This window comes from Pseudoalteromonas ulvae UL12 (genome assembly GCF_014925405.1).
Taxonomy (GTDB): domain Bacteria; phylum Pseudomonadota; class Gammaproteobacteria; order Enterobacterales; family Alteromonadaceae; genus Pseudoalteromonas; species Pseudoalteromonas ulvae.
Genome location: NZ_AQHJ01000023.1, coordinates 692058 through 749728 on the forward strand (window position 1 = coordinate 692058; position 57671 = coordinate 749728).

General features: G+C 41.5%; 47 protein-coding genes (1 of these 47 only partly in view). 17 read left to right on the forward strand and 30 right to left on the reverse strand.

All coding sequences use genetic code 11. The annotated features are described in order from the left end of the window. Positions 1-43: 43 nt before the first annotated feature. Complete coding sequence (queA, locus tag PULV_RS06670) at positions 44-1084, reverse strand: tRNA preQ1(34) S-adenosylmethionine ribosyltransferase-isomerase QueA (protein ID WP_193331222.1); 1041 nt, start codon at positions 1082-1084, stop codon at positions 44-46. A gap of 170 nt (positions 1085-1254) precedes the next feature. Here queA and PULV_RS06675 point away from each other — a divergent pair, with 170 nt between their 5' ends. Next, positions 1255-3759, forward strand: a complete 2505-nt coding sequence (locus PULV_RS06675) for a two-component system response regulator (RefSeq protein WP_193331223.1) — start codon at positions 1255-1257, stop codon at positions 3757-3759. A gap of 148 nt (positions 3760-3907) precedes the next feature. Beyond that, entirely contained in the window at positions 3908-4108 is a 201-nt protein-coding gene (locus PULV_RS06680) for a hypothetical protein (protein ID WP_086744618.1), read from the forward strand. A 329-nt stretch (positions 4109-4437) separates the two neighbouring features. Here PULV_RS06680 and PULV_RS06685 read toward each other — a convergent pair whose 3' ends face one another. The 3 genes from PULV_RS06685 to PULV_RS06695 are packed head-to-tail and all read right to left on the reverse strand — an operon-like array spanning position 4438 to position 6474. Next, positions 4438-5313, reverse strand: coding sequence for a hypothetical protein (locus PULV_RS06685; RefSeq protein ID WP_193331224.1), 876 nt, complete (start codon positions 5311-5313; stop codon positions 4438-4440). Continuing rightward, positions 5310-5933, reverse strand: a complete 624-nt coding sequence (locus PULV_RS06690) for a hypothetical protein (protein ID WP_193331225.1) — start codon at positions 5931-5933, stop codon at positions 5310-5312. Before PULV_RS06690 ends, PULV_RS06685 begins: the two co-directional genes overlap by 4 nt. Continuing rightward, entirely contained in the window at positions 5923-6474 is a 552-nt protein-coding gene (locus PULV_RS06695) for an RNA polymerase sigma factor (protein ID WP_193331226.1), read from the reverse strand. The genes PULV_RS06690 and PULV_RS06695 overlap by 11 nt, the downstream gene beginning before the upstream one ends. Positions 6475-6601: 127 nt before the next feature. On the opposite strand from PULV_RS06695, the gene PULV_RS06700 reads away from it, so the two are divergent. Beyond that, positions 6602-7474 carry an HDOD domain-containing protein gene (locus PULV_RS06700; RefSeq protein ID WP_086744622.1) on the forward strand — a complete coding sequence of 291 codons (873 nt, stop codon included), beginning with the start codon at positions 6602-6604 and terminating at the stop codon, positions 7472-7474. A gap of 4 nt (positions 7475-7478) precedes the next feature. Here the strand turns inward: PULV_RS06700 and PULV_RS06705 are convergent, their stop codons facing one another. The 7 genes from PULV_RS06705 to PULV_RS06735 all read right to left on the reverse strand — a co-directional run bounded on the left by PULV_RS06705 (position 7479) and on the right by PULV_RS06735 (position 16281). After that, on the reverse strand, positions 7479-8396 hold the full coding sequence (locus PULV_RS06705) for a hydrogen peroxide-inducible genes activator (RefSeq protein WP_086744623.1): 918 nt from the start codon (positions 8394-8396) through the stop codon (positions 7479-7481). A gap of 214 nt (positions 8397-8610) precedes the next feature. Further along, positions 8611-9879 (reverse strand): inorganic phosphate transporter, encoded by a 1269-nt coding sequence (locus PULV_RS06710; protein WP_086744624.1) that lies wholly within the window; start codon positions 9877-9879, stop codon positions 8611-8613. 38 nt (positions 9880-9917) lie between these two features. Further along, positions 9918-10595: a TIGR00153 family protein gene (locus PULV_RS06715; protein ID WP_086744625.1), complete on the reverse strand. Its 678-nt coding sequence runs from the start codon at positions 10593-10595 to the stop codon at positions 9918-9920. A 165-nt stretch (positions 10596-10760) separates the two neighbouring features. Continuing rightward, positions 10761-11468 carry a phosphate signaling complex protein PhoU gene (gene phoU / locus PULV_RS06720; RefSeq protein WP_086744626.1) on the reverse strand — a complete coding sequence of 236 codons (708 nt, stop codon included), beginning with the start codon at positions 11466-11468 and terminating at the stop codon, positions 10761-10763. A gap of 56 nt (positions 11469-11524) precedes the next feature. Next, positions 11525-12352 (reverse strand): phosphate ABC transporter ATP-binding protein PstB, encoded by an 828-nt coding sequence (gene pstB / locus PULV_RS06725; RefSeq protein ID WP_086744627.1) that lies wholly within the window; start codon positions 12350-12352, stop codon positions 11525-11527. A 32-nt stretch (positions 12353-12384) separates the two neighbouring features. Next, complete coding sequence (pstA, locus tag PULV_RS06730) at positions 12385-14031, reverse strand: phosphate ABC transporter permease PstA (RefSeq protein WP_086744628.1); 1647 nt, start codon at positions 14029-14031, stop codon at positions 12385-12387. Positions 14032-14046: 15 nt separating this feature from the next. Beyond that, positions 14047-16281: an ABC transporter permease subunit gene (locus PULV_RS06735; RefSeq protein ID WP_086744629.1), complete on the reverse strand. Its 2235-nt coding sequence runs from the start codon at positions 16279-16281 to the stop codon at positions 14047-14049. Positions 16282-16497: 216 nt separating this feature from the next. Here PULV_RS06735 and PULV_RS06740 point away from each other — a divergent pair, with 216 nt between their 5' ends. Next, positions 16498-17004 (forward strand): glycine cleavage system protein R, encoded by a 507-nt coding sequence (locus PULV_RS06740; RefSeq protein ID WP_086744630.1) that lies wholly within the window; start codon positions 16498-16500, stop codon positions 17002-17004. Between the two features lie 54 nt (positions 17005-17058). On the opposite strand, the gene panP is transcribed toward PULV_RS06740, so the two are convergent. Beyond that, positions 17059-18687 (reverse strand): pyridoxal-dependent aspartate 1-decarboxylase PanP, encoded by a 1629-nt coding sequence (panP, locus tag PULV_RS06745; RefSeq protein WP_193331227.1) that lies wholly within the window; start codon positions 18685-18687, stop codon positions 17059-17061. A gap of 308 nt (positions 18688-18995) precedes the next feature. Here panP and PULV_RS06750 point away from each other — a divergent pair, with 308 nt between their 5' ends. Further along, positions 18996-20891 carry an EAL domain-containing protein gene (locus PULV_RS06750; protein WP_193331228.1) on the forward strand — a complete coding sequence of 632 codons (1896 nt, stop codon included), beginning with the start codon at positions 18996-18998 and terminating at the stop codon, positions 20889-20891. Between the two features lie 41 nt (positions 20892-20932). Here the strand turns inward: PULV_RS06750 and trmB are convergent, their stop codons facing one another. From trmB to PULV_RS06780, 6 genes are all read right to left on the reverse strand, one after another. Further along, entirely contained in the window at positions 20933-21610 is a 678-nt protein-coding gene (trmB, locus tag PULV_RS06755; RefSeq protein ID WP_193331229.1) for a tRNA (guanine(46)-N(7))-methyltransferase TrmB, read from the reverse strand. Then, complete coding sequence (locus PULV_RS06760; RefSeq protein WP_193331230.1) at positions 21607-22374, reverse strand: ABC transporter permease; 768 nt, start codon at positions 22372-22374, stop codon at positions 21607-21609. Before PULV_RS06760 ends, trmB begins: the two co-directional genes overlap by 4 nt. Continuing rightward, positions 22367-23299: an ABC transporter ATP-binding protein gene (locus PULV_RS06765; protein ID WP_193331231.1), complete on the reverse strand. Its 933-nt coding sequence runs from the start codon at positions 23297-23299 to the stop codon at positions 22367-22369. Before PULV_RS06765 ends, PULV_RS06760 begins: the two co-directional genes overlap by 8 nt. Then, on the reverse strand, positions 23296-23919 hold the full coding sequence (locus PULV_RS06770) for a flavin prenyltransferase UbiX (RefSeq protein ID WP_193331232.1): 624 nt from the start codon (positions 23917-23919) through the stop codon (positions 23296-23298). Before PULV_RS06770 ends, PULV_RS06765 begins: the two co-directional genes overlap by 4 nt. A gap of 22 nt (positions 23920-23941) precedes the next feature. Further along, the gene (gene mpl, locus PULV_RS06775) at positions 23942-25297 is read right to left on the reverse strand and encodes a UDP-N-acetylmuramate:L-alanyl-gamma-D-glutamyl-meso-diaminopimelate ligase (RefSeq protein ID WP_193331233.1); all 1356 of its coding nucleotides are present in this window, start codon (positions 25295-25297) and stop codon (positions 23942-23944) included. Between the two features lie 83 nt (positions 25298-25380). Next, positions 25381-27783: a zinc-dependent metalloprotease gene (locus tag PULV_RS06780; RefSeq protein ID WP_193331234.1), complete on the reverse strand. Its 2403-nt coding sequence runs from the start codon at positions 27781-27783 to the stop codon at positions 25381-25383. A gap of 279 nt (positions 27784-28062) precedes the next feature. Between PULV_RS06780 and PULV_RS06785 the strand changes: the two genes are divergently transcribed. Further along, positions 28063-29031, forward strand: coding sequence for a class 1 fructose-bisphosphatase (locus tag PULV_RS06785; RefSeq protein WP_193331235.1), 969 nt, complete (start codon positions 28063-28065; stop codon positions 29029-29031). A 106-nt stretch (positions 29032-29137) separates the two neighbouring features. On the opposite strand, the gene PULV_RS06790 is transcribed toward PULV_RS06785, so the two are convergent. Continuing rightward, positions 29138-30670, reverse strand: a complete 1533-nt coding sequence (locus tag PULV_RS06790; RefSeq protein ID WP_193331236.1) for an FG-GAP repeat domain-containing protein — start codon at positions 30668-30670, stop codon at positions 29138-29140. A 242-nt stretch (positions 30671-30912) separates the two neighbouring features. On the opposite strand from PULV_RS06790, the gene PULV_RS06795 reads away from it, so the two are divergent. Then, on the forward strand, positions 30913-31284 hold the full coding sequence (locus PULV_RS06795; protein ID WP_193331237.1) for a DUF5522 domain-containing protein: 372 nt from the start codon (positions 30913-30915) through the stop codon (positions 31282-31284). A 221-nt stretch (positions 31285-31505) separates the two neighbouring features. Continuing rightward, positions 31506-32594: a methyl-accepting chemotaxis protein gene (locus PULV_RS06800; RefSeq protein WP_086744642.1), complete on the forward strand. Its 1089-nt coding sequence runs from the start codon at positions 31506-31508 to the stop codon at positions 32592-32594. A gap of 79 nt (positions 32595-32673) precedes the next feature. Here the strand turns inward: PULV_RS06800 and PULV_RS06805 are convergent, their stop codons facing one another. The 3 genes from PULV_RS06805 to PULV_RS06815 form a co-directional block, all read right to left on the reverse strand. Beyond that, positions 32674-34107, reverse strand: a complete 1434-nt coding sequence (locus PULV_RS06805; protein WP_193331238.1) for an N-6 DNA methylase — start codon at positions 34105-34107, stop codon at positions 32674-32676. 69 nt (positions 34108-34176) lie between these two features. Further along, on the reverse strand, positions 34177-35010 hold the full coding sequence (locus PULV_RS06810) for a sulfurtransferase (RefSeq protein WP_193331239.1): 834 nt from the start codon (positions 35008-35010) through the stop codon (positions 34177-34179). A 10-nt stretch (positions 35011-35020) separates the two neighbouring features. Then, entirely contained in the window at positions 35021-36208 is a 1188-nt protein-coding gene (locus PULV_RS06815; protein WP_193331240.1) for a capsular polysaccharide export protein, LipB/KpsS family, read from the reverse strand. 152 nt (positions 36209-36360) lie between these two features. On the opposite strand from PULV_RS06815, the gene PULV_RS06820 reads away from it, so the two are divergent. Both PULV_RS06820 and PULV_RS06825 read left to right on the forward strand, forming a co-directional pair. After that, positions 36361-36948, forward strand: coding sequence for a hypothetical protein (locus PULV_RS06820; RefSeq protein ID WP_086744646.1), 588 nt, complete (start codon positions 36361-36363; stop codon positions 36946-36948). A gap of 12 nt (positions 36949-36960) precedes the next feature. Further along, positions 36961-37296 carry a 5-carboxymethyl-2-hydroxymuconate Delta-isomerase gene (locus PULV_RS06825; RefSeq protein ID WP_086744647.1) on the forward strand — a complete coding sequence of 112 codons (336 nt, stop codon included), beginning with the start codon at positions 36961-36963 and terminating at the stop codon, positions 37294-37296. A gap of 36 nt (positions 37297-37332) precedes the next feature. Here PULV_RS06825 and PULV_RS06830 read toward each other — a convergent pair whose 3' ends face one another. Further along, positions 37333-39381, reverse strand: a complete 2049-nt coding sequence (locus tag PULV_RS06830; protein ID WP_193331241.1) for a winged helix-turn-helix domain-containing protein — start codon at positions 39379-39381, stop codon at positions 37333-37335. A gap of 281 nt (positions 39382-39662) precedes the next feature. On the opposite strand from PULV_RS06830, the gene PULV_RS06835 reads away from it, so the two are divergent. Then, positions 39663-42686 carry a TonB-dependent receptor domain-containing protein gene (locus PULV_RS06835; RefSeq protein WP_193331242.1) on the forward strand — a complete coding sequence of 1008 codons (3024 nt, stop codon included), beginning with the start codon at positions 39663-39665 and terminating at the stop codon, positions 42684-42686. Between the two features lie 64 nt (positions 42687-42750). Here PULV_RS06835 and zapE read toward each other — a convergent pair whose 3' ends face one another. Beyond that, positions 42751-43854 (reverse strand): cell division protein ZapE, encoded by a 1104-nt coding sequence (gene zapE, locus PULV_RS06840; protein WP_193331243.1) that lies wholly within the window; start codon positions 43852-43854, stop codon positions 42751-42753. Positions 43855-43917: 63 nt separating this feature from the next. Between zapE and rsuA the strand changes: the two genes are divergently transcribed. Both rsuA and PULV_RS06850 read left to right on the forward strand, forming a co-directional pair. Further along, positions 43918-44619 carry a 16S rRNA pseudouridine(516) synthase RsuA gene (rsuA, locus tag PULV_RS06845; RefSeq protein ID WP_086744651.1) on the forward strand — a complete coding sequence of 234 codons (702 nt, stop codon included), beginning with the start codon at positions 43918-43920 and terminating at the stop codon, positions 44617-44619. 125 nt (positions 44620-44744) lie between these two features. Beyond that, complete coding sequence (locus PULV_RS06850) at positions 44745-46376, forward strand: methyl-accepting chemotaxis protein (protein WP_193331275.1); 1632 nt, start codon at positions 44745-44747, stop codon at positions 46374-46376. Between the two features lie 44 nt (positions 46377-46420). Here the strand turns inward: PULV_RS06850 and PULV_RS06855 are convergent, their stop codons facing one another. The 5 genes from PULV_RS06855 to PULV_RS06875 all read right to left on the reverse strand — a co-directional run bounded on the left by PULV_RS06855 (position 46421) and on the right by PULV_RS06875 (position 50589). Continuing rightward, entirely contained in the window at positions 46421-47206 is a 786-nt protein-coding gene (locus PULV_RS06855; RefSeq protein ID WP_086744653.1) for a YggN family protein, read from the reverse strand. Between the two features lie 68 nt (positions 47207-47274). Beyond that, positions 47275-47784, reverse strand: coding sequence for an Lcl C-terminal domain-containing protein (locus PULV_RS06860; RefSeq protein ID WP_217895806.1), 510 nt, complete (start codon positions 47782-47784; stop codon positions 47275-47277). Positions 47785-47793: 9 nt separating this feature from the next. Then, entirely contained in the window at positions 47794-49458 is a 1665-nt protein-coding gene (locus tag PULV_RS06865) for an Lcl C-terminal domain-containing protein (RefSeq protein WP_193331244.1), read from the reverse strand. Between the two features lie 63 nt (positions 49459-49521). Then, positions 49522-49854: a hypothetical protein gene (locus tag PULV_RS06870; protein WP_086744656.1), complete on the reverse strand. Its 333-nt coding sequence runs from the start codon at positions 49852-49854 to the stop codon at positions 49522-49524. 30 nt (positions 49855-49884) lie between these two features. Next, positions 49885-50589, reverse strand: a complete 705-nt coding sequence (locus tag PULV_RS06875) for a DUF2982 domain-containing protein (protein WP_086744657.1) — start codon at positions 50587-50589, stop codon at positions 49885-49887. A gap of 285 nt (positions 50590-50874) precedes the next feature. Between PULV_RS06875 and PULV_RS06880 the strand changes: the two genes are divergently transcribed. Genes PULV_RS06880 through msrA form a run of 3 tightly spaced genes read left to right on the forward strand, consistent with a single transcriptional unit; the run spans position 50875 to position 55581 of the window. Beyond that, complete coding sequence (locus tag PULV_RS06880; protein ID WP_193331245.1) at positions 50875-51936, forward strand: efflux RND transporter periplasmic adaptor subunit; 1062 nt, start codon at positions 50875-50877, stop codon at positions 51934-51936. Then, positions 51933-55049: an efflux RND transporter permease subunit gene (locus tag PULV_RS06885; protein ID WP_193331246.1), complete on the forward strand. Its 3117-nt coding sequence runs from the start codon at positions 51933-51935 to the stop codon at positions 55047-55049. Before PULV_RS06880 ends, PULV_RS06885 begins: the two co-directional genes overlap by 4 nt. Next, positions 55042-55581, forward strand: coding sequence for a peptide-methionine (S)-S-oxide reductase MsrA (msrA, locus tag PULV_RS06890; protein ID WP_086744660.1), 540 nt, complete (start codon positions 55042-55044; stop codon positions 55579-55581). Before PULV_RS06885 ends, msrA begins: the two co-directional genes overlap by 8 nt. 35 nt (positions 55582-55616) lie before the next feature. Here the strand turns inward: msrA and PULV_RS06895 are convergent, their stop codons facing one another. After that, positions 55617-56420: a Rossmann-fold NAD(P)-binding domain-containing protein gene (locus PULV_RS06895; protein WP_086744661.1), complete on the reverse strand. Its 804-nt coding sequence runs from the start codon at positions 56418-56420 to the stop codon at positions 55617-55619. Positions 56421-56497: 77 nt separating this feature from the next. Here PULV_RS06895 and PULV_RS06900 point away from each other — a divergent pair, with 77 nt between their 5' ends. Next, on the forward strand, positions 56498-57671 hold the 5' portion of the coding sequence (locus tag PULV_RS06900) for a methyl-accepting chemotaxis protein (protein WP_086744662.1). Its footprint extends 854 nt past the window's final position; only the first 1174 of its 2028 coding nucleotides appear in the window; its start codon is at positions 56498-56500; its stop codon lies beyond the right edge, outside the window.

The following is a 57671-nucleotide window of genomic DNA, read 5'->3' on the forward strand; positions in this document are numbered from 1 at the left end:
TTACCAAGTGGCATTGCGCCACTTGGTATCAGAGCTATAGTGCTTATTTTTTGTTTTGCGGGCTTAGCAGCATTGCATCACCGTAAGAGAAAAAGCGGTATTGCTCTTCTATGGCAACTTTATAAGCATTCATAATGTGCTCTTGCCCAGAAAAAGCACTCACTAACATGATTAATGTTGATTCAGGAAGATGGAAATTAGTGATCATCATATCAATCACTTGAAATTCATAACCTGGATAAATAAAGATATCCGTATCACCAAAATAGCTTTTTAGTGGCCCGTTAGATTGTTTTGCTGCCGATTCTAATGAGCGAACGGATGTGGTGCCAACGGCAATCACACGACCACCGCGAGCTTTAGTTTTCGCAATAGCTGCAACCACCTCATCAGGCACTTCGATATATTCAGAGTGCATGATGTGCTCATCAATGTTATCGACGCGAACTGGTTGAAACGTACCCGCACCGACATGCAATGTAATAAAGGCCATTTCGATGCCTTTTTCTGTTAGAGCGGCCATCAGCTTTTCATCAAAATGTAGCCCTGCGGTCGGGGCTGCAACGGCACCTGGTTTTTCACCATATACAGTTTGATAACGCTTGCGATCAGCGTCGTTGTCAGGACGGTCGATATACGGTGGCAAAGGCATGTGCCCGATACTCTCTAGGACATCAAGAACATTCTTACCGCCGTGAAACTTCAACTCAAATAACTCACCGTGACGTTGCACCATGGTTGCTTTGGCACTGTTTTCAAGTGTCAGCACCGCACCTTCTTTGGGTGACTTACTCGCACGCACGTGAGCAAGCACGCTATGCTCATTCAGCACACGTTCGACCAAAACTTCAACCTTTCCTCCCGATTCCTTTTGACCAAACATACGAGCCGGGATAACTTTGGTATTGTTAAAAACCAATAAATCGTTTGGAGTAATAAAATCAATAATGTCACTGAATACATGATGTACTATCTCACCCGTATCGCCATTCATTTTCAGTAAACGACTACTTGTTCGCTCTTCTTTTGGAAAACGAGCAATTAACTCATCTGGCAAATCAAAGCTAAAGTCAGCAACGCGCATTTTATACATCCTCATAGGTTAAAATCGCGCCAAGTCTAGTGATTCAAAGGGGCTAAATCAAGTTAATTGCGTCCTAAGCGCATTAGGCTTGTCTGAGAGCTAAAATAACATTAATCTAGCTAGGCTCATTCCTGCCAAATATGTGGGTAGGCTAAATCGAGGTTTAATGAATGTCAGGTCAGCTTAAGCTGTTATTAATTAATTCAAATTTAAAACAACGCAATTCAATCAAACGTGCATTGTTGCCATTAGATGTATTTGAATTACTCGAAGTACGAGATAGCCGCTCGGCCTTAACGCTATTGAAACAAAATGCCGTTGACCTGATTATTACCGGATTAGATATTGGTAAAATCGATGGCTGGCGCTTTGCGCGCATGGTCCGCTCAGGCCTTTTAAAAACACCCAAAAACACCCCTATTTTGCTCACTCCACCCACTTATTGTGAACGTATTGCCGAAACCACCGCTCGCGCTTATGGTATTGATGCGGTGTTACCTTATGAACAAATAAATAAACTGCCCCGTATTTTGGCCAATGTATTATCCAGCCATTTAACAAAAAGTAGTCGTTTAGAGTTACTGTTGGTCGAGCCCAACGAGCAAGATTCCGAACAAATTGATTTTTATCTACGCGAGTCATTTCAGATTACTCATGTGAAAGATGCACGGACCGCAATTGATTTATTCCATCAACATCATTTTGCCATCGTATTAATTGATACCATTCATGATGGTTTAGATGCACAAGCTCTCGGGCAACGCTTACTCAGTTATAAGCCCAATCAAGCGGTGGTGATGATTATTGAAAACCAAGAAGCTGATTTTGCTGAGCAACTGTTACTATCGGGGATTACTGATTTTGCTCGTACCCCGTACAATGAATCGTTATTAAATCGAATTTGTCACCAAGCCGCACGGCGTGAAGATTTTATGGCCAGTTATGCCGAATTTGCTGAAAAAGTAGAGCAACTCAGTCATAGCCAAAGCCGCTATAAAGAGCTGTATTCAGCCCATCAACGGATTTTACTGCACTTAAATACTGTGGTGCTTGAACTTGACTCTGCTGGTGAGATTATTTTTATTAATCCAGCATGGGAGCACCTCACTGGCTTTTCACTTAAAAAAGTCATGAAAAAGCCTCTGCAAGATTTTTGCAAAGCTGAGTTCAGACCATTAGTCATGCAAAATATCGAGCAAATACTTCAGGGCACTTTTGATCAACAAAAGATCGAACTCGAATTAGCACACCAGCAAGGCCACCATATTTGGGTTGAATGCCGCATGCAATCGATTTATGCCAATAAAACGATTGTTGGCGCCACTGTCAGCATTGATAATATTCATGAGCGTAAACAAGCAGAGTTGCAGCTGCATCATCTTGCCCACCATGACACATTAACCAAACTGCATAATCGCTACTTTTTTGATCTTAAGCTCAATGAGCTATGCCTAGAAACAGCTAATAGCCCAAATCAACATGCGCTGATTTATATCGATTTAGATCACTTTAAAGTGATTAACGACAGCCAAGGTCATCAGCAAGGTGATAGAGTACTTAAACACATCGCTAAAACATTTCAAAAAAACCTCCAAGAAGGTTGCACTATTTGCCGCATTGGCGGGGATGAATTTGCTGTCATAGTGGAACACACTGAGTTACTCGATGCACATTTGTTGGCCGAGCAATTATGCCATGCTGTCGAGGAATATAAATTTCAGGCTCCAGGACAGGAATACTCAATTAGTTGCTCGATTGGTTTAACCCTCATCAATGCCAAAAACTGCGATGCGAGTGAATGTTTAAAACAATCAGACATTGCCTTATATGTCGCTAAAAATCGCGGTCGTAACTTAGTACATTGTTATACAGAACAAGATGTAGACAGCAATAAAATGCTCGCTGATTTAGCCTGGGCCCACCAAGTACGCAGCGCAATTATTAGTGAGCAACTGGAAATCTTTTTTCAACCGATTTGGGGCTTTAAAGATCAGAAAGTGGCCTATTTCGAAGCGCTTTCACGGCTAAGAGTCGAATCTGATCTCATCTTTCCCAATCATTTTATCCCTGCACTTGAGCTGTTATCGGATATTCATCTACTTGATCACTGTGTTGTCAAGCAAGCAATTAAATGCGTGGGTTCAACCCCAACACTGAACAAAGTTGCGATTAATTTATCCGCTCAAGCTTTTAGTGATGATGCCTTGCTAGCTACGATTGAAACAGCCCTCAAGCACTACCGTGTTGACCCAACTCGCATCGTATTTGAAATCACAGAATCAGCCAGTATTAGTAATTTGAGTGCCACTCGAATCATGATCGAAAAACTCAATAAGCTTGGCTGCAGCTTTTCGATTGATGATTTTGGCACCGGATTCAGTACATTTAGTTACCTCAAACAACTGCCCGCTAGCCAAGTGAAAATAGATGGCTCATTTGTTAAGGATATGATCAACGACCCTATTGATTTAGCACTAGTAAATGCCATTAAAGACATCAGTCATTCACTCAACAAAACGTGTGTTGCTGAATTCGTCGAAAACAAAGAAACCTTTGATTCACTTAAAGAAATAGGTGTGGACTACGCCCAAGGTTACTTTATTTCACGGCCTATTCCTTTTGATAATCTGGCTGAAAAAATAAAAATTATAAATACAGGAAAAACATTTAATTAACAAAAAAAGCATTTAAATTCACTTTGCTTTACTGCAGTTCATCCGCGCTTAGCTATACTCAGGTTTATGGAAAAATCAGTTGATAGCACAGAAATGACTCTGTTCTAGTTTGCTAGAAAGCTATTGACATAGTAACGAGGGAAACATAATGAGTATTTTTGTTAGCTTACTAATTATTTGTAATCTTTTAATCGCCTATTATTGCTATATCAATGCAAAAACAAAAGGTTATCACACCAAAGTCTTTACCATTTTAGGCTTTATTCCGTATTTTAACTTAGTTGTTTTAGTCTATTTACTGTTTTTACCTAACCTCAAAATCGATAACAAGTTGAGCGCAACTGTTTAGGGCCTGTTGATCTTTCGTGGTCAAATTTTGTTCGAGATAAAAGCGTTTTTATCGCGACGAGCAGTGTGTAGCCTAGTCATTCTAAGCAAATACTGCTCAACAAAGAGAAATACGCTTTTAGCCGAACCCTTCGGGCAGCGTTTGTAGGGTATTTCTACTGCGTTATCGCTTTTTCGTGTAGCTCGCTACACCACAAAAGCGCTGCATTGTATAAATACCCAACAATTCGCTGCAAAAATCATCACGAAAGATCAGCAGCCCCTAGAATCGAGTCTCAATATTTAAAGCCGCCTGAACCGGCTTTAAATATATCTTCCCTTCAGCTTTTCTTAAAATGCATACTTCTTTGCTTCGGCTAATAATTTATTTTTATCAATTTTTGTCATGACACATTTTTGAATATCTTGCTTATTAAACACATAAATTAAATCTTCATTGTCCTGACCTGCATTTACTAATGTAAAGTTAACAAATTCATTTTCTGGCAAGTGCTTTAGTCCTGCGCCATAGTCACACAACATAGTAGAAAGTGTGTGCTCTAGCTGCTTAATGGATGCTTGTTTCTTTTGTGCTTGCTCCTGTTGCTTTTGCTGCTTATTTTTCGTTGCTTTTGCCTTTAGCGTTTGCTTTTCTTCTTTCAGAGCTGCTTTTTGTTTTTCTAACTGTGCGACTTGTTGTGCTAAGTCTGCTTTGCGTTTTTCCAGTTGCTTAATATCGGCTTTTTCTGATAAACGACGCTCAAACTCAACATCTCTCTTTTCTCGCTCTAAGGAGCGAATATCATGCTCGATTTCTCGTTCATTTTCAGCCAGATCTCTTATCTGCTCACTCACTTGGTGAATTGATTCCATCGCGATTTCTAAAGATTGTTTAGAAATCGCTTCAGCTTGCTCTGCAAATGCATGATGATCAAAATCACTCGCATCAAAATCGAACCATTGCGCCATATTTGTATCCGAACCCGCAAAAGAAAACGCTCGTTGATTGAATGCCCGCGCATGAATAGAAAAATGAATACCTTGTCCAAGTAAATAGCTGCTTTTTAACTCTCTGATAGTTAGCTCTCTATCTGTTGCTACCGATGCCTTCAAGATATTTTCCATAATATGAATCTCACGTTTCAATGGCGAGAAATCCAAAGTATCGCTGGCCAAACCTGATGCGCTAAATAAGCTAAGACTTAATAAACTGATGATTAATTTCATTGTTGTTCTCCGGTTAATAAATTAGCCATTTTATGGCTTTCTTGAAACTCAACTTGCTCTGCTACATCATTGAGCTGGAGTTTGATTAATTGTTGATCTTGCACTCGCTGCTCATTCAAATACTCGACTAAGGCACTGAGGTCTTCTCTACGCTCTTTTCTAGTCGTATCGATAGCTTGTTGCGCCAGTTGCCAACTTTGCTGCTGATTCGATTTTTGTGCTTCTAATAACATCTCTTTCAGTAAGGCTATTTGTTCTGATTGTGATTGATCTCGTTCTGCTGTGTTTATAGGGTTAAAGCTCACCTCAATTCCCTGAGATGAGCTATAAATCTGCGTATTTAAAACCACAAACGTGACCAATATCATTGAACATACAACCACTCCTCGGTTAAACCAATTCACGCTTTCTTTGTTGTTTTTATCAAACCAAGTCGCTTGTTTATCCCATCTCGGTACGGGGTCATTTTGATAGCGTGAACTTAAAGATTGCATGCTTTGGGCGACTTTAAACCGCTCAGCAAACACAGGATCGGCTTGTAACGCTTTACTCTCCTGCTCGCTTAATTCTCCAGTGATTAGCCAAGCTTCAAAGATTGATTCAAGTTGTTCATTCGTCATTATACTTCTCCAAAACAGGCTTTAGATTTGATAACCCTGCGTAAAATCTTGACTTTATCGTGTTCGTTGACACCAATAGCTGCTCGGCTATTTGTTCAAAGGTGTAATACTGAAAAAATTTAAGTTCGATCACTAAACGCTGATCATTCGACAGCGTCTGCAAAGCAGAAATAACAATCTGATTATGCTGCTTATTTTGTAAACTCAATTCAGGGCACGAATTGGTGCATGTTTCAAGCTGCAATTCACTTTCATTACTTTGATCAAACACCTTACGTTTTCGATAAAATTCCACACAACGTCGATGTGCAATCCTAATCAACCACGTTTTAAAGCTACTATCAAAACGAAAGCCTTCTAAACTGCGATACACACTAATGAAGACTTCTTGCAACAAATCAACGGCATCATCTGGATTACCGAGCATTCTCAAGCAATAGTGATAAACCGTCTGCTCATGCATAGCCACAAGCTTGAACCATGCTGATTTATTGCCTGCTTTTGCTTTATTAATTAGCCGTTGTTCTGATTGAAAAAACACTGTATTTCCATTTGTTTTTTATATTTAGTCGAAAGAACTTTTTAAAAAGTTTATTTTGTTGAAATATTTATTTTTAAACTAGACTTAATACAACCAACAAGTTAATAACTTATCAGGATCTTTGTTTATGCCAACTACACTGGATATGGCTAAAGTCGAAGCAGCCCTTGAAGGCTTTACAATCCCTCCGCGTCCGGAAATGCTTAAGCAAATACAAGCTGAAATCGCAGAAGAAACACCAAATATTAAAAATATTGCGGCTTGTATAAACCAAGATGTCGGAATAGCGGGCTTTACCTTAAAAGTGGTTAACTCACCTTTATTTAGCCTTCCTCGCAAGATTTCGACCATTGAGCATGCCTGCATGTTTTTAGGACTCCAACGTTTAATCAAGTTAGTTAACAGTATTGTATTACGTTTTACACTCAGTGATGGAAACGAAGATATTTTTACTCAGAAACTCTGGAATAGCGCGACCAAAATTGGTAATGCATCCATAGTCTTAGCCCAACACTTAGAGATGGATAATGATTTTGCTGATGATTGTTATACTGTAGGCTTATTCCATAATGCAGGGATGGCACTCATGCTATCCCAGTCACCTAAATACCCAGAAATCATGCGAGAAGGCTATCAAACTGGCGCCATAATTGGTGAATATGAAGAACAGTATTTTGATACTTCTCATGAGTTACTTGGTTTTTTAATTGCTCAGTCTTGGGGTCTCGAATACCACATGTGTAATGTGATCGCTTATCATCATAGTCCAAACATTATGCTGGCGACTGGAGAGGAGTCAGAAAAAAAGATGTTCGCTATTTTAAAATTGGCCGAGCACATGACCGGCAGCACAGAGCTACTGTTTGGAATTAACCCTGATCCTGAGTGGGAAAAAAATGCAGTACAAATTCTCGATGTACTGCATTTAGAAGATTTTCAGTTACTGGATCTAGGCGAAGTATTAAACAATGCAGGCATTGATAATGTGTACCATGTTTAAGAGCTTACTTAGGCTCAAGAGTACATTTTTTCTGAAAGAAAGGTCCGATTTTCTCACTGAATAAACGAAAATCCCTTATCCTACCTGTGGTTTTACGCCACAATAACCCAATGTCTCGGTAGGCATCATCTTTCGCAGGGACTACACGCATAGGTTTATGGTTTAAGATCCCCGCATTAATTGCAAGCTGTGGCAAAAAGGTAACCCCTAATTGGTTCTCAACCATAGTCAACAATGTATGTAAGCTTGCGGCTTCAAATGGGTTAATACATTGGTCTTGAGTGAGGTTACACGCACTGATCGCGTGATCAGACAGACAATGCTCACGCTCTAATAAAAAGACACTTGATTTTGGCAACAGATTAAAATCATGGATATCCTGACCCGCATCGTACTTTTCATGCATCACCAAACTGAATCTATCATGTGACAATACTTGAGTATGATATTTATCTGTATTAAACGGTAATGCCAAAATAGCTAAATCCACCTGCCCTTTTTCAAGTTTATCGAGTAAGCGCTCACTGGTATCTTCGATTAAAACTAACTCAAGCTGGGGAAACTCTTGTTGGCAGAAACAATATAAATCGGCTGCGATAAAACTCGCGATTGTAGGAATCATCCCTAATGTTAACGTGCCAGAAAGAGGTGACAAAAAGCTCTGAGTGAGCTCTTTTAAACTCATCGTATCGTCAATAATTTTACGTGCCTTTTCGACCACTTCCTCACCAATTGCCGTAAACATAAAACTTCTATTTTCACGCTCAATAAGTTGGCAGCCTAAATTTTCTTCTAATGTTTGTATCGCACTACTTAAAGTCGATTGCCCGATAAAACACGCAGAGGCTGCTCGGCCAAAGTGCTGATGCTGATGTACAGCCAACAGGTACTGCAGCTGTTTGATACTAGGAAGATGATTCATCGTTAAAATGGATTACTTAATAAATTTCATACATAAAAACAAATTAAAAACCAAATTGCAAGCTATTAATTTACTGCAAAATATGCAATTAACAGGCATCGCTTGCAGCTTTTATTTCGGCTAACTGTCTTTAAGTAAACATAAAAAAAGGCCTCAATACAAAATGGTATTGAGGCCTTTTCAAGCTAAAAGTCTGTAGTATTAGTTTTTGTGTCTATAAGCCAAACAACGCTACTAATACGTAGTATATAACAATAGCTAATACCGCACCGATAGGCAAGGTTACAACCCAAGAGATTACAATATTACGAACAACACCCATATTAAGCGCTGCGATACCTCGTGCCATACCTACACCTAAAACCGCCCCTACTAAGGTTTGGGTCGTTGAAATAGGTAAGCCCGTTCCTGATGCAATTACTACCGTTGATGCAGCGGCTAATTCAGCAGCGAAACCACGGCTTGGGGTTAGGTGAGTGATTCCTTCACCAATGGTTTTAATTACTTTTTTGCCCAAAATCGCCAAACCAGCGACAATACCAAATCCACCCAGTGGTAAAATCCACCAAACTAATTCAGATTTTTTAACAATTTCACCATCATGCTGCACTATGCTTACAACTGCAGCTAATGGACCGATTGCATTGGCCACATCATTCGAGCCATGAGCAAATGCCATACAACAAGCTGTCAACACCATTAGAACCGCAAATACACGCTCAACATTTGTAAACTGCATTTCGCGATCGGCTTCTGGGTCCATTTTTAAACGTTTTATCACAACTGCACCGATAATACCGACAATCACAGCAATCGCAATTGACAGTAAATACCCTTCAGTTGCACCTAAATTAATACCAATGTGCTTTAAGCCTTTTTTGATTGTCACTAGTGACATCACAAAACCAGCTAAGCCCATATAGATGGGTACATAACGTTTGGCATTTTTCAGCGGAGATTCAGTATCAAAGATAAGCTTTTGAGCACTCATGAAAATCAAATAAGCAATAAAACCAGAAATAGCAGGCGTCACAACCCAACTGCCCACAATTCCTAACACTTTACCCCATTGAACTGCTTCTGAGCCAACAGCTACAACGGCAAAACCAATAATGGCACCGATAATAGAGTGTGTAGTAGAAACTGGCCAGCCCAGCACTGAAGCCACTAATAACCATGTCCCAGCCGCTAGCAGCGCTGAAATCATACCGAGTACGAGTAGCTCAGGAATTTCGACAAACATTCCAGAGTCAATGATACCTTTACGGATCGTTGATGTAACTTCACCACCGGCGAGATAAGCACCCGCAAATTCAAAGACCATAGCAATTAAGATTGCTTGTTTAATCGTAAGTGCTTTTGAGCCGACTGACGTGCCCATCGCATTTGCAACATCATTCGCGCCAATACCATAAGCCATGATAAAGCCAACAATTGCGGCGATAATGACTAATGTAGTGCCGTAGGATGCAATGATATCCATTGGAAAACCTTTTTTTGCTTTAATTTAAACGAATTGGATTAACGCGCTAACATAAGTTCTAAACGAGAACCCACACGTTCTGCAATATCAGCTAACTCACCGACCCATTCGATGATTTTGTATAAAAACATCACATCGATTGGATTAAGTTCAGCTTCAATTTGACGAAGTTTACGGCGCAAATTAATTTGCATATCATCCGTATCTTGTTCAATCGCATCTAACTCAACCAACATTTTTTCAACCAGTTTCACTTCACGGCCACGGAAGCCCGTTTCCAATAACTCGTCTAATTCGTTGATCGCATTAGAAGCTTGCTTGGTTGCATCGACACAACGCTTAAGATATGCAATAAAATCCGTTTGAATTTCTTTAGGGATATCCATTTCACGGCCAACAACTCGGCCTGCGATATCTTTTGCTTTATTTGCTATTTTATCTTGTTGAGTCACTAATTCTAATAAATCAGTACGCGCAACAGGTAAAAATAAACCATGTGGGAGTTGCAAACGAATATCGCGCTTCATCGCATCAGCTTCACGTTCAAGTGTTCTAATTTGAAGGCGGATTTCTTCTGCTTGAGTCCACTCTTTGTTAAAAACATGCTCAAAAAAATCAACCAAAATCGCACTTGCTTGATGAACTTTTTTGATATGCTCTTCCATTGGTTGTATAGGTGATTTTGCAAATACACCTAAAAAAGCATTACCAGACATAACTTACCCTTAAGTAACTAGTAGTTTCGCAGCGCTGAATTTTACAGTATTACTGCTGATTGTGAACGACTTTTCTTATCGTTTAAAACCAAACTCAGTATTGTAAAATTCAAAAACGCTGCGAAATATAAACAATCGTATTTTTAAATTATATTTATTAAAGACTTAGCTCATTAAGTCTCGTTCAATATCATCTTGAGATACATGACGAATATCTTTGCCTTTTACGAAATATATAACGTATTCCGCTATATTCTGGCAGCGATCTCCTATTCTTTCCAATGAACGCACAGACCAAACAAGGTTCATAACCTTAGGAATCGAACGAGGATCTTCCATCATATAGGTCATAATTTGACGAGTCAGAGCTTCATACTCACGATCAACCTTGGCATCTTCTTTATGCACTGCAAAGGCAGCATTGACATCCATACGTGCAAACGCATCAAGCACATCGTGTAGCATTTTAGATACTTGACGACCCATGTTATCAATATTAACCAGCAAATCTTGCTGCTCATTATTAAATGAATCGAGTGCCACTTTTGCAATACGACGCGCTTCATCGCCAATACGTTCCAAATCTGCAATTGTTTTGGCAATAGCGACAACAAGTCGCAAATCGCTCGCCGCCGGCTGACGCTTAGCAATGATGCGGGTACATTCTTCATCAATACTCACTTCCATGGCATTGACTTTAAAATCCCCTTCTTGCACTTTTCGCGCTAAATCAGCGTCATTATTGAGCACAGCATCCAGTGCTGAATTCAATTGCTGCTCAACAAGGCCACCCATGCTTAATACATGATTACGGACATTTTCGAGTTCTTGGTTAAAGTTCCCCGAAATGTGTTTATGAATATTATGTTCCATTAAAATTTCTCACTTAATTCTGTTTTACCAACACTGCCGACCTTGCAAGCGGCACACTAACCGTAGCGACCTGTTATGTAATCTTCAGTCTTTTTCTTTGATGGCGTGGTAAATAACGTATTCGTGTCCGCGTACTCAATGAGTTCGCCCATATACATAAATGCAGTTTGATCAGATACACGTGCCGCCTGTTGCATGTTATGAGTAACAATTACGACAGTATATTTATCTTTCAAATCATTAATTAATTCTTCAATAACTAATGTTGAAATTGGATCAAGTGCCGATGTAGGCTCATCCAGTAACAATACTTCTGGTTCAATCGCTATCGAACGCGCGATCACCAAACGTTGCTGCTGACCACCAGACAGACCAAAAGCACTATCATGCAAACGATCTTTAACTTCATCCCAAATTGCTGCGCCACGTAAAGAACGTTCAACCACTTCATCTAATTGACGTTTATCTTTGATACCTTGTAAGCGTAACCCATAAACCACATTTTCATAAATTGATTTTGGAAATGGATTAGGACGCTGAAACACCATACCTACATTACGACGAAGTGCTGCGACATCAACTCGCTTGTCATAGATATTTTCATTATGCAGCAAAATCTCACCTTCAATACGACATGAATCAACTAAATCATTCATGCGATTGATACAACGCAGCAGCGTTGATTTACCACAACCAGAAGGCCCGATAAACGCAGTGACTTGCCCTTTTGGTATTTTCATTGAAACATTACTAAGCGCTTGTTTTTCTGCATAAAACAAATCTAAATTTTTAATTTCTAAAGCCGTCTGCTCTGGAGATAGGTTTTCCAGATCTAATTTCAAGTTGGTTGCAGATTGACTGACTTGTGGTGCTACTGTAATCATTAAAAGTTACCTATTTAAAATTTGATACTGGATTAGTGCTCTAAAGCTCTAAACTTTTCACGTAAGTGGTTACGAATGCCGATAGCCGTGATATTCAATGCAATGATCACTGACACCAATAAAAACGCAGTCGCATAAACAAGTGGACGCGCCGCTTCCACGTTTGGACTTTGGAAACCAACATCATAGATATGGAACCCCAAGTGCATAAATTTACGGTCAACATGAATAAATGGGAAATTCATATCAACTGGCAGAGTCGGAGCCATTTTCACTACCCCAACTAACATTAACGGTGCAACTTCACCCGCAGCTCGCGCAACCGCCAATATCAAACCCGTCATAATTGCAGGGCTTGCCATAGGAACAATAATACGCCATAACGTTTCAGCTTGAGTAGCACCGAGTGCTAACGAACCATGACGGACTGAACTAGGAATACGCGATAACCCTTCTTCTGTAGATACGATAACCACAGGTAAGGTTAAAATTGCGAGCGTCAGTGCTGACCAAATAACACCTGGCGTACCAAAGGTTGGACCCGGTAATGCTTCAGGATAAAATAATTGATCAATGCTGCCACCAAGCATATATACAAAGAAACCTAGACCAAATACACCGTAAACAATAGAAGGTACACCAGCAAGATTGATAACTGCGATTCGAATCATTTTTGTAACCGCATTTTTAGCTGCATATTCATGAAGATAAATAGCTGCTACCACACCAAATGGCGTCACAATAACAGCCATCAGCATGACCATAAACACGGTACCAAAGATTGCCGGGAATACCCCACCTTCGGTGTTGGCTTCACGAGGATCGTCAGCAACAAACTTGCCTAACTGGACAAAGTAATGACCCAGTTTTGCAATAAAGCTCATATCGTTTGCAAACGTAACATCAAGTACTTGATACAGCGGTAATGTTACAAGCTCATCACGCATGTCACGTACAATCACCTGATCACGCTTGGCTTGATCTCGAAGCGCAAACAACTCTTTTTCAAGCACCGCATATTCTTGCTTCAACGTTTCACGCTGTTGCTTGAATTCGGCTTTACGTTCAGCAGTTAACTCATCTTTAAGCTCTAACGCTCGTTCTTTAAGACGAATACGTTCAAGCTCATAGTTTATATGACCAATGGGCCCATTTTGTAAATCAAGGGCTTCATCATTTAAATCAACTGCACGCTCAACTAATTCATCAAGCTTAGCAAGTTTATCCTCAGTGACTGACTGGCCATTTTCAACAACGGATTCAACGTAACCATAAAAATTACCATTTTTACTTCGTTCAAACATCGCCAATCCTTTCGGAGTACTTTGTTTGACGATATCTGTCGATAATAACCAACGAAAATCTAAATCAACATGTTCACGGTTACCTGTTTTAATCAACACGCGCTCAATGGTTTCTTCTTGATGACCTTTGAGGTCAATTCCCGCCTCAAGCAACCGAGACGTCGGCACTTGCTCGCGGTCATAAATCTCACCAATCACACGTACATTGCCCGTCGCAGCTTCCAGATCAAACTGATAAATAGCTGAAGGCCAAAAGAAACTTAATCCACGCCACGCAATTAGCGCTAATAGGCCCAGTACAGAAATCAAACTAATACTAACTGCACCACCTGTCATCCAGATCCATGGAGAACCTGACTTAAACCATAACTTCATCTGTCATGCCTCCAATTAAAGTGAACTATATTTTTCACGCAACTGCTGACGAACAAACTCAGCAATCGTGTTAAAGACAAAAGTAAAAATAAACAAAACAAATGCAGCCAAGAACAAGATACGATAGTGCGTACTTCCCACTTCTGACTCAGGCATTTCTACCGCGATATTCGCTGCAAGCGTTCGCATTCCTTGGAAAATACTCCAATCCATAATCGGTGTATTACCAGTTGCCATCAATACAATCATGGTCTCGCCAACTGCACGGCCAAGTCCCATCATGACGGCCGAAAAGATGCCTGGGCTTGCTGTTAGCAACACAACACGAACCAATGTTTGCCACTGCGTCGCACCTAATGCCAAAGAACCATTTGATAAATGCTTTGGTACACTGAAAACCGCATCTTCTGCTATTGAGAAAATAGTTGGAATAACCGCAAATCCCATTGCAATCCCGACTACTAGCGCATTTCGTTGATCGAACGTAAGACCTAATTCATTTGTTAAGAATTTACGAACATTACCACCAAAGAACCATAATTCAATCGTAGGACTGACCGCAAATGACAAAAATCCAACCAAGAGTACGATAGGGATCAATAACACAGCATGTGAGCCTTCCGGCACAAAGTGACGAATCTTCTCAGGGAGTTTTGTCCATAAAAATGCGGTTAACAACATACTCAGAGGTAATCCAATCAACAGCACAATAATGGCGGGTAAATGCTCTTCAAAAATAGGTGCCAGCCATAATCCAGCCAAGAATCCGAGGATAACCGTTGGCAGCGCCTCCATAATTTCAACTGTAGGCTTGACCACTTTTCGCAGCTCTGGCGACATAAAGTAAGCTGTATAAATGGCTGCAGACAGTGCAATTGGCACCGCAAATAACATGGCATACAAAGCCGCTTTTAAGGTACCAAATGAAATTGGCACTAAAGAAAACTTAGATTCAAAGTCATCACTGGCTGATGTTGATTGCCAAATATAAGCAGGTTCAGGATACCCTTCATACCAGACTTCTTGCCATAACGATGACCAAGTCACTTCCGGATGCTCATTGGTGATTTCAATCACACTTACCGTTTTATCTGATACTAAAATAGCTGCATTAGAACGAGGAGCCATCGAGTACTGATTAATCTTGCCTGATGCAACATTGCCTTGCCATAAAGTGGCTTGGCTTGTGGTGTAGTACACACCTAAATCACCGCTTTTATTTACGGTAAAAAAGCTGCGACGGAAGTATTCAGGATACACACCCACAATCTGCTTATCTTGCGTATAAAACGTGCGGATTTTTTTAAATTCGCGACCTTGATCTGAATTAACTTCAAACCACTGTGACACTTCACCGTTATCATTGGCCAACATCAATGAATTTGCACCCGCTAATAGAGATGATGTCACTAAATTTGCGTTTTCAGCATTTGCAGCAAGGACCTGAATTAATTCAACCTCTTCAGGATCTCGGGTATTAAAAATATACATTTGATTCGCTGAACGTACAAACGCACGCGTGTTATCAGGTGATAACAATAGCTCGTCCACACGCCCTTCAATATCTAACTCGCTGTAGCTAGGTACCCACTCAATTTCATCGGTCATGAAGTTTTCTTCAGCAACAAAGCTTGCGAAAACAACACGGCGATCATCGGTCAATGCTAATGCCGCTACACTTTCTTCTGCGCGACTAAACGCAAACAATTTAATGCCTTGAGATTGCTCATCAACCAAAAATTGGGTGTTGCCTAATGGGTAACGAATCTCTGGTGTGATCACTCGTTTATTACCAGGGAACGTCACATTAAATGCTGGTTTCAAGATGGCAATATGGCCATCGGCATAACCATACGCATACAACCCTAAATGTGGAGCCGATTTTGCAAAACTGATTGGAGTCTTACTTGTATCGACAGGTAGGCTACTCAACTTTTTGCCTAACGCCTCACCTTTGGCCTGATAAAACGACACTTCGCCGGAATTCATCAGTACATAAGCGATTTCAGTTTGCTCTTCCATACCAAGCGCCGCCACTTTACCTTGTTCTTCTAAGGTAAACTCACCACGTTTGTGTACTTCAGCCGATTCAAAAATAGGTTGTACGACATACAGGAGGTAAAAAAAGATCATCAATAAAGCAACCAGCACCATCACACCACCGGCCGAAATACTCAGTTGTGCGAGCTTGTCCTTTATCAGACGGCTTCGATCCGTATGAAAGCTGGATTTTGTCGGATTTGAAGTCATCAAAATATCCTTCAGCATTAAAATTGCTGTGCATTATATTTCGTCAAGATGACAGTAATGTTACACCGAATATAAAATATTGCGATTTAATGACATTTATGTGACAACAAATTCCCCAATTAAAGTCCCTAAGGGTTGGACAAAATATAGGTTCGTGTTAATACTGTATTGGATAAATAACAACAATCTTTCCAACTTTCTTACAGAGTATATTTTATGAAGCAGTTAGTATTAACCTTGATTGGCGAGGATAAACCAGGCTTAGTCGAACAACTCTCAGCCATTGTTTTACAGCACAACGGTAATTGGCTAGCCAGTAATTTAAGCCATTTATGCGGTCACTTTGCAGGTATTTTACAAGTAGAAGTCCCTGAAACTCACCTCGAAGCATTGCAAAATGCGCTTGACTCGTTTGCCTGCCTTGATATCCAAATTGAAGTAGGTGAGCACACTGAACTAAACGTGCCGCATCACCTTAACTTTGTGATTACAGCCAACGATCGCCCCGGCATTGTCCAAGAATTATCAAGTATAATTCGTCACAAAGGAGCAAGCATCGTCCACTTTACGTCTAAACAGCAAAGTGCCCCGAACTGGGGAGTGCCATTATTCAATGCTGTTGCCACCGTTGAATTGCCTAAGGGCTTAGATAAAAATGAAGTCATTTTAGCGCTTGAGTCACTCACTTCTGATGTGATGGTTGACGTCGAAACTGAAGTTTAATTTAACAAATAAATCGTAAAAAAAAGAGCCGCGGCTCTTTTTTTTGTTTTACGATTAAGCTAAATATTTCTGGAGATACTTCTTAAAGATAGGATCGCTTTGTGCGAGTTCTTTTTGTTCTGATAAAATATTTTTCAAAATAGTTTCTGACGTTAGCGGATTAGCCAACACCACTCTAAATACTACGGTCGGTAATTGCTGATATTGCATAGGCGTTAAACGTGTGCGTGACACAAAAGAGCGCCCAGCCTCGCGCTGACGCTTTTGCATACTGGCCGTAAAGCGATTTAACGCTATGTATATATCCATCCGTGTTTCTTCATCTGCAGAACGCAAGATTTGCTGGATTTTAGCTGGCACATAACGATAAGTAAGCAAACACAGTTCAGGCTCTGAAATCAGCTCAAAATCAGGATCTTGATTAATAAGCTCTGCAAAGTATTGCGCTTTTTTAATGCCTTTGTCGATCAGCATTTCATAACCTTTACGGCCAATCACGCTCAAACAAGCATGAACCAGCATCGCCATTCCAGGGCGACTCCCCTCAAGAGTGTGACTGCCTAAATCTTTTGAACCTTTACGTAAAATATATTCTGCATGATGCTCAATAACATTCGAGGCTTCAGGGTCTTTAAACAACACGATTCCAGCGCCCATCGGCACGTACATTTGCTTATGAGCATCGATGGTGATTGAATCGGCACGTTCGACACCAGCTAACAGGTGACGATAATTATTAGACAATAATGTCGCCCCGCCCCATGCAGCATCAACATGAAAATGACAACCTAGTTGCTCACTTAAATCCGCCATTTCATGAAGTGGATCAATATTGCCTGTTTCGGTGGTCCCTGCAACTCCCACAATAGCCATGACTTTAATGCCTTGAGCCTCAAGCTCATGGGCTTTTTCACGCATCGCGGCGACATCTACTTTATTGTTACTGTCGGTCGCAATACCAATAAAGTTCTTACGGCCAATCCCTAACACATCCGCCGCTTTACCCAGCGAATAATGCCCACGCTCTGACACTAAAACAGCTAAGCCTTTATAACCATAATGCATCATTGCAGCCATTAAACCATCGCTGGCAATGCCTTTGAACTCACCATCAGGACGAAGTAAACGATTACGCGCAATCCATAACGCCGAAATATTCGCTACCGTCCCGCCTGAGCAAAACGCACCTAACGCGTTTTTCGCGCTGTGCATCCACTTTTGATAAAACCCATCATTTTGCCCATAAACCAAATGGTGCATCATTCCTAGCACTTGACGCTCAAGCGGCGTAAATGCTTTTGATGTTTCGATTTTCACTAAGTTTTGGTTCAGTCCCACCATCAACTTTGAAAGCGGTAAGACAAAATGGGGTAATGCGGATGTCATATGGCCAATAAAGCTTGGGGCAGCCGTATGTACCGAATGTGCAACTAATTGATCCATGATCTGCTGAGCATGATCAGAGACAAATGTTGGCTCTTCGGGAATATTCGCTAATTGAAAATCTTTCTCGATTTCATGTAATGGTTTTTCTATTGCCGCAATATTTTCATTCAGAAAGCCAGCCAAATTACTCGAAATCTCTTGCTCGATTCTCGCTAAGGTAGAACCTGGTGCTTCCGGTACGGTAAAAATGCGCATTAAACTTTCTTCTGAAGCGACGGCATAACGCTTTGCTTCCATCTTACTACCTAGTATTCCAAATTATTAACATTTGGATAGCTAAACAAATTGCCGCTAACTGTAATAGATATGACACGAAATGTCTCCTTTTATAGCAAAATGGTGTAATCAAACATCCTGTTTAGGTGTTTAATATTGATTATTCAGGGCTCTTTTTCCTACGCTACCCAGTAAATTTCAGCATCTATCAAGTCGATTAACCATAGTCGACCAGCGTTGCAAAAAAAGCAATTGGCTTTATTTGTTTTGGCGGTTATTCTAAATTTGTCCCTATATATTAGCTTGGATTCAATTCGACAAGGAAAGCAATGACATCACGACATGCACATTTAAGTTGGTTAGCAGCTGGCTTCCTTACTTTTATTTTAAGTCTAAGTGGTTACGTCTATTACAGTTACCAATTGACTTATAAAGAAATTATGGCCTCTGTCGATGACAAATTACTCGATGCTGCACTCAGTGTTCAGCATATTTTAGGGCCTGATTATCACGATAATATCAACGATTTAAACCACATCAGCCGAGAAGAGTACCTACAAAAAAGTAAACAACTTTCTGATTTTACAAAAAAACTAGACCTTGAATATGTTTATGCAATGGTCATGATTGATGGCAATGTCCACTTTAGCGCATCAAGCTACACAGCTGAGGATGTTAAAAACAATAAAATCACTTATTTTTATGACCTCTATTCAGAAGCCACCGAGCTAAATAAAGCTGCTTTTTATTCCACAGAACCCCTCTTTGAATATTCATCAGACCAATGGGGGCACTTCAAAACTATTTTTGTTCCATTTACCTCTGCTGACGGGCGTGTTTACCTCACTGGCGCTGACATCACCATTAAAGATTTACAAGCACGACTCAATACCAGTATGAGCCAAGCAATTATCACCAGCTGTTTTTTCTTTTTCATCGCGGTACTCGTTGCGGTTGTTTACATTCAACTTCTTAAACGCAGTTATGGAACCGACAGCGCAACAGGTTTTGCCAATCATATCGCTTTACAAAATACCTTACGAAAAAGTAAGCAATTGCATTTATTAATGGCCGTCATTTGGGTGAACGATCTTGAAGATATCAATAGTTTTTATGGCACAAAAATTGGCGATACGGTGATAAAACGCTTAATGATGAGGCTTAAAGAGCTCTCCGGTGACAGCTATACCCTTTACCGTCTATCAACAAACAAAATTGTCGTACTGACCCAAGATCTCACCAAAACAGATTCACTTGAGCACATGATCAATCAGTTCAACCTCAACACACCTATCATCAAAGAACCGTTTATTTATGTGACATTATGCACCGGGATCGCACAAGGAAATAAAGACTTACTCTTAGAGAATGCCCATATTGCAGCAGCTCAAGCAAAACAAAGCAGGCACAGTTTAGTGCGCTACTCTGACTCACTGCATAAAGTAAAAAGCCAATATCTGTATAATGTCAAAATGGCTAAAAATGTCCGTGAAGCATTTAATGAACAGCTATTAGTTCCCTTTTTTCAACCCGTAGTGTGTTTAACAAACAATGAAATAGTTCAGTATGAATGCCTAGCACGGATTAAAACCGCCGAGAACACTTACCTCAAACCTGAAGAGTTTTTGACGGTTATCAACCGTAGTCGCATGGATGGCCAATTAACCCGCACTATGTTTAGCCAATGCACAGAGAAATTTCGCCGAACGTCAATACATTGGAGTATCAACCTTACAGCTCAAGATATGCTCGACCCAAGTTTGGCACTCTTTTTAGAAGATGAACTCAAACGCTATCCTAACCCGAGTCATATCACCATCGAGTTACTCGAAACAGAAGCCATCGCTAATTTTGCAGAAGTGAAAGCCTTTATTGACCAAATAAGAGCAAAAGGTGTCAGGGTGATGATCGACGACTTTGGCACCGGTTACTCAAATATTTCCAATATCTTAAAACTCAATGTCGATGGTATTAAGCTCGATGGCTCCTTAGTCAAACAGATCGCAAACGATGCTGATGTATTTTTATTTATTGAGCACATTGCCAGCTTTGCCGAGCAGGTCAACCTACAACTTATTGCAGAATCGGTCGAAAATAAGCTGGTTTTGGATACGCTTTTAAAGGCTGGTGTGACCTTGATGCAGGGTTTCTATTTTGCAGAGCCGCAAGCAAACATAGAGAGCACATCTGAATTTAAAAAATGGCCCGCTGAACACCTCAACTAACCAGCAAAAAGCCAGTGACACACTGGCTTTGTTATCAACAATTAAAGATGGGGCAAATTAATCACTAAACGATGGCTCTGCTGGCCGCTGGCCCAATATTTTCGTTCAAAGGGGGTGATTGACTGCTCAGCTTGATATAACTCTACATCTGCAGCATGACCCGTTAACGCTAATGCTGCAGCAAACTCTTCAACATAAATTTTCCAGTTACTGCGTAATTCGAGCTGCCCACCAATAGCAACAATCGTTGGAAAAATCGCCCCACCATGCCAGCGCCGCTGAAGATGCTTACTCTTAGGCCAAGGATTGGGGTACAGTAAGTAATGATGGGTCGGTTGCCAGTTTGCTCTATGCACTAAACGCCAAAAATCATTCAAATCAGCTTGAACTAATATATATTGCCCAGACTCTGTTTGCTTATATTCTACATCGTGTTTATCTAAACGATGGGCTGACTTATCAATACCTATCACTAATGCATCAGGATGTAACTTAGCTAAATTAGCAGTGCTTTCACCGACACCACAGCAAGAATCTAAAATAATAGGTCCAGAAAACTCTTGCACCTTTGCATTTACTTCATCAAACGCTGCTTGAGTATGTGCTGCGATTGGTTTTTTAAACTCTGCGCGCAAATGCCGAACCACCACTTCCTCAAGCTTCTCATGCACCCCTTGTTGATTGGTGGTAATGCTTCGAGAGTTTGCCTTATCTGTCAATGTCTTAACCCCACACCTTTTTTAATCAATGTTAACGCCGTAAAAAATAACACCACGATAAACCCTATCAATACACTAAATGCCACCGTTAAATTGACATCACTGACACCTAAAAAGCCATAGCGAAAAGCATTAACCATGTAAATAATCGGGTTAACCTGCGACACTCCCTGCCAAAAATCTGGCAATAAGGTAATAGAATAAAAGACCCCACCTAGATACGTTAATGGCGTTAAAATAAAGGTTGGAATAATACTGATATCATCAAAACTATTGGCATAAACCGCATTGATTAAGCCGCCCAATGAGAACACCGCCGAAGTCAGTAGCACGGTTAGAATAATCACCAACAGATTATGGATTTGAATATCAACAAAAAATAAAGAAACCACAGTGACAATCAAACCCACCAGCATGCCTCGGGCCATCCCACCGCCAATGTAACCTAGCACTATGATGTAATTTGGTACCGGTGCAACCAGCAGTTCTTCAATGCTTTTTTGAAACTTTGTCGAATAAAAACTTGAGGCGACATTCGAATAAGAATTAGTGATCACCGACATCATAATTAAACCAGGAACAATAAACTCCATATAACTAAAGCCGCCCATTTCGCCAATTCGCGAGCCAATTAAGTTACCGAAAATAACGAAGTAAAGAGTCATAGTAATCGCTGGCGGGACGAGAGTTTGCACCCAAATCCGTAAAAAACGAATGCACTCTTTTATCCAAATGGCTTTTAGGGCGACAAAATAATTAGGCATGATTTTTTTCTCCTGCTGTTTGCGCCAGTAATCCAACAAACAACTCTTCTAAACGATTCGCTTTATTACGCATGCTTAGCACTTGATGACCTTGTGCACTGAGTTGAGTAAATACATCATTTAAGCCTTGAGATTTGGCCACTTCTACTTCAATGCTGTGCTCATCAAGCTGCTTAACCACATAATTAGCTAAGGAAACACCATCGGTGCTATTGGCTAAATCAAACACAAAGGTTTCTTTGTCAAGTTTGCTCAGCAAATGCTTCATGGTGGTGTTTTCAACAATTGTTCCTTGATCAATAATCGCGATGTTTTTACACAACATTTCAGCTTCTTCAAGGTAATGAGTAGTTAAAATAATCGTCACACCTTGTTGATTGATCTCTTTTAGGAACTCCCACATCGAACGGCGTAGCTCAATATCGACCCCTGCCGTTGGTTCATCTAAAATCAATAATTTTGGCTCATGCATTAACGCTCGAGCAATCATTAAACGGCGCTTCATCCCGCCTGATAATGAGCGAGCTTGTAAATCTTTTTTGTCTAAAAGCCCCAGTTTGCCTAAATATTTTTCGGCACGAATAAAGGCTTCTTTACGAGGTACGCCGTAGTAGCCCGCTTGGTTAACGAGTATTTGATTGAGAGTTTCAAATTGACCAAAATTAAATTCTTGCGGTACCAGCCCTAAACAGGATTTTGCTTTTTCAAGCTCACTATCGATACTGTGGCCAAACACCGAGACTTCACCGGCCGTTTTATTAACTAAGGATGAAATCACACCTATGGTGGTTGATTTCCCCGCTCCATTTGGTCCGAGCAAAGCAAAGAAATCTCCTTGTTCGACTGTTAAATCAATTCCTTTAACAGCGACTACCCCATTTTTATAGGTTTTTTGAAGGCCGCTGATTGCTAATGCATGTGTCATTCTTTTTCCCCATATCCCCAGCGTTGCATTAATTGATGCTCAATGCCAAGGTGATCTAAAATACGTGCCACCATAAAGTCCACTAAGTCTTCTATGGTCTGTGGTTTATGATAAAACCCCGGTGCGGCGGGCATAATCGTGACGCCCATTTTCGCAAGCTTGAGCATATTTTCTAAATGAATTTCGCTAAAAGGTGTTTCTCTTGGCACTAAAATAAGTTGCCCTCTTTCTTTAATCACCACATCTGCAGCACGCTCTAATAAATTATCAGAAGCCCCCGTCGCAATCGCAGAAACCGTACCAGCACTACATGGGCAAACCACCATCTTTTTCGGCGCTGCAGAACCAGAGGCAACGGGCGAAAACCAGTTATCTTTTCCAAACACTTTCAGCTGCCCCTCTTGGGCGTTAAAGCGCTCACTCAGTTGTGCTGTGGCTTTTTCTTCATTGCCTGAAAGTTTAATGTTTGACTCTACATCTAACACCACCCGGGCTGCACTACTGATAAGCACAAAAACCTGATGTCCTTGATTTATCAATACTTTGAGCAGTTTCAACCCATACGGAGCACCGGATGCGCCACTAAAAGCTAAAGTTACTGATGATTTAAATTCATTCATGGTGTCACTTATTCAAATTGATTTAAGACTGGCTATATTGATCCGTTAACGCGGTAATTATTTTCTGGTGAATACCGTCAAAGCCGCCATTACTCATGATTAAGACCTGATCGCCTGGCGAGACTCGTTCAAGCAACGCACTCACAATGTCATCGACCGTATCAAAACAAAGTGCATCAGCCTTATCGGCCGCCTGATGCAAAGACCAGTCTAGTTGTTTTGGTTCAAATAGATACGTTACGTCCGCAGCAGCTAAAGAGTTCAATAAGGTATCTTTGTGTACGCCCATTTTCATGGTGTTAGAACGAGGCTCTAAAATAGCGTGGATTTTTTGTGATCCTACTTTCGCACGCAGCCCAGCTAAAGTGGTTTTGATGGCCGTTGGATGATGAGCAAAGTCGTCATAGACATTAATGTCTGCCACTGTAGCTTTGAGTTCCATCCGTCGCTTTGGCGAAATAAACTCAGCTAACGCATCAATGGAAGACTCAACCGGGATCCCAACGTGACGAGCGGCAGCAATCGCCATAACTGCATTTTTGACATTATGCTCACCCATGGCTTGCCAGTGAACTTCGCCAAGCGTTTTGCCTGCAAGTTTCACCTTAAACACACTGCTATCAGCTTGAAGAAGCTCGTAGCTCCAATCATGACCTAACTGCTCAGTCTCACTCCAACACCCTTGTGCCATTACACGATTTAACGCCTCATCATCTGAGGGATAAACAACCTTGCCATTTTGCGGCACAATGCGCATTAAGTGATGAAATTGACGCTCAATTGCTGCTAAGTCAGCAAAAATATCAGCATGATCAAATTCTAAATTATTGAGGATCACCGTTCGCGGTAAGTAATGGACGAACTTACTGCGCTTATCAAAAAACGCAGTGTCGTATTCATCGGCTTCAATCACAAAAAATGGTGTCTCACCCAAACGGGCCGACACACCAAAATTTTGCACTATGCCACCAATCAAAAACCCCGGTTTTAATCCTGCATATTCTAAAATCCACGCCAACATACTCGCAGTCGTTGTTTTACCGTGGGTGCCGGCCACGGCTAACACCCAGCTATCTTGTAATAAATGCTGTTTTAACCATTCTGGGCCAGAGGTGTACGGTAAGCCTTTTTCTAACACATATTCAACGCACGGATTACCACGACTCATCGCGTTTCCGATCACGACCATATCAGGGCGAGGCTCTAGCTGGCTCGGATCATACCCTTGAGTTAAGCTGATCCCTAACTCTTGCAATTGGGTACTCATTGGTGGGTACACATTTAAATCGGAGCCAGTGACTGTGTGGCCTAATGATTTAGCTAATGCAGCGATGCCACCCATAAAGGTGCCACAAATCCCTAGAATATGAATATGCATGAATGTCTCTTTAAAAAGGTCAAAAAAATACCTGACAAAAGTCAGGTATTCTATGATGCCAAAATTAGCCTAACTTAGCACGGTTAAATTGGTGAGCCCGGAGGCATAGCTAAAGGAGCAAAACGCTTAGACCATTCACCTGTTGCTAAAAACTGATGGATCTCATCCGCCAAGTATTGCGAAAACACATCGTGACTACGGTGGTATTTTTTCGCTATAAATTTGAGTTGTGATAACAATTCAGCTTGTACTTCAGGGGCGACCGATGAATTGACACTTTGCTTAGCCATCAATACCGCGGTAAGCATTTGCACTCGTTGCTGTACTTTGCCCGCCATCCCTTGCTGGTTATCGGCAAAAAAGATCTGCTCAGCCAGTGAAAATATCACATCACGTACACCTAATTGCTGGGCATCACGCATTTTTTGTTGCTGCAAACGGTTTAAACGATCGCTATGAAGTAATAAAGCCAAACTGTGCTGCGCTGCGACCTCTGGTAACGCCATCGCATCGAGTGTTAGACCCGTACGACCTTGAATACTTTCGCGAGTTTTACTTTCTCCGTAAGCTTTTGGGGTGATTAAAGCTAATACAGATTCAGGGATCACCAAATGATTGCTCTCTAATGTCATTAAGAGTGCATTAAATGCGGCTTTTTGTTTTTCTGCCGTGACGATTTGATTGCCGGCAACTTCATGCTGACCACGGACTTCATAATGATAATCAACCCCTGCGATTAATTTAACTGCCGCTTCAACTTGATAACGATGTAATAAATACAGTGGAACCAGTACTTCCTCTAGTTGAGAGAGCGCTGTGCCGTTTTTAATATTTTTAATCCCAAACTGAGCCAGCGCTTGTTGGCGTATCGTTAATATACGCTTGAGTTCTAAATCCGGCTCTGCGCCGTTATCCCACAAATGCGCAGTTGGATGCGCGCCGCCTTTGGCACGGGCATCGCTGTCAGAAATAAACTCTAAGCCAAGCTGTTTATTTTCACCTAACACTTGCGCTAAAAACTCAGCTTCTTGCGCCGCAGGGACATCTGCATAACCATACTTGATCACTTGGTTATCCCACTGCCCCATGCCTTTTGCATACGCTTGCTCAGTATTAAAACTGCCATCATCATTAAAACTCACCAATGGATGTGGATAATCCATCACTGAAGCACGATCTTTAATCGATGCAGAAAAGTTGTGCGCAATACCTAAAGTGTGACCCACTTCATGGGCACTGAGCTGACGAATACGATCTAAAGCCATGTTTTGCAAAGTGAGATTAACTTCATCACCCTTTACAAATGGGGCTGCAAGCGCCTCAGCAATTAAAATATCTTGGCGGACACGTAGTGACCCCAATGTGACATGCCCTTTAATGATTTCACCGGTGCGAGGATCTATCACCGACGAGCCATAAGACCATCCTCGTGTGGCACGATGCACCCACTGAATAACGTTGTAGCGAATATCCATAGGATCAGCATGCTCTGGCAACACTTTAACTTGAAAAGCATTTTTATAACCCGCTTGCGCAAAGGCGTGATCCCACCATAGCGCCCCTTCTATCAAAGCAGTTTTAACCGGATCGGGCACACCCGGATCTAAATAATAAATAATCGGTTTTACTGGTTCACTCAGTGCTGCATTGGGATCTTTTTTTGCCAATCGATGACGAGGAATGTAGCGAACATACATAGACTCACTTAAAGGAGCTGCATAGTCTTTATGCTCAACGCTCCAATAACCCGATTGAGGGTGAAAAGCTCGTGGCGTGTAATTGTCATCGGGTAACTCAATCAATGAATGGTGCATATTTAATGAGATACTGTATGGGTCAGCACTTACTTGACGGACAAACTCTCCAGGTTGACTCCCTTTAAAGGTTAACACCGCTTCTAATTCTGTATTTTTTGCAAATGACTTAGAGCGTGGCATATACACAGCACTTCGCGCAGTATCTAACGAAAAGTTGCCTTGATTTCGTGCCGCAAGGGTGCGTGATACACCATGAACATCAGATAAAAGATAAGGGGTATAATCCACCAAAAAGCGCTTATTGGTTTTTGCTGCGATATCAAAACCAAATAAAATACTCGAAGCAAACGCTTCTTTCACACTTTGTAATTCAGCTTTGTTATCTGTATTGGCCCGGTAGTAAGTATTTAATTGACGCAACATCAATTTATGGCCCATTTTTTCGAACTTAACCAGACGAGTCTCGCCAAGCTGCCCCCGATCGAGGCCAATATCATTGGAGCCTAACCCCATAGGTAAACTGTGTTGTAATAAAAAAGCCTGATCCAGTTTTTCGACTTCGAGGTACAGTTTTCCACTGTTGTCATCGACATAAAATGAAAAAAAGCCCGGATATTGATTCATATCGCGAGTAAATTCATCAATTGACTTAAGTGAAGCGTGCGCTTGAGTTACAATACTCAATAACAGACTCAGCGTAATAAAGAGAAAACGTCGGCTTTTCAACATAATGTTACCTTTGTTTGTATGCTTAGTGGTGGAATTGTTATCTGATGATACACAATATACAACTGCTAGGTACACGTTTTTCGACTGTTAGGATTTGATCAATCCACCTAATGTATTAAAGCTAGCGTAATGTTTTAATTCGTTAATCTTAACTGTAATCAACTATGCTTAAGATATTGATCAAATCGATTTGATAAAATTACAACTCAGCGCTTAACCCCGTAATACATGCTCTCTCACATTTGCTGTATTACATCGCTTAGGAATTAGGAAACTAAAATGCGTAGACTCCCGCCAGTGTTACTCGAAGATGGTTGCTCAAGAGAGCTGTTATCACTGATCCGTACCATTCTTGCTGCTTGTAAAGAAATTTCATTCCGCGTTGGTCAAGGCGCTCTTTCGGGTGTACTTGGTTCAACCTTAGATGAAAATATTCAAGGCGAAACACAAAAGAAACTCGATGTCCTTTCGAATCAATTATTGAAAGATATTTTACTCGAAACAGGTTACGTTAAAGCCATCGCCTCTGAAGAAGAAGACTACACGGTTGCGGGTAACCCAGATGCCAAGTTTATCGTTGCTTTTGACCCACTTGATGGCTCATCAAATATCGATATTAACTCATTGGTGGGCACCATCTTCTCAATTATGGAAGCGCCTGAGGGCTCTGACGCAAGTGATCCGAGTATTTTCATGCAACCGGGTGATAAACAAGTCGCAGCAGGTTATGTTTTATATGGCCCATCAACCATGTTAGCGCTCACGACAGGTAACGGGACTCGCATTTTTACCTTAGATAAAACCCACGGCAGCTTTTTATTAACGCATGAATACGCACAAATCCCTGCGAAAACAAATGAATTTGCGCTCAATATGTCGAACCAGCGCCACTGGCAGCCAGCAATGCAAAATTATGTTGCCGATTTACTTGCAGGTGACACAGGACCTCGTCAAGAAAACTTCAATATGCGCTGGATTGCGGCCATGGTGGGCGATGTTCATCGCGTGCTGACTCGTGGTGGATTATTTTCTTACCCTGCAGATACTAAAGATCCAAACAAGCCTTATAAACTGCGTTTACTTTACGAAGCAAACCCAATGGCCATGTTAGTAGAACAAGCTGGAGGCATTGCTTCAACAGGCAATGAGCGAATTATGTCTATTCAACCTGATGCCATCCACCAGCGTGTTGCGGTAATTTTAGGCTCAAAAGACGAAGTGGAAACCTGTTTGTCATACCATCAATAACCGACGGTAATCCCCTCTTTCATCACAAAAAAATGGAGAACTTAGTTCTCCATTTTGTTTTAGCAAGTAACACGAGTCGTCCACTCGTGCTGTTTTCTCTGTAATGTTACTCTGCGGATTGAGCCGAGCTCTGTATCTCGTTGCGCTCTGATGATTTAGATAACCATAACGCCATTGATTTGGCCTGCTGTTTGCCATCTTGTTTTTCAAAACGTATTAAAATATCCGCTTTACCATCTTGGTTAAAATCTTGTGTTTCTATCAAGCTGCCGTTTTTAGGTAGTGCCACGGTATATTTCGACTTTTTCTTAGCAAATAAGCGCTCTGCTTCACCTTTATGAATTCTAAACTCATCATCGTCAGTTTGAATAAACAGATCTTTTAAACCGTCGCCATCAAAATCGGCCAGTTCAAATGCCGTACGACCTCCTCGACCGGTATCAGTATTCACTAACACTTCAATTTCTGTATCGTAGTCAGGTTTTTCACTAAACTGGCGCTTTGTGTGCATCCGATGGATAAACATATCCGCATCGAGGGATCCGGATACTAAAGACATCATCGAACCCACTCCGAGTTCCATCGAGAACATTGCATAATCCAGTAAACCATCATTATTTAGATCATTAAATTCAAGCTGACTTTGCCCTTTTGGTTTAAGCGTGATCTCTGGCTGTTGAGCAAACATCAATTGCTGTTTATTAAGCTGGCCAAAACGGATCTGATACTGAGTATCACCACCAAACATGCCGCCTTTTTCTGATTTTTTTGTCACTAAATCAACCAATTTGTCACCATCGAGATCAATCAAATGTTCAAGACTAGTAAGGGCAGACATATCGTCATCATCTCGTCTGATCCGTTGATATTCTTGCTGATTTAACACGCCAGCATGAAAAGGAACGGTTATAGACTCAGTAGAAAAATCCCCTTGGGCTAATTGCGTAAACACGATAAGTTGGTCACCTTGAACAAAAGCAAGATCTAATCGCTCATCACCATTCACATCAATGCTAAAACTCTCTGGCTCGCTGACTGTAATGCTACGCTGTTTAATGTTTTGCTCTGGTATGAAGGCTATTTTTTGTTGCTTAAATTGCCCATCGGCCTGCTGTAAGTAAATATTCACTTGCTCAAAATTTGCTGTCAGTACATCGACTAACCCATCTCCATTTACATCTTGGGCAAACTCACCAAAGCTTGCCAATGCAGAATTGTGAGGCGCATAAAAAGAATCGATCTCAGTCAACAATTGTGTTTTTCCAGACTGAATATCCACACTCAACAACTCAGTTGCCGTCATAACCAGCAAGCTTTCACTGCTGTGATTAGCCAATTGTCCTGAGGAAAAAAATAAACTGTTGCTCGGCAAAGCAAAACTGGTCGCTTGATTCGTTTTCGTAGACTCTAAATTTGAAAACACATTAATGATGGTGCGCTCTTCTTTTGTGCTGCTAATCAGCACATGTTGAGGTTGTTTAGTCTGGTGTAAATAGAGCAATTTTCCGGATAAATCATACTCGCTGATCAGCTGATAGCGTTCAAACTCGATTTCTGTTTGTGTTTTTGCACTGAGGTGACTACAAACCATCAGACTAGATGCACAGCACATCAACACAGCGAACTTATTTAATGTCATTTATTCTTCCCTTTTAGTTATTATTTTAAATGCACACTCACTAAAGTAATGCTGAGCTAGCGCAATGCTTGATGCAGCTTAACCGACGGACTGTCAAAAACAGATAAAAAGAATGCAACAAGGTATGAATGGAGTCAAAAAAGGGAAATAAGTTCACTTTAATTTTTTGATGGTTAAGTGACGATTGCGGTATAAAAAAATGCTACGATAGCACCTTAAAATATTATTTAGATAACGATTTCATGCCGACACAATGCGCACTATGCCAAGCACCTCTTTCCTGTAGCGCCGATCAACAATGCTGGTGTATGACATTGCCAAATATCCTTCCTTTAGACAGCCACAATACCTGTTTATGCCAATCGTGTTTGCTTACAAAAATTAACCATTTTTTATCTGAACAATATCGCAGCCAACCTTTAGATCGTTTAATTAGTCTAGCCGCCCCCTATCAAGCAACCCCAGCCATTGCAGGGCTTGATTTTAGCATAGTGCAAGGCAAGTATATGTTTCACCGCTGGGCACATTTAAAACGAGGTTATTGCTGTGGTAATGGCTGCCAAGAGTGTCCTTGGCGAACAGATAACCTCAATGATCCTCCGCTATATTTATGACCAAGTATCGATAAAAATTTATAATAAACTGTCAATTTAGCTAAAGGACTGAGACACAAAAATAAAAACAAAAAGTTGCTGTACTCCTCTATACTAAATCACTATTAATGATTTTAAAAACACATAGTTGAACCTATACCGGCTCTCTATATTATCATTTTTCATAAAATGGCTGATGATACAAAAGTGAGTTAACGATTTGTGACTTCTAGGAATATTCAATGTTTGTACTTAGCGCTAAATACCAATTGTCTCTCAATGAGAATCAGCAACTAAAACAAGAAATAGACACTCTCAAAAATCAAAATCACACGTTGCAACAAGAGAACACTCATCTCAAAGAGCAAGCTGAACAAATGCTTTCGCCCTCTGAAATTCACTATAAAGAAATGCTATTAAAATGTGCGATTGAGTGTATTAACCAAATCCAAGGTGTCCGTGAAACTGTATTATCATCTTATCAAGCCATTGACTCAGAAAGCCGCTCTAGTGATTTAATTAATGGTTTACTCGATGCCTCAAGTGAATCATTACATCATATTGTCGATGATATGCGAGGGTTGACAACGAAAATGGGAGGTATGACTCAAAGTATTTCAGGCTTATCAGCAATGGCTGACAGCATCAATACATTTGTTTCGACCATATCTAAAATATCCGACCAAACTAATCTCTTAGCACTCAATGCAGCCATTGAAGCAGCCCGAGCTGGCGAAGCTGGTCGAGGTTTTAGTGTGGTTGCAGATGAAGTACGTTCTTTAGCGAACAATACCAATACATCAGCCAATGAGGTAGCTGAATTAGTCAATAAAATTATTCAGTCAACAGCTAACACTGTCAGCTCCGTCAATGATATTCAAAATAATAACAACCAACTTTCCAGTGGTGTCGAAAAACTTAATGACGATTATTCTGAGATTATTTCTTGCTGCACTTCGATGAAATCCGCTATTGTCCATGCCTCATTAAGGACTTTTATTCAAACAGTTAAACTCGACCATATAGTCTGGAAAGGTGATGTATATGCCGTTGCTTGTGGCCTGAGCACTAAAAAAATTCACGACTTTGCTGATCATACAATGTGTCGCTTAGGCAAGTGGTATAAAAACGAAGGTGCAAAAATGTTTAATAATAACTCCTCATTTAGCAAACTAGAAGAACCGCATAAATTGGTTCATCAAAATGGTGTTATGGCGCTAGAGTCATTAGTAAAAGGAGATAAAGAACGGGTTGTAAAACACCTCCAAGCAATGGAGGAATCCAGCGCTTCAGTGATGCACTATCTCGATGAACTTGCCAATCACAGTTAAAATCACTCCTAAAATTAAGTGAATAACCAAGTTTTTCAACACTATTAATGATGGCGCTTCAATCTTAGGTTGGCGCCCATTACGTTCGTTTAACAATATGCCGGCAAAAATCTGAAATATGCGCGATGGTGGCTTGGCAAAACTCCAGCTCTTGATACAGTAAGGTGTTTATTTTATCTCGTTGAAGTTGAGTACTGTGCTGCATCTTCGCACATTGATAAGCTTGTTTGGCGAGCACTGATAATTGCTGCTTGGTTGACGGCGACATCAGTGGTAAAGGGAGCCGCGTTACATAGCCAGAGGTAATCATATTTGAGCGGATTAATACGCCTCTGACACAGTATTTTACTAAATCAGAGTTTAAATATGCCAACAGCCACCACTGCTGGTTTTCATCACACATTATATTTGGATTGACACCAAATAAACTCCCTTGCGGCAGTACACAGGCCGAAAACTCAACCCCCATTGACGAGCAAGTTATCCCACTTTGCATTAAATAATTTTGATTGCGGACATTAAACTTGGGATCAATGCGACTCCTTTGTAAAAAGTCATCAATGAGATAGCCATTAGGGACACAAAAAAACTTATTGGAGCTCGGATTTTTATAAAATGGAATGGAAAAGCCTGGCTCTGGCTGCTTTCGAATAAACGCGGCGTCGTTACCCGTTGAGACACCGCTAATACAGGCAAATGAGTGCGCTAAACGCGGGCCATTAAACAACTGCTTAATAGCGCTTGGGACTCCCACCAAAAACTCACTGTTATCGACCTCGCCTGACAAAATAATATCGCTAAGCTGCATTGTCTCAAACTGCCCCTCAAGCAAACCAGCCTTAAATTCACGCTCTCCAAGAGGGCGATTTAACAATCGAATAGGCAACTGTGGGAGTTGATGGCCTTTTTGCAACACTAAAATACACGTGCGGACATTGGCCCCTTGAGCTAAAAAAAGATCGGTTGGACATAAGAGTAAATCATGTATTCGGCACGTTGAGAGAATTTTATCGCGTAATTTTTTATGAACTTTAGTACTCAAAAAAGAGCTATCGCAAATACAGCAAATAACAGCGCCCTCTTTAGCATTGTTTATCATCGCAGCTAAAAACATCGAGTACATGTTATGAATGCCCACATCAGCAAAACGCTGCTTTAACGCCAGCTTATTTCGTTTAATGTAATCAACTTCGTGGCAGTTATAAGGTGGATTTGCAATGATAAAATCTGCATCAAACGCGTCTATCGACTCTGATAATAAAAAATCAGTTAATAAAAACGATGCCTGATATGAGCGTTTATGAGCAATAATATCAATGCCAATTAATTCACTGCGGTGATCTGAAAAGTGCTGAATAAAGGGTGCGAGCAGCTCTTCTTGACCTACACATGGATCAAGAACTTTTCGACCTTGAGGGTTGATTTCTAAGCAACGTTTTAAAAAGTAATCAGCAATAAAATCTGGGGTCGCATAATATCCCGTTTCACGGCGATCAACTCCTGTCGAAGTCATTATATTCTTTGATTTTCGAGCCAAAATGCCGCCTATTTACCGCTATACACTCAATGTGTTTTGCCGATTTTAACAAATGGGTAAGTCAGGATTGGCTCCCCACTCACTCCACGAACCGTCATACACGGCTAAATTTTGATAGCCGACTTCCGCCGCCCCTAAAGCAAGAATGCAAGCAGTCACACCCGAGCCACAACTAAATTGCAGCGTCTTAACTTCTTGAGGGACTAACTGGCTAAAGATGCTCGCTAACTCAGTTTTGGGCTTGAGCAAACCATTATGAACTAACTGCGCAAAAGGTAAGTTTTTTGATTGTGGGATATGCCCTGCACGCATGCCGACTCTTGGTTCAGCTTGTTCGCCACTAAAACGGTCTTTAGCCCGAGCATCAAGTAGCAAAGTCGAGCAATCATCAATACTCGCAAGGACGGTATCTGCGCCAATTAAGCGCGCTGCGTGTCGATGACCAACAAAATTCCCTCGAGTCTGCGCCTCACTATAGTGGGTTTGTGTCGCGCCGCCACAAGCTTGCCAAGCGGGTAATCCCCCACTTAAGACATAGACATTAACAAAACCCATCACTTTAAACATCCACCACGCACGAGGAGCGCTATACACACCAATGTCATCGTAAACAACAAGAGTACTCTTGGTGTTCACTCCCATTTGTTGCACCAAAGCCGTAAATTGCTCATCGTTGGGCATAGTGTTCGGTAATCGACTAGTGGTATCAACTACGTGATGACTAAAATCAAACCGTTGTGCGCCAAGTATTTTCGACTTAGCCAAATAAGGTGCCTCACTGCCAACAGGAGCCATGCCTGCATCAAATATGATTAAGTCAGGATCGTGAAGATGTTCAAGCAACCATTGGCAGCTGACTACATTGTTTTTGGCAGGCATGATGTCACCTTTATTTTAATGAACGAAGCGAAATAAAATCTGCATGAAATGCGCCATGGGCAAACTCATCTTGGCCAGTTAAACGTTTCTCTATTGCTAAGCTATGGGCTTGGTCACACTCTTTGCCATTTCCTGGCACACAATAAATGTTCTGTAGATAATTAAAGAATGCGTTTCTTAACTTGCAATCCATTTGCCAGGTCGATAAAGCCGCTAAATGCGCCTCTAACTGACTTTGATTATCCGCATGTAACACTAGATTCTCGATATTAAAGCAGGCTTGACCAAGGGTAATTACTTTTTTATTAAGTAACAGTGCCTCTAAGCCAACAGTCGAATTAATCGTAATCACCGCTTCGGCATCCATCATAATGTCTCGGGTAACATTATCATTAGCAAACATAGCAATCGGATCTTTATGGTATAAATGAGTATAATGCTTATGCCAAGTTGGGTGCTCTTTAAACACCACTTTCAATTGAGGATCGCCAAGTTCTTTTACCGCTTTAACCACTGCATCATAAAACGTTTCCATGTCAGGGATCCAAGGAGAATAACAGGCAATCTGGGTGTCATGAGGAACCTGAAAAGGGACAAATATAAAACGCTCGGGTAATGCTGATTCGCCGTGTTGATTGCGCCTTCTGTGAGCTGCACGCTGCTCAATTTTAGGGGCGTGAAAATCCATTTCGACTAACGCCGATTGTGCAAGATAAAAAGCAGGATCTTTAGGCAATGAAGCAGCTTGGTTCACCCCATTTGGGTCAAGTGTCGTGGTGCCTGGTAATAAACCGTTTTCAAAATAATAAATAGGAATAGAGAGCTGTTGGGCTGCCAGCACAACTGTTTGATTAGGTAATTTCTTGCCATTCCAAATCACTAATAACTCTGGTTTTTCTTGACTGAACAGAGACAAATATTTCGCTAAACGGCATTTTTCTTGTATCAATAACCAACCACGATACACATTGGCCAACCAAGTGAGCTGTGCCAATTTAGGTTGTTTGGCCATTTTACGAATTAATTGCGTCTCAATCATTTGCGATAAATTGGTATTAAATGCTTGAGCCAAAAATGCCCACGCACTGAATTTAGGCCATCCCATAATATGCAAGCGCGTAGCTAAGTTAAGATGTTTTCTCAGTTGTTGATAATATCGGGCATGCACATTGCGTCGAGTGACAAATAATATAGCCATAAAAGACCTGCGTTTGTATAAAAATGAATGAAGAAATTCACAATAATGCGAATGGGTTGCAGGGTAGCAGCTCGAGCAAATTCAAGCAATTGACTTTGTATTCGCACCGTTATGTGTTTCAATAAAGTCGTAACTTTTCAGAGACTAAATCCATGATAAAAAAACTCACTTTAGGCACCCTATTAATTGCATTTAGCCAATTCGGCCACGCTGGTACTTTGATTTCTGGTCAATTTGGTAAAACATTTAGTCAAGCTCTGACCACAGAAGAAGGGCTGAAGCTTGATCTTCATGATAATAATCACGTTGGGATCAGTATCGAGCGCACAATAACAGGAGCTCGTTATGGATTATATTACGCATCGTTAGACACCCATTTACAAAATCAATCTGAAAAACAACTCGATATGAATTTGTATTTATTTCAAAGTGCTGTTGAATTCCCCATTAGAGAAGATATTTCAGGCTATTTTGGCGCACATATCGGGGTCAACAATATCAAACCAAATTGGTCAGAATCAGATAGCTTTTTTGCTTTAGGCCTATATGGTGGCGTCGAATATCAATTTACCCCAGAGGCGCGTGTGTCGTTTGAAACTCGCTGGGTAAATACCATCATCGATAATAACAGTAGTGTGTCATGTGATAGCACCACTGACGATGATCAGTGTTTGTGGCACTTTGATGGTGATGTACTGACACAATTTCAAACCAGCCTTGGTTTTAGCTATCGCTTTTGATGAATACACTTTATGCCGCATATCATCATTGAGTTATCTGATAATTTAGCCCCTCAAGCACAGTTTATTGTCGAACGTATTCAGCAATCAGCTGTCTCTTGCGGGCTATTTGATTCATCCAGCGTGAAAACACGAGCCCTTATTTACCAACACTTTGTCCTTGGCAATCATAGTGATAGCTTTATTCATGTCCAAGCGAAAATATTATCCGGTCGAACCGAACGACAAAAACAAGATTTAAGTGACTGCTTAATTGATTGCCTGCAACATCACTGGCCAAACGAAGGCTGCTTAAGTGTTGAAATCATTGATATGGATAAACAGAGTTACCGAAAACACCAAAAATAATAAAGAGTAGCCGAGGCTACTTCTTTATTTTTAAATTTAATTTTTCCGGATCCGTTTAATATCAACTTGGGGAGTTTCATAACCAGTAAAGAGCAACCAGCTATTTTCAGGCACATACGTCATTCCTCTTGAACGACTAAAAGTGCGCTCAGGCACCCGCAACACATCTCGGTGCTGCCCTGTCGCAAAATCAAAAAAGCTCAAGCGATAATCTGGGCCCTTCACATTAAAATAATAAACACCGGTTTCTGTTACTTGCCACCCTGTGCTACTGGGTATTGTTACTTCACTAAATAAAGCACTGCTTTGACCGTTTTCGGTGCGTACTTTTAAGCCTTTTCTTTGTGCGGTGATATAAATAAAACGACCATCTGTGGTCATGACTCCGTAGCGACCACCATCTTCACTCAGTGGTGTAACCGTTTGAGTAGTCAAGTCAATTTGAAAGAGATTGTCATCATTGGCAACAAAAAGCGATTGATCATCTAACGACCAGCTTGGTTTATTATGATAAACAAACCCAGTGTTAATTTCGGTTACTTGCCTTGTCGCCACATCAATCACCATTAATGAGTTTTCAGTCAACGATTTCACAATAAAAGCGATAAATCGGCCATCATGTGACCAAGTAGGTTCTCTGACTACTTTGTTGAGCTGGGTTAACTGAGTGCGGTTGGTGCCATCTAAGCTCGATAGCCATAACTCATCATTTCCTGATTCATTCGATACCACCACTAACTTATTGGCCTGACTTGAATAATCGGGATACCGAAAATTAAACTCAGATTGCAAGAGTGGAAACGGGGCGGTATTAATAGTTGCAGCGAGATCCACGCGCATTATTGAGGTGCCCATTTGCCAATGGTGATAATAAATATCCCCTTGCGAACTGATATTTGGATAACTAAATCCAGTGACATTAAGACGCTGATATTGTTTAGTCTCAAGATCGAATTGGTAACCAAAACGCTGACCGTTTTCATGAGAGGCAAAAATTAATTGCTCATTGCTAGGGTGCCACGCGATCCCTCTGATCGTGTGCATCCAAGTGAGGAGGACTTGCTCTTGTCCTGTGTGTAATTCATGTAATATCAGTTGGTCTTGACCCGGTGCTAAATTACGCACTATCACCAATTGCTCACCACTTGGACTAAAATCCATGTATTCATCACGGTAATCACACTCAGTCAAACATGTCAGTTGCTGGGATTCACCGCTTGTTAAATCAAGGGTAAACACTGCTGCATTATTACCTTTCGCCGTCAGACCTATGTAAGCCAATTGTGATTGATTGGCCGATAAACTCAATGAGCCAGTACTTGAATTTGGACAGCGTGCCAGCGGTGTTGTGTGATCATCAGCCAGCCGATGTTGTATCACCTCACAGCCTTGCTCACCGCCTTTTCGGTAATAAAACAACTGCTGATCATCTTTAGACCAAATTGCTCGAGACTCTAAAAAGGCTGATTGAGTGAGATTTTTGGGGCTTTTAGAAGGTTCGGTTAAATCATGGAGGAATAAATCGGTTTGTGAGTCCATATTGCGCCAAGAAAAAACTAAATAGCGCTCATCATGGGATAACGCAGGGAAAAGCTCTCGACCAGGATATTGAGTGATTAACTCAGGTTGTGCAAAGCCAAAATCAGCATCATTCATAAAACGAGACCAAATAAATATCAACACCACACAGATCAACACGCCTGTTGCAGCCAACCAAGAATGGGGTTGTCGCCAGTTTTTTGCTGATGGTTCAGGCTCAACAGCGCGATAACTTGGCTCAAATAATAATCGATACCCTGTTTTACGGATTGTTTCGATGTATTCTTGCTGCTCGGCAGATTTTAATGACTTTCGTAAATGCCAAATCGCATTGGTGAGTGCTTTTTCACCGACATAACTATTGCCATCCCACACCGCATCAATAATTTCTTCTCGTGTAACTACGCTTGGGTATTTAGCCGCTAAAAACACCAACACTTCAATAAACTTTGGTTGCAAAGTAATGATGTCATCGCCCGACACTAGCGTATTATCCAGAGGATTAACCTGATAGGACTTTAATTTAAACGGCGACTTATCTGACATTCAGCTCTCTAAAATACAACAAAGAAAAAGGACTTTTGAATGGCTTTAGCATACCGAATATTGGTTACAAATAGCAAAGTTTCTGCGTTTAAGTGAATAAAAATAACGTAACAAGAAATAACTTAATAGATTGATAGTAATCATAAATATTTAAATAGATATTAAATAGAGATATAAACGGTTAACAATAGAGACACCCTAGGTTGTGCTTTTTTCAACATTCCCATAAAAGTGGACGTGAATGAAACAAAAACAACAATCAGGAAACTTAGGGAACTCTCGTGATCAAAACAACATTACAAAAAAGCACCTTAGCGTGCGCCATTGCCAGTGTCTTTATCGGTCAAGCATACGCAAATCAACAAGAACAACTTATCGAGCGAACGGCAGCCAAAACAACGCAACAGGCTGAAACACAACCTGCCCCAGAAAAAATTGTCGTCACCGGTTCACGCTTAAAGCGCGATAGCTTTTCTGTGGCCACTCCGCTTGTCACTATGGACAAAGCAGAAATTCAAGATTCTGGTTTAGGTTCACTGTCTGAAATTTTAGTTGAAGGCTTTCCCTCTATCAGCGAAGGCAGCAGTAATACAAACTCTCAATCAAGTGTACAAAATACTGGTTTATCGACTATTGATTTACGCGATTTGGGCACCAACCGTACATTGACCCTTATTGATGGTCGCCGAGTTGTTTCCAATAGCTACAGCGGTAATTATGTCAGCTTAAGCACCATCCCTACCGGCATGGTTGATCGCGTTGAAATTATCTCCGGTGGTGCCTCAGCTACTTACGGCTCAGATGCCGTAGCCGGCGTGGTTAACATTATCACTCAATCAGATAAAGAAGGCACAGAAGTCAAAGCACGCGCAGGGGCCACAACCGAAGGCGGTGGCGAAGAATTTACTATCGACTTTAACCATGGCCGCACATTCGCAGACTCTAACGGCTACATGTATTTTAGTGCCACCTACGACCGCCAACTTGGTTTGAGCTATTTCGACCGCGATCGCGCAGCAATCGAAACCGACTATCGTTACAACACCAGCGAAATGTGTAACCAAATGAATACTGAAAATGGTTACCAATGCATTCGAGATATTTCACAATCTGATTGGCGTGACCGCAGCGATGGCACCTTAGGTGGGGTCTTTTTAGAGAACAGCCGTAACGAGACCCAATTTTGGTATGACGAATCAGGGCTTCGCAATGACTGGGCCGGCAACGAAGAAAAGTATGGTGTACACACTGCACAATGGGAAGCACTGAAAATACCTGAAGACCGATTTGCTTCTGCGCTGAAATTTGATTATGAATTTAGCAATGATACTCAGGGTTATTTCCAAGTGCAGTACGCACAAAATAACTCTGAAAATGTTAAATCACCTGAAGACGAATATGAAAGTGCGTATGCGTTAGTCCTTGATCCTGAGACAGGCGCACCAAGCCGCGTGCGTCCGGGTTACATCCCCATCGATAATCCTTATGTGCCGCAAGAAATTCTTGATGCTAACCCTTATAAAGATCGTATTTATTGGGATCGTCGTTTTGCTGAAGTGGGCGAAATCATCAATGATAATAAACGCACGACAATTCGTACTTGGGCTGGTTTACAAGGCACAACCTTTAACGACCAATGGGATTGGGACGTATCGGTTGGTTACGGTAAATTCAAGCAAAAACAAAAAAGATACAACGAATTAAATACGTTCAACGTTGCCAATGCGCTCAATGCGGAGTTTGCTGCTGATGGCAGTATTCAGTGTGCTGATGCACAAGCGCGTGCTGAAGGCTGTGCGCCACTGAATTTATTTGGTATCGGCTCAATTAGCCCAGAATCGGCTGATTATATTCGTGCCAATCCGACCATTACCACCGATATTGAGCAAATCAATGTGCTTGGTTATGTCGCCGGAGATTTATATGAATTACCAGCAGGGATGATTACTGCCGCATTTGGTGGTGAATACCGTCGTGATTCACAAAAAGTGGCCACCAGCAAAGAACAACAATATGGCGGCATTACCTTTAACGTTGTGCCTTCGTTTGAAGGAGCGGTTGAAGTTTATGAAGCCTTTGGTGAAGCCGCTATTCCACTCATTAAAGATGCGCCGGGTGTGAAAAGCTTAACCGCAGAAGTCTCCGCGCGTTTTGCTGATTATTCATGGTCAAACACCGGCATTGTTGGCAGTTACAAGTTAGGCTTTATTTATGAGCCGATTGAAGGCTATGCCGTGCGTGCTAACTACGCACGTGCGCAACGTGCACCGACCATTACAGAATTAGTTTCTCCACCTCGCGGTGATTATGACAGCTTTGATGACTTATGTGACGGCGTAACAGCTACATCAACCAATCCAGGCCACGATAATTGCCGAAAAGAGCCCTCAATTGCCGCGGTTATTGCTGCTGAAGGCGAGTTCTTAGACGGCAATAACAGTTACTCTCCAAACGCAGGTAATGAAGAGCTCAAAGAAGAAACAGCCGATACTTATACACTCGGTGTCACAATGGCGCCATCGTTTATCGACGGCCTACAGCTTGCCGTTGATTATTATGATATCCAAATTACCGATGCTATCGCGCAAATCGATAATGAAGACATCATTCGCCAGTGTTATGACTCATCAGCCCCATGGGGATCGGACAACCGCTTTTGTAACGACATTACCCGTGACGCAGAAGGTAATATCATTGAAATCATGCAACGTTCATTCAACCTAGATGAACTGCGCACCCGAGGTTACGACATTGCTGCCGCTTATACCTTTGATTTAAATAAGTACGGTACTTTGAAGTTTAAAGCGGATATGACCCATGTGATTGAACATTCTAAAACGTTTGCAACAAACGATGGCATGCAAACTAATGAGTATTCTGGCCAACTTGATTACGGTATTTTCACTAACCGTGCTGCGATGTCACTTGCTTGGAATTACGAAGGAATGCGCGTACGTTGGAGTACAAAATTCCGTGGTTCGATGATTGATAGCCAAAGTCGTGCCGATGATTATCAAGAAGCCATTTTAGCTAATAATGAGCGCTGTAATGCTGGTGAAGCAAGCTGTATCGCGAACCCTGAAGCATTGGCGTATCAAGATATTTCATCGTACACCACGCATAATTTGTCTGCCTCTTATACATTTGATTTAAACCAAAACAGCGACATGCGTGTTTATGGTGGTATCAATAATGTATTTGATAACTTAGGCCCGTTTGTACTCGGTGGACGTGGAAATTTTGCCAGCGCTTATGGCGGCGGCATCGGTCGTTTTGTCTACATGGGTGCAGAAGTTAGATTTTAATGTTCTGCATTTAGAACATCCCGAGTCAAAGCCAGCCTAGCGCTGGCTTTTTTAGGATTTATCCTCATAGCACCCACGTTTGCATTTCAACCAACCGAGACGCAGTACGCGCAAATTCAAAACGTAATTTGCTACCTCGATACAAGGTTTGCATATCAACGGCAGCTGACATAACGACCAATACATGCTGATCATAACATTCATCTATCAAAGCAATGAATCGCCTTGCTTGATCGTCATCACAGGCCATAATCTCCTGCGCTTTCTCTCTCAAATAGCCCTCTTCAACCCCTTGTGCAACCATACTCACCGGCTCTCCAAGGCCGAGTATGGGTACGTTTGCAATATAAATAGCCGAAAACTGCTGCGCTAATGCCATGTAATCACTCACACTGCGTGGCCCATCACATAACGCCAAAAAATCGAACATCACAAACCGCTCACTTTTGAGCTGATAAGCAATCTCTCGTTGATGAATCAATAATTGCCCATCAGACGTCATTGGCTCTGCTGCCGCTGCTTTTTTAAAATGAGCGATGAGCCAATCAAGTTGACGACCCACCTGATAATGACAATACAACACCCCTTTATCAAAGCGATGATCCTGCGTGCCAATCAAAGAAACCAGCTGACAATGCTGCTTTAGTAAGGCGATGGTTGGCAAAAAACGCTGTCGTTGTAAGCCATTTTTGTAAAGCTCATCTGGCATGCAGTTAGAAGTCGTCACCAATACTAATCCTTCTGAAAATAACGCCTTAAATAAATTCGCTAAAATCATTGCATCGCCAATGTCACTGACAAAAAACTCATCAAAACAAAGTACTTGAGTCTGCTTTCGCCACTGTTTCGCTATTTTTTGCAGCGGATTAGTCACACCTTGATAGCTGAGCAAGTCGCGGTGAACTTGCGCCATAAAATGATGAAAATGCATGCGGGTTTTATCTTTCGTCGTCAAATGCTGATAGAACAAATCCATCAACATCGACTTGCCCCGACCAACAGGCCCGAATAAATATACGCCTTGAATAGAGGGCTGTTTAAAGTGCCACCAAGCTTTACGCTGATTCAACGTCATTAAAAGTGTATTCAACGCACTGATGGCATGACTTTGAGCAGTATCATGCTGGAGTTTTCCTTGTGCAATTAAACTAAAATAGGCATGTTGCATTTAACTCACTTAGGCTATCGGCTATACTCGCCGCCATTGTAACTTAGCCGTCAGAGCAACCCTATGAAATTCCCGTGTCGTTTAGATAAATTTATAAGCCACTTGACCGAATTACCGCGAACAAAAACCAAAGCGGGGATCAAACGTAAGTACGCACAGGTCAATGGCCAAGTCGTGACTAGTTTTGATTTTCAGGTCAGCCCGACGGATGTTGTACTCTGGCAAGGTGAACAATTACAAGAACTAGGCGAGCGCTATTTTATGCTCAACAAACCACAAGGTTATGTATGTGCGACCACCGATGAGTTACATCAAACAGCCCTTGATTTACTTGATGAACCTGTGATGTCTCAGCTACACATTGCAGGACGCTTAGATATTGATACTACAGGGCTTGTCCTGATCACGAATGACGGTAACTGGTCACACAAAATCACTTCACCTAAACACAAAAAGTTTAAAACGTATTTAGTTGAAACCTTAACACCTATTAGTGACGAAGCAATTGAACAGCTTGCACAGGGCGTCCAGCTTCATGGCGAAAAAGGCCCAACGCTGCCCGCTCAGGTAGAAAAATTAGCCGACTACTCAGTTCGTATTGCTATCTGTGAAGGGAAATACCATCAAGTTAAACGCATGTTTGCCGCTGTTGAGAATAAAGTCGTTGCACTGCACCGCGAGCAAATCGCAGACATAGTGCTAGATCCAACCTTAGCGGAAGGGGAATATCGCCCTTTAACCTTGCAAGAAATTAACTCTATCTAACTATTATTCGGGACATTATTAAAAAATATCAAGTTAAAATAGATGTTTATCTAGTTTTGTCCCTAGCCCAACTCAAATAAAACGCTATTATCTATTGTAAACAGTATTACTATTAGGATGGCAAAATTTTGAATTCCCTTAGTTTGAAGTCAAAGATTAGTTTTTTTGTTGGGTTGTTATTCATCGCGTTAGTCAGCATTGCCCTCCTCGGCTTACAAGCAATGCGCCACGCAAGTGAAGCTGATAATATTGCCCGCATCAACCAATTGATGAAAAGCACCACCAATATTGTCACTCAGTTTGAACAACTGGCCCAATCAGGAAAGCTCACTGAAGAACAAGCCAAGTCTTATGCCACACAAATGCTTAGAGAAAATAAATACCACGACTCTGAGTATGTATATGTCGTTAATGCACAATTAGATTTCGTTGCAACACCCCATGATCCGCAGCTCCACGGCAGTAGTTTTAATGACTTTAAAGATGCCAGCGGAGCGAGCATTGGCCGCATGGTTGAACGATTGGTCGGCAACAAAACTAGCCAAATCATCACTTATCATTGGAACTCTGAACGCGATGGCGAAATCGTCGACTTAACCTCTGTTGTACAAAAAACCAAAGGTTGGGGCTGGTATGTTGGTACAGGTATCAGTGCAAAAGAAGTCGATGAACGTTATTGGTCAACAGCGAAATGGCTATTAACCTACGCGCTGATTATTTCAACGGTGATGTCAGGGATTTTAGCTAAGTTCGGCTTTGCGTTAATCAAAAACCTTGGCGCCGAAATCGACGATGTACTCGCGGTGGTGAAGAATGTCTCACGTGGCAATCTTAAAACTAACAATAAATACCATGATGCACCTGCCGATAGCATCATTGGTGCGATGAATTACATGCAACAAGCCTTGCAAGATGTGGTTCATAGCATTAAAGAAGTCTCCTCATCTTTAAATGACCAAAGCAAAGCATCAGACAAACGCTCAACAGAGCTTGACCAACTCACACACGATATGAGTCATGAAACACAAATTGTTGCCGCGACAATTACTCAACTATCAGCTTCAGCTGGCACAGTATCGAGCCACGCGGAACAAGCGGCAGAGTCTGTTAAAGAGGCTGAGCGTCAAGGGCAAAGTGCTTTCTCACTGACAGAAGAGTCGGCCAAAACCATAGCATTACTTGAACAGCAAATTGAAAGTGCAGGCAATAACATTCAAATTTTGGATGATGAAGTCACCAACATTGATAGCGTACTGTCTGTGATTCAAGGTATTGCTGAACAAACTAATCTACTGGCGCTCAATGCAGCAATTGAAGCCGCAAGGGCTGGCGATCAGGGCCGTGGTTTTGCCGTGGTTGCCGATGAAGTTCGACAGCTCGCACAACGTACACAAACCAGTACTGAAGAAATTCAGCAAATGATTTCAAAGTTACAAAATGCCACTAAAGATGCCAAACACTCTGTCACTCAAAGTATCGCCACCAGCGAAGAAACAGTAACGAAATCACAAAAAGTCTCACAAGAACTCGAAAAAATAGCCCATTCACTTTCGGCTATTTCATCGATGAGTCATCAAATATCTGTAGCAGCAAAAGAGCAACTTGAAGCAGGTGAGGATTCGGCGCAGCGCGTGGTCAATATTTCAGATACCGCAGCCAATACCGCTGAGGTCTCGCATCAAGCGCATAGCTCAGGTGATCAAATTAAGTTATTGATCACTCAGCTAGAAAAAGAAATAAATAAATTCGAGCTATAACGTAAAAAAGGATGCGCTCGCATCCTTTTTCTTATTCACTGTCACTATTTGACTTGGACTAAGTCAAACTCAAGTAATTGCGGAACAATTTGTTGCAGCTGCGTTTCTGTTTCATCAAGGATTTTTAAATACCCACAGTATTCTGCTGCTTTCATTTCTAATTGTTCAGCTTTGAGTTGCAAAGAGCGATCGATTTCTTTGGCTATGATATCCATGCGATCACCCATACCAGAAATCCGCTCTTCAATATTGCCTTCGTTTGATTCAAACGCATCCCCTAAAGCAACTAAAATAGCCCCCAGTGAGCCATGAACGGCAGAATGGATTTTCCCACTGATCTCTTTTTCAAAGAAGTCATCTAACTTAGATAATGATTGTGGGGCAATGTAAAAGAAGTCATCGCCTTTTTTAAAACGCTCCATCAGTGCTTGCTCAACGTATTTAAGCTGATCTTTGAGCACTTCAGGTTCTTTATCGCTGAATCCTGTGACAACTTGCTCAATCGCGGTCAGTCCAAGATTAACGCCATCGGTAGCAAGTGATACGATTTCAGGAACGGTATCGCGCAGGCCTAAACTGTATTGACGTAACACTTGGCTATTTTGCTCATCAAGTACTTTCCATCGCCCTTTAATAAACAACTGGTTATCATTATTGATTTGTACGCGTGTCTGACCTCGGTCAACAATACGGATCACATCTTCTGTAATTATCAGACCATGACCAAGCTGCACATCACATTGCTCTTGTGCTTTAAGCCCAAAACCATGAAAAAATAGCAATAATATTGTCAATTGAATGAATATTGATTTAAACAGCTGTGTTGTCATCTATCCCCCTAGAGCGTCAAGAGTAACAAACTGCCTCATCGCTTTCAAAATAAATAAGCGCGTGGGGGTTATTTAGCAAAACGAACCAATCGTACAAACACATCAGCTTCTTTACGCTTTAAATTATTTTTGCCGCTGTAAAAAGCATACGCCCACGCATGATCAGGCATATCTTTTCCTGTTGTGTTGCTCCAATAGTTTTCAGACACCGTTGCAGGAAATAACTCCTGATTAATCGACGGATCGACGCAGCTGCGTTCCACAAGTGTTGCCAATTCCTTAGAGCTTGGTAAATGCCAATCTTGGTAATCAGCAAATACTTCACTTTTAGCCATTAACAAAGCTTGTTGCCAAGTCATTTGTAATGGCTCTCCTGAGCAAGATGCACTGTCACTTTGCCATGTTTGCCCTAAACTGCAACGCATCCACATTAGGCCACTGCGTAAATCTTCAGCCGTCCCGTCAATATTCACTTTGAACGATTCGGTATCGGTTGTTGGAATTAAATCCGAGCTATAACAAGTTTGCGCCATGGTTGGGAGGCACACAAACATAAAAAGGACACTTAAAAATTTCATCATCAACTCCTATGGCTGCCTAACTAATCGGATAAACGCAGTTTGCGCTTTTGGATAAGCCAAATCATTGCCACTTTGGAAATCTAAAATCCACGCAACACTTAAGCTTTGTCCATCAACACTGGTTTCTCGCGTCCAATACCGTAAATGACCGAGTAAAGTATGCGATGGTGCATTTGGAAAATACCGATTATCAAGCAGTGGGCCGCTCCCTTGTGGGGCCAAATCCATAATCCCAATCAATTCATTATAGGTAGGAATACGCCAATTATTTGCTCCACAAAAATTTAGAGCATTAACCTGATTGACATAAGTTTCAATACCACAATCAATCGCACTTGGACAAGTAGAATTAGCCGCACCAGCCACCCCTTCGACCCCTCCGTTACCTTCTCCGGTGAAAAACCAGGTATAGTGGTTTTGCCCCTCGCGTAATTGAGTGTTGGGTAATAAGCCAGTATTGGCTTGTTTAACTTCCCAAATAAGCCCAGTGACATTGTCTCGGACACAGCTAAAGTTAGTTGCAGAGTCAGGTAGCTCATCGGCAAACTCATCAAGCTTAGTGAAATCAAACGCGAGGTTGCCTGCGCCTACTTTATCAAGATAATCAGCGACCACATCTCGGCCTATTTCAGCATCTTGACCAGGAAAGTCGACATTGCCGCAACTCACAATTTTTGTATTATCGAAACATTGAGCGACCCCAGAATCATTGTTGACCCCTAAAGGAATTGGCTGAATATTGACTTGAGTCTCGCCACTGTCACTGCGATTTTTGTTATCGGTGACCATGACTGAAAATGAGAGCTGCTCTGCCACATCTATATCAGGCACGATAAAACGAGCTTGGCATAAATTTGCATCAATCAGGCTCATCGTTAAACCTTGAGTTTGCTGCCAATAACAAGAAAAAGATTCTGTTAAGACTGTTGATTGACTAGCATCAAGGGTCACGGTATCAAACTCTCGTACTGTTTGAGCCTCCCCTGCTTGCACTGCAATCACTTTGGTGGTTTTTCGTAATAACACATCATAAAAGTTAGTCTGACTGCCTCCTTCATCATCGGTAATAGTCAAACTAAATTGAACTTGATTATCTTGCTCCAATAAAGGGTGCTTAAAGGTAAGAGTTGACGAATTAAAGTCGCTGATGGTCAATGATTGCCCGGCAGTTTGTTGCCAACGAAACACTTCTAATGAACCATCTTCATCTGGGTCGACTGAGTTTTCGCTACTAAGTACGATAGAGTCATTGTATTTAGACGGCAACTGGGCAGGCTCAGTTTGTGTTATCGATACAATCGGTAATTGATTAACAGCCGTAACCGACACTGTGATGGTGTCCGTGAGGACTTGTTTATCTGTAGTGGTATATTGCAACTCGAAAATGAGTTGTGTATTGAGCTTAATTGAAGGTGCCACTACTGTTTGTGTGGCTCCTGTGGCTGGAAAGCCTGCCAAGATAGGGCCACTTAACTGCTTCCAAGTAAACTCTCCTCCTTCTGGCGTCGCCAATCCGCTAAGCAAAATGGAGGATTTTTCATTAACGGTTTGGTCGACTCCTGCATTAATACTCGCGACAGGTGAGGTGGGTTGTTCATTACTTGAATCTGAACCACCACATGCAACGAGACCAAGGAGTGAAAAAGAAAATATAATATCTTTAAGCTGCATAACTCAATCCTACCCTATTGAATAAATTAGGCTATGCAAAAAACCTACCAATGAGGACAATATTTACAGGTAACTTTCTTGATGAATACGTACAAACAATTTTGTACCCACTTTACTGTAATCTACCTTGTATTCTCGACCATCAAGAGCTTGCACAAAAATGAGTGACCGCTCTTCACTAAAAATATCAGGGCTCGAAATATACATTACTTCTAAATAACGCTCTTTGGCATCGCGACGATTTTTTGGCAACTCTTCTTTAAATGGCACTAATCCATTTTGAGTGACTTTAATTTTTGGGTGTTTGTCGCCATTCACTAATACTAAATCGAATTTTTTCTCTTTATGAATAATCGTGTTTCGGCCACTTAAAATATAAGCTTTTTCGCTACTCATGCTTGGTTCCTGCATACTTTTATTGACATTTTAGCTCTGTGTTTCTGCACTCATTATGCTTTTCGGATCGCGCTGCCAGCGATTCAATAGATAAACAAACTCTTCAGGAGCCCGATCCAACATATTAAGCGGTATGAGTAAATCATAGCCAATTAATTGCCGTAAGTTAATCATTCTATTGGCAAACATTGCAATTAACCCGCAATATTTGGCTCCGTCAGCAGCGATGAAAAGTGACTCTTCGATTAAATAACTTTCTAAATCATCCATCTCTTGAGCCTTCACCATCAGAGCTTCACGGACAAAATGACGTTGTTCGATCAATATTTTTCCCGACAATCTCGGGGCCAGCTCATTTAAAAAATGGCCATACTCACACAACCTTATTGCCACGCAGCTGAGCATTTTACTCTCAAAATCCTGCGTCAATGACGGCACGCCTACCTGTGCGATGTTTTTGCGGCTCACTTGCCATGAGCCATACTTATGAATAAAGATGAGCGCTTCAGGGTAAAAAATCAAACTAAATCGCGGCTCTGCTAGTTTAAAATAACCAACCAAAAGCCCCACCAAACACGCACTCACTAAAAAGATTTCGGCAAGTAAAATGCTTCCCGGTTTAAGTTGAATTGTAAGCATCAATATAAATAAACCAATTGCACTGACCAGTAAAGTCTCAAAGCCATGCTGATTGGTTGTCGCTCGAATAGTTAACAGCGGGATATTCTTGTCCATAATGTATTTAAATATAAAAGCTAAAGTACATTAAAGCCATGAGTGCTGCCCACACCAACATGGCACGAATTCGACGACAATAAGGACAAGATGAGCGATTTTTCACATAAACCTCTTTTATCGAACAAACATAGCGAACTGTGTTTTTATTCTCTACAGTAAGAATTGTACCGAGAGTTGTTCGCTTTTTACGTTAAAACGCCCATTTTATGAGACGCACGGTAGATCACTTTAAGATGGGATTACGTAAACTACTTATCCCCTAAAAATAATGACACCCATACTATGCGCAACCAACAATCAGGCAAAACTCTTTTTCCATTTTTAATCATCTTGTTAGCAGCTATTTGCGTATATTTATATTTACCAAACACAGCAACAGCTACGCAAACACGCTCCGCGAAACCTGTCACGGTCAAAGCGATTACAACTCAACTACATACTCAAAGTATAGATATTCAAGCGCTAGGTACCAGTCGCGCAAATCAAGAAATTATAATTCGCAGCGCACAAAGCGATTATGTTGCTAGCGTGTTTTTTGATGATGGCGATCAAGTTGAAAAAAATCAGATCTTAGTTGAATTAAATCACGCTGAAGAAGCGGCTCGAGTAGAAGAGCTTACCATCAACTTAAAAGAAGAAAAACGCCAATTAGAGCGCCTAAATAAACTCGCAAAAACCCAATCAACAGCTAAGTCATTATTAGAAGAGCAACGCTCTCGCTTTGAAGCAACCCAAGTTCAATTGGCCGCGGCGAAAATTAGATTATCAGAAATGACCATTACCGCGCCATTTTCTGGACGATTAGGTCAACGCATGATTTCAGCCGGTGCGTATATCAACAGCAATACTGACATCACCACTTTAGATGATATCAGTGTTATCAAAGTGGATTTTAACGTACCCGAAAAATATTTAGCACAACTGACTGAAGGCATGACTGTAAACGCAACAAGCCCAGCTTACCCTAGCATTACCTTTACCGGCCAGCTGAGTAACATTAGCTCTCGCATCAACGCAACAACACGAAGCATCCCTGTTACTGCGAGCTTTTCGAATGAAAACAAAAAACTTCGCGCTGGTATGTTAATGTATGCCTCACTGCAATTATCCGAATTAAATGCGCTCATTATCCCTGAAAAATCAATTATTCCAATCGAAGATCAGCATTTTGTGTATGTTATTGAAGAGAGTAAAGCCGTTAAAACAGCCGTGGTGATTGAACAACGTATTCACGGTAATGTTGCGATCAAAAGCGGTTTGAAAGCCGGTCAGCAAGTGATCACCGAAGGCATAATCAAAATTCGCCCTGGTAGCGATGTTGTTGTAAAAGGTGAATCACTGTGAAAATCACCGATACCTCAGTCAAGCGTCCCGTTTTTGCAATTGTAATCAATTTACTCTTACTTACTTTTGGCTTGGTGGCATTTTCAATGCTGCCACTGCGCGAATACCCAGATATTGATACACCTGTGGTATCAATCAGTACCTCATACCCTGGTGCATCTTCACAAATCATCGAAACTAAAATCACACAGATTATCGAAAATCAGATCTCAGGCATTGAAGGGATAAAAAATATCACGTCCTCGAGCCGAAATGGCCGCTCCAATATCACCATTGAATTCAATATCAGCCGTGACATTGATGCCGCAGCAAACGATGTACGTGAGCGAGTATCACGAGCGTTAAACAACCTCCCTGATCAAGTCCGCCCGCCAGAAGTGACGAAATCAGACAGTGATGACAGCCCTATCGCTTGGTTTGTTCTCAACAGTCAAACCATGAATTCTCTGGAGCTTTCCGATTATGCCCAGCGCTATATTGTCGATCGCATTGCTGTTGTTGATGGTGTGGCCAATGTGCGAGTGGGTGGCGAGCGTCGTTATGCGATGAAAGTGTGGCTCAATCGAGATGAAATGGCCGCCCGAGGCGTGACCGCTTCTGATATTGAGTCGGTGCTGCGCACTGAAAATGTTGAACTACCAGCCGGTGAAATTGAATCAATCGACCGTGATTTTACCGTGCGCACCGCGCGAAGTTACAAAAATCAGCAAGATTTCGAAAACCTTGTTATCAAACGAGGAAATGATGGTTATCTGGTGCGTTTAAGTGAAGTCGCTAATGTAAAACTCGAAGCACAAGATGAGGAAAACCTTTTTAGAGGCAACGGTAAAAATATGATTGGTTTAGGGATTGTAAAACAAGCCCAAGCCAATACATTAACTGTGGTAGAAAATGCCCGTGCAGAACTCAATAAAATAAAGCTAAACCTACCTGAAGGTACAACCATAGAAGACAGCTATGATTCATCTATTTTCATCAGTGAGTCAATTAATGAAGTTTACCGCACACTCATTATCGCGATGTTGCTTGTCGTTTTAGTCATTTACATCTTCCTTGGGAATATTCGCGCCACTTTGATCCCTGCTTTAACAGTCCCTGTGGCGCTGATTGGTAGCTTTATCTTTTTGTATGCGATGGGCTACTCCATCAATTTACTGACTCTGCTTGCTTTAGTCTTGGCAATCGGCTTGGTTGTTGATGATGCGATTGTCATGCTCGAAAACATCCATCGTCGCATTGAGTTAGGTGAACCTCGTTTATTAGCGGCATATCGAGGTGCGCGCGAAGTCGGATTTGCAATTATTGCCACCACGGCAGTGCTAATAGCGGTGTTTGTGCCTTTGGTATTTATGGAAGGTCGGATCGGTAGTTTATTTACTGAATTTGCGATGGCGGTCAGTGCTGCGGTTATTTTTTCAAGCGTCACCGCACTTACTTTATCTCCCGCGTTATGCTCCAAACTACTCAAACCATCCAATAAAGAATCAAAATTTAATCAACTTATTGAACGGGGCTTAAGCGCAGTAGAGCTAAAATACCAAGCGGTTTTACGCGCCAATCTGCAAAAAAGAAAAAGTATGTTGGCGGTGCTAATGCTCTCAGCCGTGGCCAGTATTTTGCTTGTTCAGTTGCTCCCATCTGAACTCACGCCAAAAGAAGATCGTGGCACTTTCTTTATCATGATGAATGGGCCTGAAGGCGCAAGCTATGAAAATAACGCGGCTAACATGGCGTTAATAGAACAACAATTACTGCCCTATTCTGAATCGGGCGAATTATCACGCGTGCTGGTGCGCGTGCCTGGCTGGGGCGGCCAAGGGGGTGTTGCAATTGTCGGAATGGATGACTGGGAAAATCGTACCCGCTCCACTTGGCAAGTAATGAATGAAATTAGCGGTAAACTGCAAAGTGTCACCGATGTGCGTGCCTTTGCCATCATGCGCTCAGGCATTGGCGGACGTGGTAATAGCCGCCCGATTGAATTCGTATTACAAGGCAATGATTACGAAGAACTAGCCAGCTGGCGAGATAAAATTATCGCTCGTGCTCAAGACAATCCTGGTCTGGTACGAATCGATCATGATTACAAAGAAACGTTTCCGCAGTTCTTAGTTAATATCGATAAAAACAAAGCCGCTGACTTAGGGATTTCAGTCGCTGAAATTGGTCGCACGTTAGAATCCATGCTTGGCCAACGACGTGTAACAACTTTTATTGACCGTGGTGAAGAATACGATGTAATCATCAAAGGAACCAAAGAGAATTTTAGTGATCCCAAAGCAATTTCAGATATTTATCTAGCTTCACGCTCTGGCGAATTTGTCCCTCTTGATAGCTTAATTACCTTAAACGAGAGTGCCACTGCCGCCCGTTTAAATCGCTTTGATCGCATGCGGGCAATTACTATTAGTGCAAACTTAGCAGATGGCTACCCACTATCTGACGCCCTCGATTTTTTAAATAAAATCGCACTTGAAGAAAACGATATCGAAGGCGCGATTGCCTACAAAGGTGAGTCGCAACTGTTTTATGAAGGGGCATCAGCCATGACGGCGGTCTTTATTTTAGCGATGACGGTGACATTTTTAGTACTCGCTGCACAATTTGAAAGTTTTGTGCATCCGTTTGTAATCATGCTCACTGTCCCACTGGGATTAGTCGGTGCATTGCTAGGGCTTCACTTTAGCGGATCTAGCCTCAATATTTACAGTCAAATTGGAATTGTGATGCTGATCGGGCTCAGTGCTAAAAACGGGATTTTGATTGTAGAGTTTACCAATCAACTTCGTGATAAAGGCATTGAGTTTCAACAAGCGATTATTCAGGCTTCCAGTCAGCGTTTACGTCCGATTGTCATGACCTCATTGACCACAGTTATGAGTTCTGTTCCTCTGGTGCTCGCGTTTGGTCCCGGCTCAGAAAGTCGAATGGTCATTGGGATAGTGATTTTTACTGGGGTCATTGCTGCAACAATATTAACCTTATTTATTGTACCGTGTGCCTATTATGCCTTTGCTAAAAAAACCCAATCACCTGAGTTTTTATTGCATAAATTAGAGCAACAAGAACAACAGCACCCAATTACATCAACAGAGGATGTTAAACATGGATAACAAACAACTAGCCGTCGCCACTTTTGGCGGAGGATGTTTTTGGTGTATAGATGCGGCTTTTCGCCGAGTAACCGGCGTCCACAAGGTTGAATCTGGCTATGCCGGAGGCGACATCGACCAACCGACTTATCAGCAAATCTGTACTGGGCTAACAGGGCACGCAGAAGTCGTGCAAATAACATTTGATGATAAGCAAGTCTCATTCGAGACCTTACTTGAGATGTTTTTTACGCTGCATGATGGCACACAACTTAACCGTCAAGGGAATGATATTGGCACTCAATATCGTAGTGTGGTGTTTTACCACACGGCTGACCAACAACAGGCAACCACGCAAAAAATCGCACAGTTAAATCGTGAACTCAATATTAATTTAGTGACTGAGGTCAGTGCTGCGCCAACGTTTTTTGGCGCAGAACAATACCATCAAGATTATTACACCGCCAATCCCAACCAAGGATATTGCAGTGTGATGATAGCCCCAAAAATCGCTAAATTTTCCGAGCGATTTGCTTCCTTGCTCACGGTGTAAAAAGTACCAGCACTTCCAATGAAACGCGCATCACTTTAGCAATCAGTCAATGCATCTTTAAGCGTTTGGTAACGGTACGTAAAACCAAGCGCTTCGATTGCTTTTCCATCGATTATTCGCTCAATAATGTCAGTAGACTCAAATCGAGGTGGAGCTGAGGCTAATTGAGCACAAGCATCAGCATAAAACGCCTGTTTAGTTGGATGATCAGGAGTAACTAAATTATAGATAGACTGCGAAAGTTCCCATTTTTCAACCAAGTGCACAATCGCTGCCGATGCGTCGAGCTGATGAATCATATTCACTCGCTCATTGGCACTTGAACTTAGCACTTTACCCGCGACAAACCGGCCAGGGTGACGCTTTGGACCGATTAAGCCAGCTAAACGCACCACTTTGTTTTGCTCGCTTTCAAGTACGCGAGCTTCAGCCTCAAGCAACCACTGTTGCTTTTGTGATTCAATATCAATAGGTAAATACTCTGTCATCACTGTTGAGGTACTTGAATAAACCCCTGTCGATGAACACAATAAAAAGCCTTTCATGTTTAGCGAGGCAGCCAAATCTAGCGCCGATTCTAATACAGTAAAATAATGCCGATCTGCTGTTCTAAAACTTGGTGGAATACAGCAGATCCACACTGCATTTTGCAATGTAATATTATGATCACACAGTCCGTCAGGCGTCACATTAAAATAATTCAGCCCTTGTTCGGCCGCTTTAATTGGATCGCGTACAGTCGCTTCAACCTGGTACTTTTTACTGATAAAATCAGCTCTAAGATGTTGTCCTAACCACCCCGTACCTAGGATGACAACCGATTTCTCATCTTTTTTCATTAACATCCTATTTATACGCTAGTACTCACTTTTTAGATGTGATTATATTACCCCTTCAACAGCTGTAGAGAATAAAAATGTTAAAAAATATATCACTGCGTAATAAAACCTTATTGCTAATTGGTGGCACAATTTCCATCTTACTCATCATTGCATCCGTTTTTCTCATCAACCATATTGCGTACCTTTCTCGTACAGCAATCGAAAAAGAAGCCAGTAGTTACATCTCATCAGAAAAACTCTCGATTGAATCTTTTTTTGCTCAATATGGTCGTGTTGTTGACACCTTTGTTAAAAATCCACATTTAGTCAACTGGTTCAGTGACTGGCAAACTCGTGAAGGGGATTTATCACTATCACCTGGTTACGAAGAAATGAATGCTGATATTGTTCGCATTAGCCAAAATGATGATTATATTTTATCGGCCTTCTTTGCATCAGCACTGACTGGTGAATACTTTAAAGAAAACGAGCGCACCACTGTTTACAACGGCCAACCATATTACGCGTACAAACGTGGTTGGTGGCAAGAAGCAACCAATATTGATCAATTATATGTGGGCCCACTTTCAGTCGATTTAACCACAGGTAATGTGTCAGCCGTGGTACAGCAAACTGTCTATAACCAAAATAGAAAACTGATTGGCGTTGCTGGCGTGGATCTGCAACTCAATAAAATCAGCCAAATGATCGAAGATATCAACTTCCAAAATCAGGGATTTGGTTTTTTACTAGATAACCAGCAAAAAGTAGTGCACTTGTCCAAAAAGACCGGACACAAGCTTTGCATCACAGATGAATGTAGCCGAGGAAAAGAAGGCCTCGATGCCCTTGAAACTCAGTTCTCTGATACACAAGGCTTCAAAGCATTAAATCAACTTATGCGCCAAATGAAATCAGGCGCCAGCACAGTGCAATTTAAAGGACAACATTACTACGTTGCCTATCAACGTTTACAACTCGAAAAGCCCGTGCTTGATTGGTATGTTGGTTTGCTGATCCCAATGAGCTTAATTGAAGCGCCAGTCAATGATGCGGTATGGACAACCAGTCTAACGGTTGCTGGTATTTTAGTGATCATCATGGTTATGATTGTGATCGCTAGCCAAATGATTACCAAACCTATGCTAACGCTTACCCGCACAATGCAAGATATTGCATCAGGTGAAGGCGACCTTACCAAACAAATCAATATCGATAGCAAAGATGAAGTCGGTCAACTGGCTGCGCATATGAACACCTTTATTAATA

What these genes read in the sequence shown, in the direction of transcription:
- queA (WP_193331222.1), bottom strand. Translation starts at nt 1,084, where the DNA reads ATGCGCGTTGCTGACTTTAGCTTTGATTTGCCAGATGAGTTAATTGCT.
- PULV_RS06675 (WP_193331223.1), top strand. Translation starts at nt 1,255, where the DNA reads ATGTCAGGTCAGCTTAAGCTGTTATTAATTAATTCAAATTTAAAACAA.
- PULV_RS06680 (WP_086744618.1), top strand. Translation starts at nt 3,908, where the DNA reads ATGAGTATTTTTGTTAGCTTACTAATTATTTGTAATCTTTTAATCGCC.
- PULV_RS06685 (WP_193331224.1), bottom strand. Translation starts at nt 5,313, where the DNA reads ATGAAATTAATCATCAGTTTATTAAGTCTTAGCTTATTTAGCGCATCA.
- PULV_RS06690 (WP_193331225.1), bottom strand. Translation starts at nt 5,933, where the DNA reads ATGACGAATGAACAACTTGAATCAATCTTTGAAGCTTGGCTAATCACT.
- PULV_RS06700 (WP_086744622.1), top strand. Translation starts at nt 6,602, where the DNA reads ATGCCAACTACACTGGATATGGCTAAAGTCGAAGCAGCCCTTGAAGGC.
- PULV_RS06705 (WP_086744623.1), bottom strand. Translation starts at nt 8,396, where the DNA reads ATGAATCATCTTCCTAGTATCAAACAGCTGCAGTACCTGTTGGCTGTA.
- PULV_RS06710 (WP_086744624.1), bottom strand. Translation starts at nt 9,879, where the DNA reads ATGGATATCATTGCATCCTACGGCACTACATTAGTCATTATCGCCGCA.
- PULV_RS06715 (WP_086744625.1), bottom strand. Translation starts at nt 10,595, where the DNA reads ATGTCTGGTAATGCTTTTTTAGGTGTATTTGCAAAATCACCTATACAA.
- phoU (WP_086744626.1), bottom strand. Translation starts at nt 11,468, where the DNA reads ATGGAACATAATATTCATAAACACATTTCGGGGAACTTTAACCAAGAA.
- pstB (WP_086744627.1), bottom strand. Translation starts at nt 12,352, where the DNA reads ATGATTACAGTAGCACCACAAGTCAGTCAATCTGCAACCAACTTGAAA.
- pstA (WP_086744628.1), bottom strand. Translation starts at nt 14,031, where the DNA reads ATGAAGTTATGGTTTAAGTCAGGTTCTCCATGGATCTGGATGACAGGT.
- PULV_RS06735 (WP_086744629.1), bottom strand. Translation starts at nt 16,281, where the DNA reads ATGACTTCAAATCCGACAAAATCCAGCTTTCATACGGATCGAAGCCGT.
- PULV_RS06740 (WP_086744630.1), top strand. Translation starts at nt 16,498, where the DNA reads ATGAAGCAGTTAGTATTAACCTTGATTGGCGAGGATAAACCAGGCTTA.
- panP (WP_193331227.1), bottom strand. Translation starts at nt 18,687, where the DNA reads ATGGAAGCAAAGCGTTATGCCGTCGCTTCAGAAGAAAGTTTAATGCGC.
- PULV_RS06750 (WP_193331228.1), top strand. Translation starts at nt 18,996, where the DNA reads ATGACATCACGACATGCACATTTAAGTTGGTTAGCAGCTGGCTTCCTT.
- PULV_RS06760 (WP_193331230.1), bottom strand. Translation starts at nt 22,374, where the DNA reads ATGCCTAATTATTTTGTCGCCCTAAAAGCCATTTGGATAAAAGAGTGC.
- PULV_RS06765 (WP_193331231.1), bottom strand. Translation starts at nt 23,299, where the DNA reads ATGACACATGCATTAGCAATCAGCGGCCTTCAAAAAACCTATAAAAAT.
- PULV_RS06770 (WP_193331232.1), bottom strand. Translation starts at nt 23,919, where the DNA reads ATGAATGAATTTAAATCATCAGTAACTTTAGCTTTTAGTGGCGCATCC.
- mpl (WP_193331233.1), bottom strand. Translation starts at nt 25,297, where the DNA reads ATGCATATTCATATTCTAGGGATTTGTGGCACCTTTATGGGTGGCATC.
- PULV_RS06780 (WP_193331234.1), bottom strand. Translation starts at nt 27,783, where the DNA reads ATGTTGAAAAGCCGACGTTTTCTCTTTATTACGCTGAGTCTGTTATTG.
- PULV_RS06785 (WP_193331235.1), top strand. Translation starts at nt 28,063, where the DNA reads ATGCGTAGACTCCCGCCAGTGTTACTCGAAGATGGTTGCTCAAGAGAG.
- PULV_RS06790 (WP_193331236.1), bottom strand. Translation starts at nt 30,670, where the DNA reads ATGACATTAAATAAGTTCGCTGTGTTGATGTGCTGTGCATCTAGTCTG.
- PULV_RS06795 (WP_193331237.1), top strand. Translation starts at nt 30,913, where the DNA reads ATGCCGACACAATGCGCACTATGCCAAGCACCTCTTTCCTGTAGCGCC.
- PULV_RS06800 (WP_086744642.1), top strand. Translation starts at nt 31,506, where the DNA reads ATGTTTGTACTTAGCGCTAAATACCAATTGTCTCTCAATGAGAATCAG.
- PULV_RS06805 (WP_193331238.1), bottom strand. Translation starts at nt 34,107, where the DNA reads ATGACTTCGACAGGAGTTGATCGCCGTGAAACGGGATATTATGCGACC.
- PULV_RS06810 (WP_193331239.1), bottom strand. Translation starts at nt 35,010, where the DNA reads ATGCCTGCCAAAAACAATGTAGTCAGCTGCCAATGGTTGCTTGAACAT.
- PULV_RS06815 (WP_193331240.1), bottom strand. Translation starts at nt 36,208, where the DNA reads ATGGCTATATTATTTGTCACTCGACGCAATGTGCATGCCCGATATTAT.
- PULV_RS06820 (WP_086744646.1), top strand. Translation starts at nt 36,361, where the DNA reads ATGATAAAAAAACTCACTTTAGGCACCCTATTAATTGCATTTAGCCAA.
- PULV_RS06825 (WP_086744647.1), top strand. Translation starts at nt 36,961, where the DNA reads ATGCCGCATATCATCATTGAGTTATCTGATAATTTAGCCCCTCAAGCA.
- PULV_RS06830 (WP_193331241.1), bottom strand. Translation starts at nt 39,381, where the DNA reads ATGTCAGATAAGTCGCCGTTTAAATTAAAGTCCTATCAGGTTAATCCT.
- zapE (WP_193331243.1), bottom strand. Translation starts at nt 43,854, where the DNA reads ATGCAACATGCCTATTTTAGTTTAATTGCACAAGGAAAACTCCAGCAT.
- rsuA (WP_086744651.1), top strand. Translation starts at nt 43,918, where the DNA reads ATGAAATTCCCGTGTCGTTTAGATAAATTTATAAGCCACTTGACCGAA.
- PULV_RS06855 (WP_086744653.1), bottom strand. Translation starts at nt 47,206, where the DNA reads ATGACAACACAGCTGTTTAAATCAATATTCATTCAATTGACAATATTA.
- PULV_RS06860 (WP_217895806.1), bottom strand. Translation starts at nt 47,784, where the DNA reads ATGAAATTTTTAAGTGTCCTTTTTATGTTTGTGTGCCTCCCAACCATG.
- PULV_RS06865 (WP_193331244.1), bottom strand. Translation starts at nt 49,458, where the DNA reads ATGCAGCTTAAAGATATTATATTTTCTTTTTCACTCCTTGGTCTCGTT.
- PULV_RS06870 (WP_086744656.1), bottom strand. Translation starts at nt 49,854, where the DNA reads ATGAGTAGCGAAAAAGCTTATATTTTAAGTGGCCGAAACACGATTATT.
- PULV_RS06875 (WP_086744657.1), bottom strand. Translation starts at nt 50,589, where the DNA reads ATGGACAAGAATATCCCGCTGTTAACTATTCGAGCGACAACCAATCAG.
- PULV_RS06880 (WP_193331245.1), top strand. Translation starts at nt 50,875, where the DNA reads ATGCGCAACCAACAATCAGGCAAAACTCTTTTTCCATTTTTAATCATC.
- msrA (WP_086744660.1), top strand. Translation starts at nt 55,042, where the DNA reads ATGGATAACAAACAACTAGCCGTCGCCACTTTTGGCGGAGGATGTTTT.
- PULV_RS06895 (WP_086744661.1), bottom strand. Translation starts at nt 56,420, where the DNA reads ATGAAAAAAGATGAGAAATCGGTTGTCATCCTAGGTACGGGGTGGTTA.